Annotated in this window: 42 protein-coding genes; 14 read left to right on the forward strand and 28 right to left on the reverse strand. The window is 45.9% G+C overall.

Annotated features, from left to right (window positions below):
• Positions 1-105: 105 nt before the first annotated feature.
• On the reverse strand, positions 106-2151 hold the full coding sequence (locus tag QUA50_RS20405; RefSeq protein WP_333266334.1) for a S8 family serine peptidase: 2046 nt from the start codon (positions 2149-2151) through the stop codon (positions 106-108).
• A gap of 520 nt (positions 2152-2671) precedes the next feature.
• Between QUA50_RS20405 and QUA50_RS20410 the strand changes: the two genes are divergently transcribed.
• Positions 2672-3733, forward strand: a complete 1062-nt coding sequence (locus tag QUA50_RS20410) for a UPF0104 family protein (protein WP_333266336.1) — start codon at positions 2672-2674, stop codon at positions 3731-3733.
• Positions 3734-3830: 97 nt separating this feature from the next.
• On the opposite strand, the gene QUA50_RS20415 is transcribed toward QUA50_RS20410, so the two are convergent.
• Positions 3831-4580 carry an amino acid ABC transporter ATP-binding protein gene (locus tag QUA50_RS20415; protein WP_333266337.1) on the reverse strand — a complete coding sequence of 250 codons (750 nt, stop codon included), beginning with the start codon at positions 4578-4580 and terminating at the stop codon, positions 3831-3833.
• A complete protein-coding gene (locus tag QUA50_RS20420) occupies positions 4546-6003 on the reverse strand; it encodes an ABC transporter substrate-binding protein/permease (protein ID WP_333266339.1) in 1458 nt (485 codons plus the stop codon). Before QUA50_RS20420 ends, QUA50_RS20415 begins: the two co-directional genes overlap by 35 nt.
• A gap of 387 nt (positions 6004-6390) precedes the next feature.
• Here QUA50_RS20420 and QUA50_RS20425 point away from each other — a divergent pair, with 387 nt between their 5' ends.
• Positions 6391-6828, forward strand: coding sequence for a hypothetical protein (locus tag QUA50_RS20425; protein WP_333298917.1), 438 nt, complete (start codon positions 6391-6393; stop codon positions 6826-6828).
• Between the two features lie 121 nt (positions 6829-6949).
• Here the strand turns inward: QUA50_RS20425 and QUA50_RS20430 are convergent, their stop codons facing one another.
• On the reverse strand, positions 6950-7909 hold the full coding sequence (locus QUA50_RS20430) for a cation diffusion facilitator family transporter (protein ID WP_333266343.1): 960 nt from the start codon (positions 7907-7909) through the stop codon (positions 6950-6952).
• A gap of 241 nt (positions 7910-8150) precedes the next feature.
• Here QUA50_RS20430 and QUA50_RS20435 point away from each other — a divergent pair, with 241 nt between their 5' ends.
• Positions 8151-8498 carry a hypothetical protein gene (locus tag QUA50_RS20435; protein WP_190732832.1) on the forward strand — a complete coding sequence of 116 codons (348 nt, stop codon included), beginning with the start codon at positions 8151-8153 and terminating at the stop codon, positions 8496-8498.
• Between the two features lie 98 nt (positions 8499-8596).
• On the opposite strand, the gene QUA50_RS20440 is transcribed toward QUA50_RS20435, so the two are convergent.
• From QUA50_RS20440 to petB, 7 genes are all read right to left on the reverse strand, one after another.
• Positions 8597-9454: a rhodanese-like domain-containing protein gene (locus QUA50_RS20440; RefSeq protein ID WP_333266346.1), complete on the reverse strand. Its 858-nt coding sequence runs from the start codon at positions 9452-9454 to the stop codon at positions 8597-8599.
• Positions 9455-9457: 3 nt separating this feature from the next.
• Positions 9458-9979, reverse strand: a complete 522-nt coding sequence (locus QUA50_RS20445) for a type IV pilin-like G/H family protein (protein WP_333266348.1) — start codon at positions 9977-9979, stop codon at positions 9458-9460.
• A gap of 4 nt (positions 9980-9983) precedes the next feature.
• On the reverse strand, positions 9984-11045 hold the full coding sequence (gene mtnA, locus QUA50_RS20450) for an S-methyl-5-thioribose-1-phosphate isomerase (protein WP_333266349.1): 1062 nt from the start codon (positions 11043-11045) through the stop codon (positions 9984-9986).
• A 116-nt stretch (positions 11046-11161) separates the two neighbouring features.
• Positions 11162-11707, reverse strand: coding sequence for a hypothetical protein (locus QUA50_RS20455; protein ID WP_333266351.1), 546 nt, complete (start codon positions 11705-11707; stop codon positions 11162-11164).
• Positions 11708-11977: 270 nt separating this feature from the next.
• The gene (locus tag QUA50_RS20460) at positions 11978-13327 is read right to left on the reverse strand and encodes a cytochrome 450 (RefSeq protein WP_333266354.1); all 1350 of its coding nucleotides are present in this window, start codon (positions 13325-13327) and stop codon (positions 11978-11980) included.
• 1169 nt (positions 13328-14496) lie between these two features.
• Positions 14497-14979 carry a cytochrome b6-f complex subunit IV gene (gene petD / locus QUA50_RS20465; RefSeq protein WP_333051797.1) on the reverse strand — a complete coding sequence of 161 codons (483 nt, stop codon included), beginning with the start codon at positions 14977-14979 and terminating at the stop codon, positions 14497-14499.
• Between the two features lie 183 nt (positions 14980-15162).
• Entirely contained in the window at positions 15163-15831 is a 669-nt protein-coding gene (gene petB / locus QUA50_RS20470; RefSeq protein ID WP_015174799.1) for a cytochrome b6, read from the reverse strand.
• 336 nt (positions 15832-16167) lie between these two features.
• Between petB and QUA50_RS20475 the strand changes: the two genes are divergently transcribed.
• A complete protein-coding gene (locus QUA50_RS20475; RefSeq protein WP_333209843.1) occupies positions 16168-16407 on the forward strand; it encodes a hypothetical protein in 240 nt (79 codons plus the stop codon).
• 23 nt (positions 16408-16430) lie between these two features.
• Here QUA50_RS20475 and QUA50_RS20480 read toward each other — a convergent pair whose 3' ends face one another.
• From QUA50_RS20480 to QUA50_RS20490, 3 genes are all read right to left on the reverse strand, one after another.
• Positions 16431-17492, reverse strand: a complete 1062-nt coding sequence (locus QUA50_RS20480; RefSeq protein ID WP_333051794.1) for a calcium-binding protein — start codon at positions 17490-17492, stop codon at positions 16431-16433.
• Between the two features lie 358 nt (positions 17493-17850).
• Entirely contained in the window at positions 17851-25074 is a 7224-nt protein-coding gene (locus QUA50_RS20485; RefSeq protein ID WP_333266357.1) for a S8 family serine peptidase, read from the reverse strand.
• Between the two features lie 430 nt (positions 25075-25504).
• Complete coding sequence (locus QUA50_RS20490) at positions 25505-25666, reverse strand: hypothetical protein (protein ID WP_333266358.1); 162 nt, start codon at positions 25664-25666, stop codon at positions 25505-25507.
• 129 nt (positions 25667-25795) lie between these two features.
• Between QUA50_RS20490 and ctpA the strand changes: the two genes are divergently transcribed.
• Entirely contained in the window at positions 25796-27034 is a 1239-nt protein-coding gene (gene ctpA, locus QUA50_RS20495; RefSeq protein ID WP_333266360.1) for a carboxyl-terminal processing protease CtpA, read from the forward strand.
• 354 nt (positions 27035-27388) lie between these two features.
• Here ctpA and QUA50_RS20500 read toward each other — a convergent pair whose 3' ends face one another.
• Positions 27389-27802 (reverse strand): slr1601 family putative cell division protein, encoded by a 414-nt coding sequence (locus QUA50_RS20500; protein WP_333266362.1) that lies wholly within the window; start codon positions 27800-27802, stop codon positions 27389-27391.
• Between the two features lie 285 nt (positions 27803-28087).
• Positions 28088-28183: a photosystem I reaction center subunit XII gene (gene psaM / locus QUA50_RS20505; protein WP_015174804.1), complete on the reverse strand. Its 96-nt coding sequence runs from the start codon at positions 28181-28183 to the stop codon at positions 28088-28090.
• A gap of 338 nt (positions 28184-28521) precedes the next feature.
• On the opposite strand from psaM, the gene QUA50_RS20510 reads away from it, so the two are divergent.
• Entirely contained in the window at positions 28522-29292 is a 771-nt protein-coding gene (locus QUA50_RS20510; protein WP_333266364.1) for a TerC family protein, read from the forward strand.
• A 473-nt stretch (positions 29293-29765) separates the two neighbouring features.
• Here the strand turns inward: QUA50_RS20510 and QUA50_RS20520 are convergent, their stop codons facing one another.
• Positions 29766-30854, reverse strand: coding sequence for an ABC transporter ATP-binding protein (locus QUA50_RS20520; RefSeq protein ID WP_333266365.1), 1089 nt, complete (start codon positions 30852-30854; stop codon positions 29766-29768).
• 126 nt (positions 30855-30980) lie between these two features.
• On the opposite strand from QUA50_RS20520, the gene QUA50_RS20525 reads away from it, so the two are divergent.
• Positions 30981-32702: an iron ABC transporter permease gene (locus QUA50_RS20525; RefSeq protein ID WP_333266368.1), complete on the forward strand. Its 1722-nt coding sequence runs from the start codon at positions 30981-30983 to the stop codon at positions 32700-32702.
• A gap of 50 nt (positions 32703-32752) precedes the next feature.
• Positions 32753-33274, forward strand: coding sequence for a pentapeptide repeat-containing protein (locus QUA50_RS20530; RefSeq protein WP_333266370.1), 522 nt, complete (start codon positions 32753-32755; stop codon positions 33272-33274).
• A 65-nt stretch (positions 33275-33339) separates the two neighbouring features.
• On the opposite strand, the gene QUA50_RS20535 is transcribed toward QUA50_RS20530, so the two are convergent.
• The 5 genes from QUA50_RS20535 to QUA50_RS20555 all read right to left on the reverse strand — a co-directional run bounded on the left by QUA50_RS20535 (position 33340) and on the right by QUA50_RS20555 (position 37916).
• The gene (locus QUA50_RS20535) at positions 33340-34389 is read right to left on the reverse strand and encodes a Fe(3+) ABC transporter substrate-binding protein (protein ID WP_333266372.1); all 1050 of its coding nucleotides are present in this window, start codon (positions 34387-34389) and stop codon (positions 33340-33342) included.
• A gap of 420 nt (positions 34390-34809) precedes the next feature.
• Positions 34810-36285 (reverse strand): glycogen synthase GlgA, encoded by a 1476-nt coding sequence (gene glgA, locus QUA50_RS20540; RefSeq protein ID WP_333266374.1) that lies wholly within the window; start codon positions 36283-36285, stop codon positions 34810-34812.
• 197 nt (positions 36286-36482) lie between these two features.
• On the reverse strand, positions 36483-36782 hold the full coding sequence (locus QUA50_RS20545) for a hypothetical protein (protein WP_333051746.1): 300 nt from the start codon (positions 36780-36782) through the stop codon (positions 36483-36485).
• The gene (locus tag QUA50_RS20550) at positions 36779-36967 is read right to left on the reverse strand and encodes a hypothetical protein (protein ID WP_333209858.1); all 189 of its coding nucleotides are present in this window, start codon (positions 36965-36967) and stop codon (positions 36779-36781) included. The genes QUA50_RS20545 and QUA50_RS20550 overlap by 4 nt, the downstream gene beginning before the upstream one ends.
• A gap of 220 nt (positions 36968-37187) precedes the next feature.
• Positions 37188-37916, reverse strand: coding sequence for an AIM24 family protein (locus QUA50_RS20555; RefSeq protein WP_333209859.1), 729 nt, complete (start codon positions 37914-37916; stop codon positions 37188-37190).
• 180 nt (positions 37917-38096) lie between these two features.
• Here QUA50_RS20555 and QUA50_RS20560 point away from each other — a divergent pair, with 180 nt between their 5' ends.
• Positions 38097-39593: a glycosyl hydrolase family 57 gene (locus QUA50_RS20560; protein ID WP_333266376.1), complete on the forward strand. Its 1497-nt coding sequence runs from the start codon at positions 38097-38099 to the stop codon at positions 39591-39593.
• Positions 39594-39720: 127 nt separating this feature from the next.
• Here the strand turns inward: QUA50_RS20560 and QUA50_RS20565 are convergent, their stop codons facing one another.
• Together QUA50_RS20565 and QUA50_RS20570 are read right to left on the reverse strand one after the other, a co-directional pair.
• On the reverse strand, positions 39721-40020 hold the full coding sequence (locus QUA50_RS20565) for a hypothetical protein (protein WP_333051735.1): 300 nt from the start codon (positions 40018-40020) through the stop codon (positions 39721-39723).
• A 49-nt stretch (positions 40021-40069) separates the two neighbouring features.
• On the reverse strand, positions 40070-40681 hold the full coding sequence (locus QUA50_RS20570) for a DNA-3-methyladenine glycosylase (RefSeq protein ID WP_333266378.1): 612 nt from the start codon (positions 40679-40681) through the stop codon (positions 40070-40072).
• 20 nt (positions 40682-40701) lie between these two features.
• On the opposite strand from QUA50_RS20570, the gene QUA50_RS20575 reads away from it, so the two are divergent.
• Positions 40702-40824: a hypothetical protein gene (locus QUA50_RS20575; protein WP_006633228.1), complete on the forward strand. Its 123-nt coding sequence runs from the start codon at positions 40702-40704 to the stop codon at positions 40822-40824.
• A 251-nt stretch (positions 40825-41075) separates the two neighbouring features.
• Here the strand turns inward: QUA50_RS20575 and QUA50_RS20580 are convergent, their stop codons facing one another.
• The 3 genes from QUA50_RS20580 to QUA50_RS20590 all read right to left on the reverse strand — a co-directional run bounded on the left by QUA50_RS20580 (position 41076) and on the right by QUA50_RS20590 (position 41745).
• A complete protein-coding gene (locus QUA50_RS20580; RefSeq protein WP_333266380.1) occupies positions 41076-41222 on the reverse strand; it encodes a hypothetical protein in 147 nt (48 codons plus the stop codon).
• Positions 41223-41242: 20 nt separating this feature from the next.
• Complete coding sequence (locus QUA50_RS20585) at positions 41243-41461, reverse strand: pentapeptide repeat-containing protein (RefSeq protein ID WP_333298947.1); 219 nt, start codon at positions 41459-41461, stop codon at positions 41243-41245.
• A gap of 101 nt (positions 41462-41562) precedes the next feature.
• Complete coding sequence (locus QUA50_RS20590; RefSeq protein ID WP_333409730.1) at positions 41563-41745, reverse strand: hypothetical protein; 183 nt, start codon at positions 41743-41745, stop codon at positions 41563-41565.
• 289 nt (positions 41746-42034) lie between these two features.
• Between QUA50_RS20590 and QUA50_RS20595 the strand changes: the two genes are divergently transcribed.
• The 3 genes from QUA50_RS20595 to QUA50_RS20605 all read left to right on the forward strand — a co-directional run bounded on the left by QUA50_RS20595 (position 42035) and on the right by QUA50_RS20605 (position 43431).
• Entirely contained in the window at positions 42035-42538 is a 504-nt protein-coding gene (locus QUA50_RS20595) for a hypothetical protein (RefSeq protein ID WP_333266381.1), read from the forward strand.
• A gap of 108 nt (positions 42539-42646) precedes the next feature.
• Entirely contained in the window at positions 42647-43012 is a 366-nt protein-coding gene (locus QUA50_RS20600) for a translation initiation factor (RefSeq protein WP_333298946.1), read from the forward strand.
• 35 nt (positions 43013-43047) lie between these two features.
• Positions 43048-43431: a MerR family transcriptional regulator gene (locus QUA50_RS20605; RefSeq protein ID WP_333266385.1), complete on the forward strand. Its 384-nt coding sequence runs from the start codon at positions 43048-43050 to the stop codon at positions 43429-43431.
• A gap of 239 nt (positions 43432-43670) precedes the next feature.
• Here the strand turns inward: QUA50_RS20605 and QUA50_RS20610 are convergent, their stop codons facing one another.
• Positions 43671-44759, reverse strand: a complete 1089-nt coding sequence (locus QUA50_RS20610) for an RNA-guided endonuclease TnpB family protein (protein ID WP_333266387.1) — start codon at positions 44757-44759, stop codon at positions 43671-43673.
• Between the two features lie 57 nt (positions 44760-44816).
• Here QUA50_RS20610 and QUA50_RS20615 point away from each other — a divergent pair, with 57 nt between their 5' ends.
• A complete protein-coding gene (locus QUA50_RS20615) occupies positions 44817-45002 on the forward strand; it encodes a hypothetical protein (protein WP_333266389.1) in 186 nt (61 codons plus the stop codon).
• Positions 45003-45265 lie beyond the last annotated feature (263 nt).

The raw sequence follows: 45265 nt of genomic DNA on the forward strand, positions 1-45265 counted from the left end.
CCCGCCCGTCCACTCATGACGGGCGGGACGCCCATCCCACTTTCAAGAGTGGAAGTTATTTAATTCTCATTCCTTAATCGATCGGACATGATATTATCAATTAATTCAAACAGCTCGATTCGCAGTTTCCGCAAGAATCCTCTTAATATCAGCAGGAGTCAGATTCGGATTAGCTTGCAACATCAAAGCTACCACGCCGGATACTTGTGGCACTCCCATTGAAGTACCGGAAAAATATCGATAGGGAATCCCCGGTTGAGAAAGCGGCACAGTTGAATAAACATCATCAGAATCCGCCCTACCACCGTCGCCGCCCGGAGCAACAAAATAATTAATTGCCTGCGAACCCGCCCGGTTAGAATACTCCCCAAACAAGCCATTTCGGGTAACACCACCGACAGCAATTCCTACCTCATTGGCAAACCGAGCCGGATAATCTACTTGTGAACGAGCATCATTTCCCGCCGCCGAAATCACGATCGCGCCTTGAGCTTCAGCCGCTCGAATCGCATCCAATTCTTGAGCGTTCAACTGTAGGCCGCCCAAACTCACATTGATTATCTTCGCTCCATTTGCCACCGCATAATTAATCGCATTAATTTCATCCCGAATTTTGCCCACCCCTGATCCATTAAGTATTTTCAAAGGCATAATCTTCGCAGTCGGAGCCGTTCCAGTAATCCCAACCCCATCTTTTTTCGCAGCAACTAAACCCGATATATGAGTGCCGTGATTGTTATCATCCATCGGGTCATTATCGTTGTTGACAAAATCCCATCCTCGGAAATCGTCAACAAAGCCATTGCCATCATCATCAACCCCGTTGCTAGCTTTATTGCGACCGAGCGCATCAACACCTGTTTCCCCCGCATTGCTCCAAATATTCCCCGTCAAATCCGGGTGATTGTAGTCAACTCCGCTGTCGATAACGGCCACCACAATTCCGTCTCCAGTCAAGCCCTGGGCCCAAACTTCTGGAGCTTTAATTAAATCTCTGCCCCACTCGTCGCCGCCCAAGTCGGGAACATCAGGAAAAGTTGCAGTACCTTGAGCTTTAGCAACTGCCGCTGCTGCATTCACCAAACCGAACCCAAAACGAGAGTCAAAACCTTGCAAGTTGCTCGGATTGTTAGGAGAAACAGTTGCCGGGGTTGCAGACAGATTGAGGGAGAAATTTGTACTGCCTTGGTATTGATAAACTCGGATAAAGTAAGTTCCTGCGGCTAAACCGTTGATGTCGATCGCTTCCGGCGATAAATTCGGTTGTTGAGAAGAAGCAATAATATCGGTGAAGTCAATAGAATTGTCGCCGTTAATATCTTTAATTAGAGCAACATCAACATCCGCAGTTAAACCGCTGACAGTTAATTTAAAGTCGCTATTTGCAGGCAAAGTAAAGCGGTAAAGGCCGTCTGGCCGGACATTGCTAAGCGAGTCTGCGATCGTTTGAGTGCCGCCCAAAACGCCTAAATCGCGAGCTCTATCCAGTTGGTTGCCCAATACGGTAGTTGCAGAGATGAATGTATTGGCGAGGTCTTGTGGAGATGCGTTGGCTACCAAGCCTAAAATAGCATTGGATTGACGAATTTTAATTAATGTATTGGAAATACCGGGGGCGATCGATATTTCTTCGAGAATCAAGTCAGCTTCGGTAAGATTGTCAGTCAGTCCGATCGAATCCACAAAACTGTTAAAGTCAGTAATCACGTCGGCAGCAGCCGGATCGGAGACTGCGGAGTCGCTGCGGAGAACAAAGGTATCTGGGCCCAAACCCCCTGTCAGCGTATCTTTACCCCCATCGCCCACTAAAACGTCGCTGCCGTCGCCGCCGTTGAGGGCGTCATCTCCCTTACCTCCCTGCAAGGTATCGCTGCCGCCATCGCCAAACAGGAAGTCTGCGCCGGCACCGCCGTTAAGCAAATCGTTGCCTGCGCCCCCTAACAGCGTATCGGAATTGCCACCGCCGAGAATGCGATCGTTACCATTATCACCGCTGATGCGATCGGCATCCGATGAACCGACAATAAAATCGTTGCCGCCGAGGGCAAAAAGTCCGTTAGGATAAGGAGTCAAAAAGCCCGGAGTCAAGGCGAAACTGTTGGGGCTATCATCTAAAAGATAGGAAAGACCGTCTGGGCTCGGGCCGGACATAGAAATGTACTCCTAGCGAGGTATATCGATCTAAATTTTAGATTTTAAATTTAAGTTTGTGGTTAAAAGTGCCCTCAATACTCTGTAAGGCGGGCATTACGCACAGTCTGTAGAGGTCTGCATGGGTTAGGTTAAACTAAGATGTTCCACCCTTCTCAATTACTTGTTTAGGAACAGGCTTTTCGGCCTGTTCCACAAGAAAATTCATCTTTTGTGGAACGGGCATCTTGCCCGTTTAGGAACAGGCTTTTCGGCCTGTTCCACAAGAATGTTGAGTTATTGTGGAACGGGCATCTTGCCCGTTTAGGAACAGGCTTTTCGGCCTGTTCCACAAAAATGTTGATTTATTGTGGAACGGGCATCTTGCCCGTTCTTGACAAGGGTGCAACATCTCAGGTTAAACAGATTTATTCCGTCATATCATGCCGTGTAAATCAACCGCAATTCCGCCTTAGCCCCTCTAAAACATAAAATCTAAAACAGTATAACTTAATCCCAAATTCAAAATCGGGATCGGAAAATGGGAAAACAACACTTGCATCGACTTCAGAATTTTTTCAACCTCGCGAAATCGCATTTAAAGCCTTATTTGCGCTATTTGATTTTAGGCGGGACGTTTTTATTTATTGCCAAAGCTTTTTTAACTCACTGGCGAGAAGTCGCGAATATCCAAATTCGATCCGAAAGTTTTCCGTTGCTGGCGATCGCCCTCGGCGTCACTTTATTTTCTCTAATTTTTGTCGGCTGGGTGTGGATGTTGATTTTGCGGGAATTCCGCCAACCTGTAACTGCCGCGTGGGCGATTCAAGTTTTTCTCAAAACTAATATTGCCAAGTATTTGCCGGGGAATATTTGGCATTTTTGGGGTCGAATCTTGGACGCAAAAAAGGCGGGCATTTTCCCGAAAGCTGCTACTCTCAGCGTGTTGCTGGAACCGCTGCTGATGGCTTCTGCGGGCGTTTTGATTGGGTTGATTTGTTTTGACAAATTCAATTGGTGGTTGCGGATTGTCGGTTGTGCTGCTATTTTGACGGCGATTCATCCCCGCATTTTAAATCCGATCGTCCTATTTGTAGAGCGGTTGAAGTTATCAAAGAACAATGGGGAAAATTCAGAAGTTGGGGAGGATCGGGGCGACCGACAAACTTTGCGTTTAGAGTCTACCTCCAGTCTAACTAAAAAAACATCTAGTGTCAAGTCTAAGCGCCCAATTAATTTGCCAATTAAACGCTATCCTTTAGTGCCGTTAATCGGACAAATGTGTTTTATTGGATTGCGGGGCGGCGGTTTTTTGCTAACGGTAACGGCTTTAACTCCGGTGGAATTTAGCAATATTCCCAACTTGTTTGGTGCTTTTTGTTTTGCGTTTGTTGTCGGTTTAGTCGTACCGGGAGCACCGGGGGGAATGGGAGTATTTGAAGCAACGGCGATCGCCCTGCTGTCCGATCGCTTTTCTACAGGTATAATTTTGAGTGCGGTGGCTTTGTATCGGATAATTAGCATTCTGGCGGATGTTTCGGGTGCATTTTTAGCTAAACTCGATCGCCAGCGAAATCAGCGCAGTCAAAAAAGGCGAATTTAAAACCGCATATTGTCGTGATTGTAGGGTGCGGGGCTGAGAATGTGAGATTATGTGCGATCGAACTACAAACCTGTTTAATTGCGGATGCGATATCAGATTAAAGCATTTTTTCCAGAAATTGCTTAGCGCGATCGCACTTCGGGTTGCTAAAAAACTCCTGCGGCGGCACATCTTCCGCCACCTTTCCGCCATCCAGAAACAAAATCCGGTGGGCGACTTCCCGCGCAAAACCCATTTCGTGAGTGACAATCGCCATTGTAATTCCGGTTTTCGTCAAAGCTTTCATCACATCTAAAACTTCTTTAACCATTTCAGGATCGAGTGCAGAAGTCGGTTCGTCCATCAACAAAATTTCCGGTTCCATAGCCAAACAGCGGGCGATCGCCACCCGCTGTTTTTGTCCCCCCGAAAGCTTAGAAGGATAAACATCCGCCTTATCTGACAAACCCACTTTTTCCAGCAATTCTAAACCCTTCAGACGCGCCTCATCTTTAGCAACCTGCTTCACCTTTACAGGTGCATAGGTCACATTTTGCAGCACAGTCATGTGCGGGAACAAGTGGAAATGCTGAAAAACCATCCCCACTTTCTGCCGCATTTTCAGAATATCTGCCTTCGGCGCAGTAATATCCACTCCGTCAATGTATATGTGTCCAGAAGTCGGAATTTCCAGTAAATTCAAACACCGCAAAAAAGTAGACTTGCCGCACCCCGAAGGGCCGATAATGGCAATCACTTCTCCTTTGTGAATCTCAGTAGTTATCTCGCGCAAAACCTTCAGATTGCCAAAAGATTTATACAGGCGATCGACCTTAACTGCTAGTTTGGAGTCTGCGTTCGAGTACATTGGCCCCCCAAGTTAAACTAAGCACCATCAAATAATAAATTGCGCCGACAAATATCAAAGGTTCAAAGTAAATATACTTTTCTGCTCCCACAATTGTAGCGCGGCGCAGCAAGTCTTCTACGCCAATTACCGAAACTAAAGCTGAATCCTTCAGCAAAGCAATACTTTCATTCACCAATGCAGGCAAAATGTTTTTCAACGCTTGCGGCAAGATAATATCGCTCATCATCAGTTTGTAGGGAACGCCAAGGGATTCTGCGGCTTCTTTTTGACCTTTATCTACGGCTTGAATTCCCGCGCGGATCGTTTCGGAAATATAAGCCCCAGAATTGAGGAAAAAAGTAATCACGCCAGCTTGCAGCGCCGATATATTATAGCCCGTAAGCTGCGGCGTTGCAAAATAAACTAAAGTCAACTGCAAAATTAGCGGGGTTCCGCGAAAAATTGAGGTGTAAGCGGTGGCAAACCAGAACAGAGGTTTAATGCTAGAAATCTTAAACAGAGATAGGACGATTCCCCAGATAAATCCCAGAAATGCGGACAGCAAGGTAAAAGTTAGCGTTACCCAAATCCCTGACAAAATATAAGGCAAACTCGGCAAGATTTTGCCAAAATCTAACCCGAACTTGGGCGCTACCGCAGGCTGATTTGCTCGAGCAGGTTCTTGCGGAATTGGTCGAGAAAACCACTTAGTAGCTAGTTCCTTAATTTGACCGCTGGCTTTCATTTGCTGGAGGACTCGGTTAAATTCTGGAACTAATCTCGAACCTTTGCTAAAGGCGATCGCCGAACCGCTTGCTTCAGTATTGGGAATTGTGTTAAATTCCAAGTCCGGGTTCGCTGCTGCATAACCCGTAGCGACAGTATCCTCGATCACTCCTGCGGCGATGCGGTTCGATTTAATTTCTTGAATGATATCAGGAATCCTATTCAGAGGAGCCAGTTGCACACCGGGCATTTTTTTCACAGCTTCCTGCTGAATGCTTCCGAGTTGAACGCCTACTTTTTTCCCGGCTAAATCTTCAGCTTTGGTCAAATTGCTGCCTTTATTGGCGACAATTGTATTTTGAGCTTCGTAGTAAAGGTCAGAAAAATCAACATTTTTTTTCCTTTCTGCTGTGGGAGTCATTCCCGCCATCACAAAATCGGCTCTTCCCGCCTGCAAAGCGGGAATTAAGCCGTTAAAATCCATGCCAATTACTTTCAGTTCGTAGCCTAATTTTTTAGTAATATATTTGGCAATATCGATGTCAAAACCGATAATTTCGTTGCCGCTAACAGCCGTATCTTTAAATTCGTATGGCGGGTAGTCTGGGGAAGTCGCCAGTGTTAAAGTCTTGTTGGCTTGGGCGTAACTGGCGATCGCAATTAAGCAAAAGGCGATCGCCGCCGCCAGCATTGATTTTAATTTTAAACGTTTCATATCGAACATTGTCCTAAAAAATCCCCGCGCCACCAAAACATACCACAAATCGGAATCAAGTCACCTTTGTAAAGAAAGATATATTCCTGGACGCACGGGTTTCCAGAAACCGGGTTTGATGGACAAACCAACTGCATACTTAGCTTTTAACAAGGGTAACAAACCCGGTTATAAAGGTATTAATTAATGCGCCCAGGGCTAAAGATAGCTAATTGTCCCACTAACTTATACTTAAAAAATGCTCAAAAAGAACATTGTTTAACATTTTATAAAGTAAAGCTTGTCCGCACAACTCCCACCAATGTTGTACCGTTGTCCAAGTTGCGAATCGCTCCTTTGCTAAGCTGTTGTGCATCTAATTTGAAAGTCAATTTTTATACACTTATTGTGGAACTGGTAGGAGATCCCGTCTCTGGATTCAATTGGGAGCATCGCACTTTTCATCGCTCCTACCTGCAAGGAATCAGCATTCACCATACCTGTACCGCCATAGAGTACGATCGCGCCGCCACATTAATCACACAATATACTCCCAACCCAGAACAGCGAGAAGCCCTTTTACAAATCCTTCAGTTTCGCCCAACCGAGGATGCTTACTACCAAGTCACTTACCGAGTGACAGACTACAACCCGCGCTCGGTGGTTGCGCGCTTTAGGTTCAGAAGTCGAAATTCTGCTACCTTGGGACTTGCGACAGAAAATGGCCGTAGAAATCCAAAAAACTGCCAACTTGTACAAATAGTCTTTTGCTCGATAATTATCAAAACTATTGTGGAAAACTTGCCCTTTTCTGTGGAAAACCCCCTTTTTCCTGTGGAAAACTAGCACTAAATTAAGTGCGATCGCTTTAATTCCATTGATAGCATTTAAAAAAATAGAGGAATTGCGATCGCAAAAACCGCCTTCCTCCTTCATCCCTCAAGCTGCTGTTTGCTAGAGATACAGCCTACATTTTTCCTCCTTCCCGCTTCCTCTTTCCTTCTTCCTTTTCTTCAGAATCGTAGCTAATTTGGTCGGACTCGTAAGCCGGCGGCTCAACGTGAATTAAGATGCGTACAGGGCTGAAACGTTCTTCCAAACGGGCTTCTACTTCTTCTGTAATCCGGTGAGCTGTTTCTACATCAACAGCATCGACGATCGCGTGCATTTCAATAAACACTTGACGCCCGATCGAGCCGCGGGAGGCGATCGAGTGACAGTTAACTACGCCGGGCACATCCATTGCGATCGCGTGAATAACTTCCGGTGCGATCGCCATTTCATCCACCAACCAAGGCAGATTTTCCCTTAAAACTTTCCAACCGCTGGTAAATACCAAAACAGCCACAGGAAAAGACAAAAACACGTCTAGAGATTGCAATTGAGGCATATTCCAAACCTCTCCTTGCCAAACACCGATCAACCCGCCGATGACCATAATTGTCACCCAAACATCGCTCATCGTGTGCTGAGCGTCAGCCACTAAAATCGCGCTACCGAGACGTTGGCCAACTCTGCGCTCGTAAAAAGTGACAAAAATATTAATCCCCAGTACAATCAGCAAAATCCACAGTTCATTTGGCGATATTTTGACAACTGTGCCACCTTTGAGCAACCTTTCGACAGCGCCGCTGAGAATTTCAAAACAGGCAATTCCCAGAAAAGCAGCAATTCCCAAAGCTCCGAGAGCATCAAATTTTTGGTGTCCGTAGGGATGATCGCGATCGGGCTGCGGATTGGCATAATGATTAGTTACCAATCCTAAAATATTATTAGCGCTGTCCGTGACGCTGTGCAAAGCATCTGCCAGCAAACTGAGCGAACCAGTCAGCCATCCCACGGCTGCTTTAATTGCCATCACCAGCAAATTTAGCAATAAAGTAATTATTAAAACCTTGCGGACTTCGGAACGGTTATCGGCAACCATAAAATCTCCTCGCTCGGCCGTCAAGTTTTCTGGTTTCTAGTTTAAAGCTTATCAAGTCATAACAGGTTAAAAGTATTGCAGAATCTAGCGTGCGACTAGATTTATATTCATTAATTTAGCCTAGCTTCTTGAGACAATTTTTAATTAATAGCAGTTTCGCAGTCCAATTGAGCTGGAATGTACTTCTTTTGGGTTACTATATTTTTTATCATTAACAATAGTATGTTAAATTTCATTGCCCATGTCTCTTTCTCCGCTGACGCTGAATTTAGTCGAAGGTTCTGTCTCCTTTAGCTTTTCCCCGCAAGCCGCGCGGGATTTGCAAAGCGAAATTGCAGCTTTGATGGAAAGCTTGAAAGCTGTAGCCGCCAAAACCGCTGGCGCTAAAGCTTCTCCCCAAAAACCGATGGAATATCGGTATGCAGGAGATGTATTTTTTGAAGTTTTCTGCAACCCGAATATCTGGCCAACTCCTTTTGCGGCGAAAGTGCTGATTACGGTTAGGGACGATCGCGTGCGCGTCACCACCGAAGCCGAACTCAGCCGCCTGCGCGACGATCTCGCTCAGTATATCGAACAAGTCGGTTGATTGAGATGTTGCACCATTGTCAATAGGCCTTTTAGGAACGGGCAAGATGCCCGTTCCACAAAGAGTTAATTTTATTGTGGGGAGTAGGGGTTGGGCTTCTAGCCGGCCCCTGAAAGGCTTATTGAAAGGGGATAACTATCTGCAGGCGACGCCGACCATTCCCACATTGAACCTGCATAATTTTTAGCAGAAAATCCCACATTTGTCAACACACAAGTCAACCATGCAGAGCGAATTCCCCCACTACAATAACTCACAATTTGAGTTGACGGCGAAACTCCTTTTTGCTGCAAAATAGCGACAATTTCCCCGCGACTCAGCAGTTTTCCCTGTTTGTCCATCAACTGTTTGTAGTAGAGGTGAATTGCACCGGGAATGTGGCCGCCCCGCTGTTCTCCGTAAGGCGTTTTACCTGCATATTCTCGCGGCTCTCTGGCGTCGATAATGACTAAATTATCATCTCCCAAAATAGCTTTCAATTCATCCCGCTGAATTTCCCAAGTCGAGCGGCGAGATATTACAAAATCTCCAGTTTTCGGTGGATTGTTTGCAGCTTTTACTCGATTAATTCCAGCTTTGATGAAAGCCCGATATCCTCCATCGACAAAAACGGCTTTTTCGTGTCCCAAAGTCCGCAACATCCAAACAATTCGCCCGTCTTCGCCCCACCCTTTAACCGGATCGGCAACCACTATCACAGCTTTGTCTTGACAAATACCAATTGCTTGCAATTTTTGAGTTAAAACTGTGTTATTTTCGATAATTTTTCCTTTGTGAGGAAAGTCGGAACGCGAAAATTCCTGCCAAGTTACGGGAATAGCTGATGGGAGACGGCAAAACCACTTTAAAATAGGTGCGCGAGCATCTAGTAAAGTAGCTTCTTGTTCCAGTAATTGCTTAGCTAAATCTGCATTTACTATCCTGTTATTTGCTAAATTACCCAGTAAACTCGACATAATTTATTGAGTAACTTTTGCTGTATTAGCACCGCAGGCTAAAACCCCTTTGGTATTAATTGGATTAGCTGGTTTAGTCTGGCCAGGAGCAGCATTTATACACAAGATTGTTTGGGTCTTGTTTCCCACCAAAAAGACTCCCCCCACAAAACTTTTGAGATTAGCTTGCTTCGATACTCCGTAGTTAAATACAGTACCTTTTTTCACCATGCCGATCGAGTAGCTGTAATTGGCTGCGTCAGGTTTAATTTGGAGACCCATATAAACCAATAAATTGGAAACAGAACTTGTAAAACCTGCTTTTTCAGCATAGTAAACTTGCTGAGCTTTATTCATCGAACCCACAAAATTTTTCGCTTGTAATTCCTTAGCTTTAAGCGTTGGTGAAACTTGAGCTTCCGAGACAGAACTGAAAACAACTGGCAGAGTTAGAGATGCGATCGCAACTTTGAGCTGCCAGTTGCGGCTGCTATAAATCCTGCTTAATTTCACAGATGCCAGGTAAAATGAGCGGTTGAGCAACATACAATTAAACTAATTGTTTTGCCTGAAACTGTTTTAATGCCCCAGGAGCAACCGTGCCGTGTTCTGTGATTATTCCCGATATTAACTCCGCCGGAGTTACGTCAAAAGCGGGATTGTAAAACTCGACTCCCACAGGACAAATTCGCGTAGTTCCCACTTGATACATTTCAACTGGATCGCGTTCTTCAATGGGAATTTTGCTGCCGTCGGAAAGTTCAAAATCAATTGTAGATAGAGGCGCAGCGACAAAGAAAGGAACGTTGTGAGCTTTGGCAACAATTGCTAAACTGTAAGTGCCAATTTTATTGGCGGCGTCACCGTTAGCAGCGATTCTGTCTGCACCGACAACTACTGCGTGAATCATGCCGAGTTTCATGCAGTGAGCGGCCATATTATCTGCTATTAATGTGACGGGAATTCCTTCTTGCACGCATTCCCAAGTGGTGAGTTTGGCACCTTGGAGACGGGGCCGAGTTTCGTCTGCAAAAACTCTTCCGAGTCTTCCTTCTCGCCAAGCAGAACGAAATACACCTAAAGCAGTTCCGTAGCCGGCTGTTGCTAATGCACCTGCATTGCAGTGAGTTAGTAAGTTCAATTTTTCGGGTGTAGCTGGCAGAACTTCTAAACCTTTGTCGCCGATATCTTTACAAGTTTGCAAGTCTTCTGCTTGAATGGTTTTGACCATTTCTAACAAACTTTTCTGCACTTGTTCGACGGAACCGCTAGTTTGATTTGCTGTTTTGAGCATTCGCGATATTGCCCAAAACAAATTAACTGCTGTGGGACGAGTGGAACGCAATAAATCCCCAACTTCTTCTAGTTTAACGAGAAATTCTGTGCGATCGCCCGTTTCGATTTCTCGCGCCCCCAAATACATCCCGTAGGCTGCTGCAACCCCGATCGCCGGAGCACCTCGGACTATCATAGTTTTAATCGCCTCAGCCATATCTTCGCAGCGGCTAATTTCGACTACACCGTATTCTTTCGGCAATCGGTTTTGGTCAATTAGCAGAACTCGGTCTTCTTGCCAAGTGACGGGGGAAACAGGGGAGTTTTGAGCGGTCATCTATTTCAATTATGTGAGGGACAAGTTTCTATGATGCCATGAAGGCGACTATTCCCGCCACTTCGATCGACAAAACCCGCCTAATTAAGCGGGTTTTGTAGTTTTCCTAAATACTTTCACTCTTGGGCAACGATCGAACAATCACTCTCCACTTTAGACAGCATATCTGGAAACGCTGATGTGTAGTTCCCATCTTTGTCTACAACCCTGCGGAGTATATATCCATTGTCAGCAGGTCTGCCGAAAAACGAGTTTGTGCGATGCCAGATATCTCCATTCGGAGTGTTCGGATCTCGATCGATCAAAAAATCTACCAGCCACGGCGGCACACACCATCCAAACACTATCGGCGTAATGTGTCCGTGCTGCAAACTTGCATCCGAGAATCGGAACAAGTAACTGAAGCGAGAAAATTTGACAAAATAAAGTAACATCCGTCCCGCCATTGATGAATGAAATGTCCAGATAACAGGGTCAAAAACGCGCAGCAATAACGTCCGTTCGTCAGCATTCCAGTCTGAACTGTACATCGTCAGACAATCGTCTGGTAAAACATTCCCGTCCATAAAAAAGATACCTTGCAGGACTTCAGGTAACTCCGCTGGATGTTTTACTTTCATCCAATTCGCAATGTCTTTTAGTTGCTTTTGTTCGATTAACATGGTATTATTTATCCTCAATAGTTGTGTTTTGGTTTCCGATTAGATACCCCCTTGATTTCTTAGTCGATCGATAAATAGTTTATGTGGCGTGCGGTTTCAACTCACATCTTGCATCATTCTCAATAAGGCTTTTATGTGCGGGCTTTCTGGCCCACCCCACAAGCAATTAATTCTTTGTGGAACAGGCAAGATGCCTGTTCTTGACAATGGTGCAATATCTCAGTTTCAACCGCTGTCCGATCGAGCTTTTGGATTAATTACCCGTGCAAGTTAGGCTCGATCGGATCGGCGCACTTTGCCTACCGTACTCACGACATCCACCAGCATCTTGAGTGCGATGTCTTTACCGGGACAAATCCGTCCCGCACTCCGATCGCCCACAGAATGAAAACCCATATGAAAAGGGCACAGATTCTCCCGCTTAGCGTTGAATTCGTATACCGTAGAACCCCAGAAACCCTCGTCTAGCAGCCCCAAACTGAGCGGTATCAGTACCTTGGTTCCGGCGGGGAAAGTGCGCTCTTGGCCCGCTACCGTTGCGGTGAAAGGCTCTGTCGCGACTCGGTGCGTGGCGCTGACGGGGGCCCAGAGGCGGGCGCATTCGAGGAGGAAAAGCTCGATCGACTGGCGATCGTCCAAATCGAGCCGATCCCAAAAATCAGTCGGGTTAATTTCGGCCGTCTGCTGTCCTTTATAGGCGGGGAGAGGGCGGTATCCCATTGCCGTGTAGCCTAGGTGCAAGGGGCCTTGCAGTCCCGCTATGCCCATAATTGATGTCATCAGCTTTGCCAATTCCCGCTTAGTCATGCCGTTGTTTTCCGAGCTCTCCTCGAAGTTGGCTAAGGCTGGCGAATTTTCATAGATAGTCGCTGCACGCTCGATTAGAGCGGACAAATCCCCGTGTCCAAACAGGTTCAGGCTTTGCAGCAGGTTGCCGATGACGGCGAAGTAGTGCAGCGGGCTTTGGCGAGTGTAATGCAATTCGGTGAGAAGTTCGATCGACTCTGAATCGTCTGGATTAATCCCAAAGATGACGTAGTGCAGATATCGGACTAAAAATCCCATCCAACCCCGCTTGACATCGGTAAAAAACGCTCCCCCCGCACCGTGCGACATCTGGGCATAATCTGCGCCTAGCCTCAGCAGCAACCGTCTGCTGATTTCGTCCCCCTGGCGATCCGTTGTGGCACTGTTGAACAGATATTTCTGCATACAGCTTCGGAATGCTGCGTGGTTGCTGCTACCGTCAGTGGCGCGATCGGACAAAGACAGCAGGAAAAGGTTTCTGCCGCCGACATCTTGGTTGGGCGCGCTATCGGGTTCGAGTACAGAAGTACCCAGCCGCCAGCCGCGCGCCTGGGGCGATGTGAGTGCTTTTTCCAGGGTGTCAAACTCTCCCATCACGACTTGCCCCGCGCAGCAAAAGTTGGCTCCGAAAGCCAGCCGTTTTATCTGCAAATAGGTGGGTTCGTTGGCAATCAAACCCTCGATGAGGGCGATCGCGGGTAGCATCGTTTTGCTGAGAGTTTCTTCCGGGTTTTGCAAAACCCAAGCCTGAAACTCATTCAGTGCCGGGTTCATCAGCGATGAGAAAATAGTATCTAAATTTAGGTTCATCATAATTCCTCCGAGAATGCTTCGCCCTAACGCGCTTTGCAGTTAGCAGCAAGAGGGTATTGAGCGGCAATTGAGCGGGATTCAATACCCCCAAAATTACCAAAATCAGTACGTATAGCTCTAGCCATGTTTATTTGCGAACGCAGTGGCAATATAGATATAGTTGTACTGAATATATCTGCGCCCAAGTCTAGCCTTGTCCCGGAGATTGAGTGGAATTTTTAACAATTTCTGGTAAGTATATCTACTTTCTGTCTCTCAAGCTTCTCAAGTATTAGCCCCAATCCCTGAGAGTCGCACCTAACCGTAGATATTTACAGGAACTCGCTCCTACAAAATACTATGGTTTTGTTTGTGCTGATATATTTACATATAATATTTTAGGCTTCTGTATGCTTCTGAATTTAATTTAATAAATTCAGAGAATTACAGCATATTCGGTGGTTGATGAAGTACAGTAGCCGCTATATTTATGTTGTGTGATTTTAATAGGGAATGAGAATTAAATAACTTCCACTCTTGAAAGTGGGATGGGCGTCCAAAAAGGACGGGCCCGACGCCCATCCCACAATAACAATTAAAATTGTAAGTTATTTAATTCGCTATCCTATGTAGGGTACGGATCTGCGACCTTTTAAATAGAACTTGCAGATTGACGAGTGGCGACGCACGGATGCTTACTACAAGATTGTGTGTACTAAGCTGTTCGGCATTTAAAGGACTTGCGTAAGGTGCGTCAGCATCTAAGGTTTTCCGTTTCAGCGTAAGGGTTCGCGAATGACGCACCCTACTAGCCTCGTTACTGGTTGAAATGCTCCACAGCTTAGATATACATGGAATATGCTGTAATTACTGACTATTATTAAATAATAGAGCTAAAAACCCCAAATTCCCAAGCCCCAATCTTTCAATTCTTAAATGGTTCAATTCTTCTATCAATTGAAATTCCCAATCCACAATTATTCAATTATTCAGTTCTTTAATCTTTAATCTCAAATAAAATGAAATCCCCAATCCCCAATTCTTCAATTCTTTAATCTCAAATCCCCAATCCCCAATCTAAAATCTAAAATCTAAAATCTAAAATCAATTGACGCCCGCTAAAGTTTCCCAGCAGTACAAAAGCACTTTACAGGAAACCCGCAGGCGTCAAAATCAAGCAAACTTAAATCTTAGAAAAGACCCAGTGTGAAAGATTTGTCGATCGGGAAAATAGCACCAATACCCAACCACAGAGTTACCGCAGTTCCCAACAGGAAAACAGTAGTAGCAACAGGGCGGCGGAACGGATTTTGGAACTTGTTAACATTCTCGATGAACGGAATCAAAATCAAGCCAACGGGAACACCGGCCATGCAAGCAATACCCAACAATTTGTTAGGCAAAACGCGCAGGAGTTGGAACACAGGCCACAAATACCATTCCGGCAGAATTTCCAGCGGAGTAGCAAAAGGATTAGCAGCTTCCCCAACCAAAGCCGGGTCTAGTACAGCCAAACCCACGCACAGAGAAATCGTTCCCATGATGACTATAGGGAAAACGTAGAGCAAGTCATTAGGCCAAGCTGGTTCGCCGTAATAGTTGTGACCCATGCCCTTAGCGAGCTTAGCGCGGAGGGCGGGATCGCTCAAATCTGGTTTTTTGATAATAGACATAGTGAGAGTGTTCTCCTTTTAGTTTTACCCGGGGCTGCCATTCCGCTGTATTCGTTAGTTTGAATCAGCGGCGCGATCGCAGGAAGTATTAGCCGTAAATAAATATCATGAGTGATGAATTCTGAATTTTCAACTCACAATTGGGCGGGGGGGCAAAAAAATACCGCCCCCAAAACTCAAAACTTACAACGGGCCAGAGATACCTTGCTTGCGAATCATCAAGAAGTGAGCCAGCATGAACACTACAATCAGCCAAGGCAACACAAAAGTGTGCAAGCTGTAGTAGCGAGTCAAAGTGCCTTGACCGACGCTGACACCGCCACGCAGCAGTTCAACCATCAAAGAACCGACAAACGGGATAGCTTCGGGGACGCCGGAAACGATTTTAACTGCCCAGTAACCAATTTGATCCCAAGGCAGCGAATAGCCGGTCACGCCGAAAGAAACAGTGATGACTGCCAAGATTACTCCTGTCACCCAGGTTAACTCGCGGGGCTTTTTGAAGCCGCCGGTCAGATAAACCCGGAAGATGTGCAAAATCATCATCAGCACCATCATGCTGGCAGACCAGCGGTGGATGGAGCGGATCAGCCAGCCGAAGTTGACTTCAGTCATCAGGTATTGCACTGAAGAAAAAGCTTCTGCTACCGTGGGACGGTAATAGAAAGTCATGGCGAATCCGGTGGCAAACTGGATCAGAAAGCAAACTAAAGTAATTCCGCCCAAGCAGTAGAAAATATTGACGTGCGGGGGTACGTACTTTGTAGTGATGTCATCGGCGAGCGCCTGAATTTCCAGGCGTTCCTCAAACCACTGGTAGGTTTTTGAGTCGGTGATTTGTTTAGAAAACATGGAGCCAGAATTCCTAAAAGAATATTGCTGTGGTTGAGGTTCAGGGCAGCAGCCACAAGGTTTTTTGTCGCCCCGCGCCTCGCAGCTTGCTTTTACTAGCAAATGCCTGAGGCTATTTTTTAAATTTGGAGCTGACGAAAGGAACTCTCTTGTGCGATCGCCTGCAAGCCCTGGGAAACTAAGCGGTGGCTTGTCCCTACTCGCTGGCGTTACCCGATCGAATTCCAGACTGTGATAAAAAATGTAACATAATTGCCGTGCAATTTTCACGCGCCCGATCGCTTTTTGGACACTTAAAAGGCTTTTTTCGGAATCTCAACATCCGCCCAAGCTGCTATGGGGGGAAGGCTGAGCTACAGAAAGCAGTCCGAGCCGGAAATCGGTTTGCCGGGAGAGCCCAAATTTCATCTCGATCGCAAAACTTTACCTTTTGGCCCCAAACGCCCTCACGGTCGATCGAGTAGCCCGATCCGGTTCGATCGTACAATCGAATCTTGTTTTGCAGTCAGGACTGCAGTCCTTTCTAACAAAATCTGCTGGCTGCAACCTGCGTATTTCCGTAAAAAAAGTCGGTGATTGGCCCCATCCGCAAAGTTTGATCACAATTGAAAAGAAAGCAAACTTTCCAGAAAAACTGGCAGTATTGGCGAGAAAGGAGTGGGAAGTGGCGGTATCGGAAAGGGAATTTCCGGCAGAGACGGGAAGGATGGAAAGTCTCGCGATGGCGGTGTAAAACCTGTCGAAACGATCGCGCAATCGGATAGACTCACATCTGTAACATTTTTAACGTCGGCGATTAAATCCGATCCGACCAATATCCGAGTTCCCCGTGTGATACCGTCATCATAAGATTCAAATCGGTAAGAGAAGAAGCGAGGGCCGTCACGATCTTGTACGAAGCCAACAACTTGAATTTTGTCACCTTCGACCCGGTTAAAATCCTCAATAACGGCATAGGCATTATCACCGCTATAGAAAAGGTAAGGACGGGCATTTGACGAACCGAGAACAAAGATGTCAGCATCACTTTGCCCGATCAAATAATCGATTTGTGCTACTGTTGAGGAAAAGCCGTAACCCGATATGATGTCATTACCCGGCCCGCCAATCAGGGTATCGCTGCCTTGATTTCCCTCAAGCAAATCGTCTCCTGTATTGGCGTTAATGTAGTCATTATCTAAGTCACCTATTACAGTGTCGTTCCCACTTTCTCCAAACAGGCGATCGTTACCTTTGCCGCCCGTTAAAAAGTCGTTGTTGCTGCCACCAAACAAGCGATCGTCTCCATCTCCTCCGATCGCCGTATCATTGCCTTGACCGCCGTTAAGACAGTCATTGCCAGCCCCTCCCAAGATACTGTCGTTATTGTCTTCCCCTCTGATTAAATCCGCGCCTTCGCCACCCTCAAGAAGATCGTTCCCGGCACCTCCTTCAAGTTTGTCATTGCCTTCGCCACCGCTGAGACTGTCGTTACCAGAGTAGGCCAAAAGGCGATCGTTACCGACTCCACCTGCGAGACTATCATTTCCTACTCCGCCATCTAAAGTGTCATTACCACCCAAACCAAATAGAGTATCATTGCCTCCCAGCCCGCACAGCGAATCATCGCCAATTCCACCGGATAGCAAATTATCGAAATTGTCACCGCATATAACTACCATAAAATTGTCCTCCTGAAAACTATTTCACAATTACAGTCACTCAATTTTAGATTTTGGATTTTAGATTTTGGATTGTTCCCCTCCCTGCAATTTTAAATTTTAAATTTTGAATTTGGTAATGACTTTAGTCCTGATATCAAATCTGTTAGCATCGGATTTATTCCTATCTCTCTTTTATTCATCTGCGTTAATCAGCGTCAATCCCTTGTCCGGGGCGGTTAATACATTCTCTTTTTTTAACCGCAGATTAGGGCAGATAAACACAGATTAACGCAGATGAATTAGAGCGATTCAGGTTGCATCATCCGTGATTGTTGAACAAATATTAGGGACACACAATTTGCCTGTTCCTAATATTTTAACTGAAATCATTGATGCTAATTTGGTTAGCTGTCACGCCATTGAGCGCAGCTAAAAATTCCCCGGTTGCTGTCAAGCTGATTAAGGTTGCACTGTTGCTGGGAATAATAGAAAGTTGCGAGACGGTTAAATTTTCGGCAAGTACGAAGAAGTCGATGCCTGGTTCAAAATCAAAAATGATATCGCTGCCAGAATTGGCTGAAATTAAGAAGCGATCGCTCCCATTTCCTCCTATCAAACTGTCATCGCCGTTTTCACCGCTGAGAAAATCAGATCCGTTACCGCCCAGCAGAATATCGCTAGCTTGACCGCCGTAAAGACTGTCATTGCCTTCCCCTCCACTCAAGCTATCTTGACCGCGATTTCCAAATAGGATATCTTCCCCATTATTGCCGAACAAATTATCGCTTTCTTTGCCGCCGTAAACAGTGTCATTGCCGTCGCCACCGTCGAGGGAATCGTTGCCTTGATTGCCGTGTATCCAGTCGTTGCCGCCAACACCGCTGAGAGTATCATTGCCGCGTTTGCCGGCGATTGTATCGCTGCCGCTGTCGCCGGAGAGGTTATCGTCGCCGTCAGTTCCGGTGAGATTGGAGTTAGCTGCGATCGCATCTATTTCTCCTTCAATCACCGCAACGGCAGGTGTATCGGGCAATGTGGTTTGTTGAATTTTGGTATCTAAGGCAGTACCAGTATTTTCGGCAATAACTTGGGCGATCGATTTCGTACCTGTACCGACTGCTTTTAAGTCTGCAGAGGTTTCGCCTAGGGCTACTTTTTGCACGCGGGCAACTTCTCGGTTAACTGAAGCTGTTGCAGTGTTGGATACAACTCGGTCAACGCGCTGATTTGCTTCGGCCATTACCTTAGCTGCATCCGGGGCAATTTGCAACAATTGCTGGGTGTTTAAATCCGAGTCAAATTGTTGGGCTGCTGTGGCGGCGCGATCGACAATTGTTGCTAACTGGTTGGGATCGCTGAGATTGAAAGTTGTCCCCGATTGAATTTGTTGAACGATCGCACTTACAACTGCTTTTACGGTGTCGGTATTGTCCAGAATCGACGCACCGTCTATTAAAGCAGCAGTTTGGGTAATGACGTTTTGTACCTTGACCATTGCAGTCAAAGTTTCTACTCCACCCGCGATCGCGTTTTCGGTAGCTGCGATCGGATCTAAACCCGTTATGTCAACATTAGCGGGAATGGAAAGTGAAGATTTGACGAGAGATTCGGCGCGATCGCTGTCAATTCCTCTGTCAATTAAATTCGCTACTAAAGTGGTTAACAAGGTGACAACAGTAGCGTAAGGCGGGGCAGTGACAGGCGTTTCCAAAGGCAAACCAGTTGCTGTATCAATGCCGCCGAAAGCAACTATATTGCCTTCCTCTGGATCGAGTTCGCCGTTGCGATTTTTGTCAAAAATTTCCAAGGAAATATCGAGTTCGTATTCACCTTTTGGGCCAGTTGTTGCAGAGGGTTCGCTAGCATCAGGTTCGCCATTTTTGTTAGCGTCTAAGAAAACTGTAGCCCCAGCGATGTAGCCGTCAATAACAGAACCTCGACCTCGATTATAAAGATCGAAAAATGCTATATCCGATGCACCATCAGCATCCCTTGCTGTTACTCGAATCCAGTAGTTGCGATTGCGCTGCAAGCTATCATCAACCCTGAAAGTACGGCTAGCCGGATCGAAACTCATGCCAGTTGGTAAGGGGCTAATGCGACTCCAACTTGTCGGAAGTGGCGATCGTCCTCCGCTGACATTTCGCCACTCAAAGTTGGTGACATTTTCATACCAATCTGCTGTATAAGTTAAGGTATCGCCCCGATCGGGATCGATGAAAGTGTCGTTTTGAAAAGTAAACTGCAATTGAGGACTCGAACCCGGTTGCAAACTCAAACCTTGTTCCCGGAACGGAATATTTAAGAATGGCGGACGGTTGACAGGATTGAGAACATTGCGAAGATTTAAACGTCCTCCGCTAACAGTTCTGCCTGCGAGAGAAGGCAACGGGTCAACTGTTGAGAGGATAGAGTTTCTTAGTTGGGCGACAGTCAAGGTTGGATCTTGGGCTAACAGCAACGCCGCCGCACCTGCTACGTGGGGTGCTGCCATTGAAGTTCCGTCAGAGAAACCGTAGTTATTACCGGGAACTGTACTCAAAATGCTTCTTCCGGGTGCACCTAAGTCTACGGTACTAGCTCCAAAATTGGAGAAAAATGCTAGTTGGTCATTGCGATCTGTTGCTGCAACTGAAATAACATTGGGAAGGTCATAGTTAGCTGGGTAAGAAGGTGTGATGTCATTATTAGAGCTGCTATTACCTGCTGCTGCGACAAAGAGAACTCCTGCACTGTTAGCTTCACTGATAGCGTCAAATAAAGCTCTAGAGTTAGGTACTCTCCAACTAGCATTAATGACATCTGCACCCTTAGTGGTAGCGTAACGAATCCCTCTGGTGATAGAGACTAAATCTGGTCCTATGCGACTGCCAATCTTCAAAGGCATCAAACTAACATTATGGTTAATTCCAGTAACGCCAATGCGGTTATTACCAGTTGCACCAATGGTTCCAGCAACGTGGGTTCCGTGACCGAGATCGTCACTTGGATCGTTGTCGTTGTTATAAAGGTCGTAGCCGCGAACATCGTCTGTGTAGCCGTTACCGTCGTTGTCAATACCATCGCCAGGAATTTCTCCTGAGTTAGTCCAAATATTGGCTATTAAATCTTCATGGTTGTAGTCTACGCCACTATCCGTAACTGCAACAATTATCCTTCTGTCACCTGTTTGACTATCCCAAGCTTCCGAGGCATCGATATCAGCATCTGATGTGCCTCCCTCTAATCCAGTATTATTTAAACCCCACAGTTCGCTAAATCTGGTATCGTTTGGTATGAAATCATAGGAACCTTGGTAATTCAGTTCTACTGCCTCTACGTTGGGATCTCGAGCTAAGTTTTCTTGAATTTGCAGCAAATCTAATTCTGAAGAAAATTTGACAATTCGCCACCGATCTAATGGACTGGGTGTGAAGTCAAATTGGGAGCTTGATGGTACTAGGTTTTCTAGCGCTATCTCTCCATTAGCTTGAAAATTGCCTAGAAAATCATTGCTTGCACCGGGTCTCAGTTTCACTAAAAGTTCGCCTGGTTTGTATTGTGAACCAGTGACTGGATCGATTGGTGGCAATTGACCGCCGTTATCATTCGATCGATCGTTATCAATAGAGACCGCGATCGCATCTGCTGCATTTAAACCGGAATAATTGCGATCGTTGCTGACAGCAGGTTGGGTAACAATCCTGTAAGTTTGATCGCCGTCAACAACCTTGTCATCAACACCAGTTACCGTCACCGTTTGCGTTTGATTCCAATTAGCCAAGTTGAAGTTCAGCGATGGTGGAGAAATTATGCCTTCTACTGGATTGGAACTTTCTAAATCAATTCTGACATCAGCAGTTGGCGGAGTATTTAGTTTGACTGTAAATGTTGCTTTACCTCCCGCTTCTGTGGTGACTAATCCTGATGTCGGATCGACAGTAATGCCAGCAGGTATCGTCGGCGGCATGATTACTGGCGGTAGTGGAGTTGGCGTTGGTGGAGTTGGAGTTGGTGTTGGTGTTGGCGGTGTTGGTGGAGTTGGTGTTGGTGGAGTTGGTGTTGGTGTTGGTGTTGGCGGTGTTGGTGGAGTTGGTGTTGGTGGAGTTGGTGTTGGTGTGGGTGTTGGTGGAGTGGGTGTTGGTGTTGGCGGTGTTGGTGTGGGTGTTGGTGGAGTTGGTGTTGGTGTTGGCGGAGTTGGCGGAGTTGGTGTTGGCGGAGTTGGTGTTGGTGTTGGCGGAGTTGGCGGAGTTGGTGTCGGTGGTGTTGGCGGAGTTGGTGTTGGCGGTGTTGGTGTTGGCGTAGTTTCGTTATCAGTAATGGCGACAGTAACAGGCCCGATCGCAATTCCGCTATATTTAACGTCGGTACTTGTTACCGCGTGATTGATTGTGCCTGTGTGAGTACCTTCTACAACTGTGTCATCCGTCGCAATCACAGTCACAGTTTGGGCAATATTCCAATTAGTAGCGTCGAAACTAATGGGGGCGAGCGCACTTATTTGATTCCCGCCGTCAAAGCTGACTGTTACGGGCGCTGTGGGCCGCGAATTTAGCTGAAGTTTATAACTTCCCGTTGCACCGCCTTCGGCTGCTGCGGTACTGGCCGGATTAACGGTAACGCCGACTGTATCGCTGTCGCTGTTAGTAACGCTGACATCCGAGGGATTGAAATTGCTGTATTTGCTGTCTGTACTAACAGCAGCCTCAGTGACAATAGTGTAAGCAATATCGCCGTCAGCGATATTGTCGCCAACACCTGTCACGGTTACTGTCTGCGCCTGATTCCAGTTATTAGGAGTGAAACTTAAGCTATTAGTAGAAACTGTTCCTTCAGCGGGATTGGAACTGCTTAAAGCGACAGTAACAGGTGCCGTAGGTTGAGTGTTGAGGACAACACTGAAATTAGCCGTACCTCCGGCTTCTGTTGTCGTTAATCCTGCTGTGGGATTAACGGTAATGCCGGGAGTTTCGTTATCGCTATTCGTAACGCTGACATCGGCAGAATTGAAATTGCTGTAATTGCTGTCTGTACTAACAGCCTCAGCGGTGAAAATATTGTAAGTTTGATTGCCGTCAGCAATATTGTCGTCAACGCCTGTTACTGTTACAGTTTGCGGCGCACTCCAATTGGCGGGAGTGAATGTCAGGGAGGGTGTAGAAACTGTTCCCTCGGCAACATTGGAACTGCTTAAGCCAACAGTCACGTTAGCAGTTGGTTGAGAGTTGAGTCGGACAGTAAATGTTGCTGTTCCTCCTGCTTCTGTTGTCGTTAATCCGCTATTGGGATTGACTAAAATTCCAGCAGTGTCGTCATTAGTAATAGTAGTTGTAGCAGTAGCAGTTGTAATTGTTGGAGTCGGGCCTGGTGCGATCGGATTTGATAACGTGACACTAATAGTTTCATCCGGTTCGATCGCACTGTCGCCCAAAACGTCCAAAGTAATCGTTTTCGATGTCTCGCCCGCAGCAAAATTAACCGTACCGTTAACGTCTGTTGCCCCGGAAGTGCCGCCGATATTGTTGTAATCGCTGCCGTTGGTAGCTGTCCCGGCGATCGCATAATTGACGCTGCTGGCTGCACCTATACCGCCGCTGCGAGTAACGGTAAAAGTAACGGATACAGTTCCCGTATTGCCTTCAGCTACCGCAGCTACAGCGGCGGCAACAGCATAAGAAACAGTGCCGTTACTGGGAATAGTTAGGGTCGCTTGATTTGTCGTACCTGCAATGCCACCTGCGATCGTACCAAAGTTGAGAATGACTGTTTCTGCATTCTCAGCGATATTGTCAGGTTTAATAGTGACTGCAATATTTTGTTCTGTACTCGTTCCGCCTGCGGGGAAAGTTAGGGAAGTTGGCGATAGGGTGTAGTCAGAATTTTGGGTAGCGCTGCTGTTGGTATCGCTGACAATTGGTACAATTACATCAGCAAAAGGAGTACCGCCGCTGATAGTAACGGGGATATTAACGACTGTATCTGCATCCCCTTCAGTCCCGCTGAAAGTAGCCGTACCGAAATTGATTGTGTTCGGTGAATTCAAGAGAACTGAAACATTATTAGAACCTCTGTTAGCAACTGCGATATCGAGTCTGTCGTCCGCATTGAAATTTGCGATCGCCAGAGAACTCGGATTTGTGCCGACGCTAAAGTTAGTCGCACTGCTAAAACCGCCACTTCCATTTCCCGCCAAAATTGAAACGTTATTAGAACCGCTGTTGCTAACCGCTAAATCTTGTCTGCTGTCGCCATTAAAATCGCCAATCTTAATCGCACTTGGATTTAAGCCAACATTAATATTGGTCGGATTGCCAAAGCTGCCATTTTCTGTTCCAAATAAAATTGAGATGCTGTTAGAACCGCTGTTGGCGACTGCGATATCGAGAAAATTGTCACCGTTCAAGTCTCCGACTGCGATCGCACTCGGACTTTGACCGACATTAATATTAGTCGGATTGCCAAAAATACCTTGACCATTTGCCGATAATATGGTAATATTATTAGAATTTTGGTTGGCTACGGCGATATCGAGAAAATTGTCGCCGTTCAAATCTCCCGCAGCGATCGCGCTAGGGCTTTGCCCAACATTCACAGTAACAGGAGTGGCAAAACCGCCTTGTCCCGTTCCCAAATAAATGCCAACATTGCCTTCAGGTACAAAACCATTGCCGCTGGATTGAGTAATGGCAATGTCGAGTAAATCATCAGCATTAAAATTGCCGACAGCGATCGCGCTAGGATTTTCGATGGCAGTCAAAAATGCCGGGTTGTTAAAGTTGCCGTTACCCGATCCTAAAAAGATATAAATGCTGCTAAATTCGACACCTTGTGCGGAAGTTATCGCTAAGTCGGAAAAGTTATCGCCGTTAAAATTGCCAACGGCGATCGCGGTTTGCCCCAATACCGAAGTCAAATCAGTTCCAGCGTTAAATCCTCCTTGACCGTTTCCCAGTAAAATAGAAACCCTATTGGTGGTGGGGTTAGCAACAGCTAAATCTAAGATGCCATCGGTATTGAAATCGCCAGTCGCAACAAAGGATGGACTGGTTCCCGCATTAAAGTTACCACCAGAACTAAACGTATTGAGAACGTGGCCGTAAGCTGCGATCGCTTCTGGCCCAAATGCAATGGCAGCTTTAATTGTCCCCGCTGTCACTGTTAATTCCCAATCGCCGCCTTTTGCCGCACAACCTGTCAGATTCTCCGAAGCAGCAACACTTGCCCCTGTTAGTTGACTCAGGCTGTTTACAAATGCTTGGCCTATATTTCCTTGGCCAACATTGCAGCCGTAGAGGAGAATTTCAGCATTTGGTGTCAGGGATTGCGCCCATGCTTGGACTGCTGCTGCGTAATTACCCGCGCGAGCGCTCAAATTTTTCCAACTCAATTCAACGTTCCCCAGTTGCAAACAACCGGGTTGCCCGTGGGCAATAATGTGAATTATTGAAAATTTCTCTCCCTGCAAAGCTTCGGCAATTTGTTCCAGGCTGTTGCGGTTTGACTCTAATTGAATTACCTCGGTTTCAGGGATAACGCCGTCGATTAAGATTTGAGGGTCGGGGACGGCAGCATCGATAAATGCGATCGCTTTTGAGGACAGTGGTGTTAGTGAGTTTAACATGACACACCTGCTAAAATTAAAATAAAATATTAGGATATCCTATGACTTATGTTTTTGTTTAGCAGCTATCCAAAAAATATTTGTTTTTCCCACTTTCGTTATCAAAATTCATATAAGTTTTGATAACTTAACCAACGATACAATCATTAATTTTTAACGTATCGATAATGTAGGGATGCCACTAAATTTTGTTGCATCCAGACAGACACTCCTGGAGGCACTGCGAGGCTCACAAACCGAATTTTTTACCGAATCTGCGCGTGATAAGCTGTTCTACATTTAAATTGTCTGTTAAAAAACAATCAAATTCTTGTGGGGAGTAGGGGCCCTAGCGTCCCGCCCGCCCTCAACATACAATTTAACTGCGCGACAGCTTAACGAAGTAATTTCGTACATCAAACCCGGTTTGTCAACTCCGATGCGTCCAAGACTAATCGAGATAGTCAGGAGGTGCTTTAGTATCTATGCGGAGAGTCGAACCAGGTTTACAAGCAATCCCTCGCGGGTCGCGCCAGCCCAGGGCGCAAGCGAATCGCGCTCTATTGCTGAGACGATCGCGCGTAATATCATCGACGACCGATCGATCGCTCATATTTATTTACAAGTGCCAGCGGGACGCTCGCGATCGTTCAAGAGGCGAGTTAAATCTGCAACAGCGTTCCCAGCGTACAAACGTAAAATACATAAAATGTAATACTTACTGGTATTTTACGGAACAATCATGCACAGACGAGTTTTCCAGATTGCTATTGTATTTTTCCTCCAAGTCGTCCTGGTTCTAGGTGGGTGGGCGCAGCCTGCGGCGGCGCTGACTCCTGAACAGCAGCTATTGAGCGAAGCTTGGCGGATTGTCAATCGCTCTTATGTGGACGACAGCTTTAACTCTCAAAACTGGTGGTCGATTCGCCAAAAAGCTGTCAAGGAACCGCTTAACGACAGACAGCAGACTTACACGGCGATTCAGGGGATGCTGGCGAAACTCGACGACCCCTTCACTCGACTGCTAAAACCCGAACAGTACCGCAGCTTGCAGGTCAACACTTCGGGAGAATTGACGGGTGTGGGGCTGCAAATTGCGATCGACCCCCAGACTAATACCCTGACAGTGGTGGCTCCTTTGGCCGGCTCACCGGCGGACAAAGCCGGCATCCAACCTCTCGATCGCATTCTGAAAATTGACGGCACTCCTACCTCAGAATTGAGCCTAGACGAAGCCGCAACTCGAATGCGCGGCCGCATCGGCACTGCTGTTACCCTCACCTTGGGGCGCGAGGGAAGGGACGCTGCTGAGGAAATTGAGCTAGTGCGCGATCGCATTGCTCTGAATCCGGTTTACGCCGAATTGCAGTCGGGGTCGGAAAATTTGCCGGTGGGCTACATTCGCTTGAGTCAATTCAGCGCTAACGCTACTGAGGAAGTCGCTCACGCGATCGACCGCTTGGAAAAACAAGGAGCCGCCGCCTACATTCTCGACCTGCGGAACAACCCGGGCGGACTGTTGCAAGCAGGGATTGAAATTGCCCGCCTGTGGCTCGATTCCGGGACGATCGTCTACACGGTGAACAGACAAGGCATTCTCGGCAGTTTTGAAGCCTCTGGACAAGCCCTAACTAACGATCCGCTGATTGTTTTGGTAAACAAGGGAACTGCCAGTGCTAGCGAAATTTTGGCGGGTGCGCTGCAAGATAACGGCAGAGCTCAACTGGTAGGAGAAAAGACTTTTGGCAAAGGACTGATTCAGTCTCTGTTTGATTTGTCTGACGGTTCTGGGTTGGCCGTGACTGTTGCTAAGTACGAGACACCGAACCATAAAGATATTAACAAGCTGGGGATTTCGCCCGATCGCGTAGTACCTTTGGAACCCATCGCGCGCGATCGAATTGGCACCGCAGCAGACTTGCAATATCAAGCTGCACTGCAACTACTGAAAGAAAAAACCGTGCTGGCAAAGTCAGTATAAGCCGGAGTTTGCAGTTTTGAGATTGCAACAGGTGACAATACGCAGGTCTGTCTGTCTCTGCGTTTGCTTCGCCACGACAGACAAGAACGATCTAAAAAATTTTTTACTTAGGAATGAGAATTAAATAACTTCCACTCTTGAAAGTGGGATGGGCTCTTATAGCCCGTCATGAGTGGACGGGCTATAAGAGCCCATCCCACAATAACAATTAAAATTGTAAGTTATTTAATTCGCGATCCTTAAAAGTGATATCACGTCCGACAGATTCATCTGTCATTCTTCGCTGTGCGAACCAATGACATACAAGAATGATGCACATCGGACGTGATATCAAAACCCAAAACAGCCCTTCCCTTAAGGTTGCGGGGTTGATTCCTCGGCTTCGGGTACATTGGGTTCTTGCAAAATCACCGGACGCTGCTGCGGGTCAGCTTGGTTGCTTTGCTCTTGCATCACAGTTTTAGCAAGATTAGGGTCAAAGTAGCGGTTAAAATCCGATCGCGAGCGATCGACTCGCCCTTGGGTAAGATTGACTTCTGCTTGGATTTCGTGCAATTTTTCTTGCACCGCCCGGTAGTGAGGCCAAAGCTGAAGCAAAGCAGAAGTGGCACAGACTGAAAGTACCATGTTGACTGCCAACTTGACCCCTGTTTCGGCCGCGAGGGTTTGGTGAGGGTAGGAACGCTGGCGGCTGCTGCGACGAGGAGTAACCCGAGGGGATTTTTTTACGGGACGCAGTGGGGTAACGGTGGGTTGAATCGCTTGCATAATTTTTTTTCAAATACCTGAGACTGACGTTTTAGAGTTCAACAGAGCAAATTCTGAGCTTAACGCACACTCACCGCTGTTAGTCAGGGTGCTGACAGCCAAAATTGTTGAGACAAAGGTGACGCCTGAAGACGGAATTTTCCCATAAAAATGCCTGCCCTTGCAGTCTCATCTTGCTGAACACAAACAATCTACTGCACTGGGGCAGCAATTGTCTGTATCTGTAATGCGAGAGATTTAACTGCTCGGGCAGGCGTTTTGCGGTTCGCAACTGGTGTCTGGAAACTATTTGTACAGTTCAGTTGACAGCCGGAAAGCCAAGATTCCGGGAATCAAAGCAATTACGAGCGCTACGTAGACTTGGGTATCTGTTAAAGACATATTCGCAAAACTCCTTTTCGCGGGGACGAGCTTTCACCAATTTGAGACAAATTGGCGCTTTTGGGAATCATTTGTTACAACTTGCAACACAAATGGTGCCTCCGGGGAGGAGTGGCGCAGTGGCGCAGTGACGCAGTGGCGCAGTTTTTGAGTGTGGGAGGGGGAGAATTTTTCCTTGTTTCCTGGGACTGCTTCTTTCGGACGTTGTTCGGACGATCGCCTTCCACAGAACTACCGCGTTAGGTTAAGATTTAAATCAAGGTGACACTAATTTTAAACAGAGCGGGTAATTTGCGCTGCGCTCGACCCTTGCCAATTTTAGGTGCACAAAATAGTTAATGCTAGATCAATTTCTCGACGCTTCACCCAATTTTGGAGTTGACGGCTTTTTATTATTGTTGGTTTTGGTGGCTTTGGAGGCTGTACTTTCGGCTGACAACGCGATCGCCCTGGCGTCTATTTCTAAAGGTTTGGAAGATGCCAAGGATCAGCAAAGAGCTCTCAACTTGGGTTTGATAATTGCTTTTGTACTGCGGATCGCCCTAATTTTAACGGCTACTTGGGTGATCCAATACTGGCAGTTTGAACTGCTGGGTGCTCTTTACCTGCTGTGGCTTGTTTTCCAACATTTTACTTCAGATACAGACTCTGAAGGAGAACATCACGGGCCCAGATTTGCGACTGTGTGGCAAGCAATTCCCATGATTGCTTTTACCGATTTAGCGTTTTCATTGGATAGCGTTACTACTGCGATAGCTGTTTCTGACGACACTTTTATCGTCGTAACAGGCGCTACTATTGGAATTATTGCCCTGCGATTCATGGCCGGGTTGTTCATCCGCTGGCTGGATGAGTTCGTTCACCTAGAAAGTGCTGGTTACATCACAGTTGGGTTCGTGGGAATGCGGTTGTTGGTGAAAGTAATTAATCCCGATTTAGTTCCGCCGCAATGGCTGCTAGTTTCCAGTATCGTCTTGATGTTTGTCTGGGGATTTTCTAAGCGTACTCCTGAGCCAGTCGAGATTGCAAAATCTCTAGAAATGGCTCTGAATCAGCCGGATTCAGAAGTTGCTGTGCCAGAATCGCAAGGACAGAAGTCCGAAATTTAAGATACTTTCATTTGAATAAAATTAGCTTAAATCTGTCAAACCAACCAGATTGAAGGCTGGTCAAAACGTGCAAAAGCCTTTCATCCCGGTGACTTTAGTCCGGGGATGAAAGGCTTTTATTTTTTAATATTGTTCCCTTCAGTAGCCGATCGAACTCATGGGAGTACAATTGAACCTATGGGAAGCCATTTATCAAAATCAGACTCAGCAATGGTTAGGCTGCTGGGATAGTGAGGGGAATTTGTTGCTGATGGGGTTGGCGATCCGGATCTGATTTGATCCTTGGTGGTGGCTGTATTTTGTGAGGCTTTAGGGAAATAAGGCGGGCGAGGGGAAGAGGTTGTAGGCGATCGCATTTCACCTGTCGGTAAAAAATGTAACCTTCCTGTTGAGTGGCTGCAAATAACCTTTTCTACATAGGGCAAGGGTTTTAGATTCTTTTTCGGAGATGTCTATTAGCAATTAGCCATTAGCTATGGCTTAGGCTTACCGACAAAGAAAGCTAAGGGAGAATTATCACCACAAGATAACCGAACTTTAGAACCAATAGGAAAAACATTTCCTGTGGTTGTGAGTGCATATAACTTTTCGCCAGACGGAGTTTTTAAACAATAACGATTTTCTCTACCTAAAAATTGGCGATCGCAAATCACAACAGCCGAATCTTCATCTAAGAATAAACTTAAATCTTCCTGCCGGATCATCAATTCTCCTTCAGTAGAAACATCACAAGGAACTTTGACAAATGAATCTCCTTTAACAGCAAAACAACCTACTTCTGTTTCCCAAAAATCCTGCTTCAGCGATGCAGACACAAAATTAGCCTGAGTCACAAACTCAGCCACAAATCTAGATGCTGGTTCTTGATAAACTTCCTCTGGAGTGCCAAACTGTTCTAATTGGCCTTGACGCATCACCGCTACCCAATCTGAAATCGAAAGTGCTTCTTCGCGATCGTGGGTGACAAATACACCAGAGGTTCCCGTTGCTTTGAGAATCTCGCGGACTTCCTGACGCAATCTTAACCGTACTTGTACATCTAAATTACTCAACGGTTCATCTAGTAAAATAATCGCCGGTCTAGGGGCTAACGCACGGGCCAGGGCGACTCGCTGTTGCTGACCCCCGGATAATTCATGGGGATAACGATTTTCTAATCCTTCTAATCCCACCAACGCTAATGCTTCGGTGACACCTTTCTGAATATTATGCTTTGACTCTTTTCCTTGATGCGTCAAGCCAAAAGCTACATTTTTCGCGACTGTCAAATGGGGGAATAGTGCATAGTCTTGAAACACCATACCAATGTCTCGCTGTTCCGGCGCGACTGACATATTAACACTGGCTACAGTTTTCCCTGCTAGGGCGATCGTCCCTGCTTGTAGCTGTTCAAAACCAGCAATTAACCGCAGCAACGTTGTTTTCCCACAACCCGATGGCCCCAACAACCCCAGTATATCTCCTTGATGTAAGGTCAGGGTGACAGATGCCACCGCCGGTGATGCTGCTTGGGCATACTGTTTGGTTACACCATCTAAATGCAGAATTATCGGTCGAGCCATTATTGCTATAAATAATCAACAACTTACTATTCTACAATATACCAGTTTAGTGAGATTAATTATCATAAAGGCTTGACAAATGTTTACACATACTGATAAAATAGCAGGCTAGACTTTTTACTAGCGATGAAAAATTCCCAAAAATCACTACAGCAAACAGGAATCAGGACAATCCAATGGCGATCGACCTTACGCGGTTTATCCGCTAGTGGGTGGACACTTGCAGTTATCGCTTTAGCATTGCCGATCGCCATACCAGCGATCAGTGTCTTATCCAGTATCTTTTTTGAAGCTAAAGATACATGGCAACATTTAACCGATACAGTTTTAACTCGTTATATCATCAACTCTTTTTGGTTAACGATCGGTGTAGGCTTGGGTGTTGTCGCGATTGGCGTAGGATGTGCGTGGCTAGTAACAATGTGTCGCTTTCGGGCCAGTCGCGTATTTGAATGGGCATTACTGTTACCCTTAGCTGCCCCAGCTTATGTCCTAGCTTATACTTATACAGACTTTTTAGAATTTTCCGGCCCAGTTCAAACTGCTTTGCGTTATATTTTTGGCTGGAGTTATGGAGACTATTGGTTTCCTAACGTGCGATCGCTCCCTGGAGCAATCTTAATGCTAATCTTAGTTTTATATCCCTACGTCTACCTATTAACAAGAGTTGCCTTTTTGGAGCAATCAACTTGTACCCTAGAAGCTAGTAGAATACTGGGCTGCAGTCCTTGGCGGAGTTTTATTACCGTTGCCTTACCAATGGCTAGACCCGCAATTGTTGGAGGTTTAGCACTGGCTTTGATGGAAACTCTCAACGATTATGGCACTGTTCAGTATTTTGGAGTTGATACATTCACTACAGGTATTTATCGAACTTGGTTTGGCATGGGAGAACGAATTGCAGCCAATCAATTAGCTGCGATGCTATTATTATTTGTTCTAGGTTTAATTTTACTAGAACGCTGGTCGCGCAGTCGGACTAAATATTACCAAGCTAGCAGTCGCTATCGCCAACTGCAAACTTATCAACTTAAAGGAATTAGGGAAGTTTTAGCGGTAATGGCTTGTTTCCTGCCACTATTTTTGGGTTTTTTATTGCCAGCAGGTCTTTTACTAAAGTTGACCTTAGCGAATTGGCAAGTAACCTTAGATGAACGCTTTTGGATATTTGCCCGTCACAGTTTAATTTTGGCAACACTGACTGCAATTTTAGCCGTAATTATTGCCTTGATTATGGCTTATGGCTTACGGTTATATCCTAATTTAGGAGTGCAGTTAGGAACGAGAGTTGCGGCAATGGGCTATGCTGTACCTGGTTCTGTCATTGCAGTGGGGATTATGGTTCCCATTGGAAAATTTGACAATCTATTTGATAGTTGGATGCGTGAAAACTGGGGAATTTCTACAGGCTTGTTGTTAAGCGGTACGATCGCAGCTTTGGTATTTGCTTATATAGTTCGGTTCCTAGCTGTTTCTTTAAATGCGGTAGAGTCAAGTTTAAGCAAAATTAAGCCTAATTTAGATGATGCGGCGAGAAGTTTGGGTTACAGTCCGATGCAAACTTTAGTTACAGTTCATACACCAATGATGACCGGAGGTCTACTAACTGCCATGATGTTAGTATTCGTTGATGTAATGAAAGAGTTACCTGCTACTATAATTATTAGACCTTTTAACTTTGATACCTTGGCTGTGCGAACTTATCAACTTGCCTCAGACGAGCGATTGGCTGAAGCTTCGGGCCCAGCATTGGCAATTGTTTTAGTGGGGATGTTACCGGTTATTTTATTAAGTTGGAAAATTGCGCGATCGCGCAAGTCTTCAACAGAGTTAACAGTTGACAGTTGACAGTTGACAGTGAACAGTGAACAGTTGACATTATTCCTTCATAAATCAAGATGATTAATAAAAATTCAGCAATGTTTAACCGCACTACTGGCACAATTTCCTTGTTACTACTTACTATTTTTGTCACCTTTGGATGCCAAAAACAGGTGGCTGGCCCCCTCGAAACATTACAAAAAACTAAGCAATGTCCAGGATGTGACCTGACTGATACCAAGTTAAGTGACATTGATTTAACAAGCGCTAATCTCAATGGTGCTAAGTTGGAAGGTGCAATGCTAGAAAAGGTCAAACTTAATGAAGCCTTACTCGATAGCGTCAATCTCAAAGGTGCAAATTTAAAAGGTGCTTCTCTGGAAAAAGCAGGTTTATTTTCAGCCGATCTCACAAATGCTGATTTGAGTAATGCAAATCTCAAGGGGGCTTTTTTGCGAGGGGCAAAACTGAATAATGCCAATCTTAGTAATGCCGATTTAAGTGAAACTGACTTAAATAGTGCTGATTTGACTGGGGCTAACCTCAAAGGGGCAAACCTGAAAGGCGCTATCATGCCGGATGGTAAAATTAAAAATTAAAGTGGATGGGATTCGGCGGTTGAAACCGCCGAATCACAAAGAGTAGCTTTTTGTTCAAAAAGCCTCTATTTCCATCCGGCGCGATCGGTAATCTTTAAAGCTTCGGGGTTATTTTTCCCAAACACATCAGGGTTGAGAGGGTCAGATTTGAATGTACCAAAACTTGCAACCACAGGATCGATCGCCACACCTGAAATCACAGGGTATTCGTTATTACTCCTAGCAAAAATTAGTTGAGCTTCGCGACTGGCTAAGTGTTCCAAGAATTTGGTCGCGCCTGCTTTGTTACGGGAGGTTTTGACTACACCGCCACCACTAATGTTGACGTGGGTACCGCGATCGCGTTGGTTGGGGAAAAATACACCTACTTTCGCCGCGATCGCCTTTTCTGCTGGATCTTTCGATTTCATTAAGCGAGCTACATAATAGGTATTAACAATGGCAAGATCGCCTACCCCATCAGCAACAGCCTTGATTTGTGCCGTATCATTTCCCTCTGGAGGACGCGCAAAATTAGCCACCAATCCTCGCGCCCAAGCTTCTGTTTTTTGAGCTCCATGAGCTGCTAACATAGCGCCAACCAGAGACTGATTATAGATATTAGTGGACGATCGCACTAAAACTTTGCCTTTCCACCGAGGTTCTGTCAGCGCCTCATAGGTTGACAATTGGGCAGGGTTCACCTTGCTTTTGTTGTAAACAATCACCCGTGCCCGGCGCGATAGACCAAACCAGAAACCTTGAGGATCTCGCAAACTTGCTGGAATTGCCGATGTCAGGACTGTTGAAGAAACAGGTTGCAGAATACCTGCTTGTTTTGCCCGCCACAAACGCCCACCATCCACCGTGATGAAAACATCAGCGGGGCTATTTGCGCCTTCACTTCTGATCCGTTCAATTAGTTGGTCAGCATCCGCCTCAACGAGGTTAACCTTGATCCCAGTTTTTTTGGTGAAGCTTTGGTACAACTCATTATCAGTATCGTAGTGACGTGCTGAATAAAGGTTGAGAGTGCCGGTTTGGGCTGCGACAGGGGCTTTTTTGCTTAGTTCCCCCACGGCCACGACAGCCATTGCTGTACCGCTGGCAAGAAAAATACGCCGAGAAATGCTCATTGTTCTATAATGATAGATTTTTTCATCTGGTAATTGACACGATGGTGTATCTACAGCCATCTACAGTCATTGCTTTACTATATTAATGCAAGTAATTCTTATTTGATGATCGAGAGCGTAACTATTTTATGGCTGACGCACTGCTCCTCAGAAATCCGGTCTCGGTTTCGCTCAACTGGCAATTTTTTTTTACGCAAAGACTTTTTTATAAGCTGTCGGGCATCTTGCGTTGTATTTTTCGGGCGGGCGGGACGCTAGGGCCCCTACTCCCCACAACAATTTCATCTGAGATGTTGCACCATTCTCAATAAGCCTTTTATGAACAGGCTTTTGGGCCTGTGAAGCGAGAAAACTCATTCTTTGTGGGACGGGCCCCAGAGCCCGTTCTTGACAATGGTGCAGCATCTGAGATCCTACGGCTTATTTGTGTCTAATTAGCTCGTAAATTTCCACATAGTCTTTAGCTGGATATTTCCACGAATTGTCACAATTCATGCCTTGAAGCATGAGTTTTTCAAATTCATCATGATAGTCATACCACAATCCGATCGCCCGATCGAGCGCCGACTCCAAAGCGGCGTAGTCGCTTTGGAAAAACACGTAACCGTTGCGTTCTTCAGGTAGGTGGCGGGTGTCGTAATCTCGATCGAACACAGTATTCACCAAACCGCCAACTCCCCGCACCACAGGAACAGTACCGTACCTCAACCCGATCATCTGAGTCAGCCCGCAGGGTTCGTAATTGCTGGGAACCACAATGATATCGCCACCTGCGTAAATTAAGTGCGACAGTTCCTCATTAAAACCTAGTTCTAAATGGCAGTCTGGATTATCATTTAAAAAGTATCTTTCGTGCTGGAAATGCGCGTTAATTCCCGCTTCCGTCGCGGAACCCAAAAGTACGAATTGCGCTCCCTTACTCAGAGAGTAATAAATGGCATGGTGGACTAGATGAACGCCTTTTTGGTCGTCCAAACGACCGATAAAGGTAATAATAGGCTTGTCAGCATCGCGCAGTAACAGCCGATCGCGCAAAGCTTTTTTAGTTTTGGCTTTTCCAGCCAAATCCTCCTGATTGTAGTGGTGAGGAAGATAGCGATCGCTCTCGGGATTCCACACATCGTAATCAATGCCGTTGAGCACCCCGCGAAACTTGTCTTGATACAAGTGCAAAGTGTGGCCCAAACCGTAGCCAAACTCGCCCATATGAGCTTCCCAAGCGTGGTGCGGCGAAACAGTGGTAACAAAGTTCGAGTAAACAATGCCGCCTTTCATAAAGTTGATAGCAAAAGGGTTAAAGTTATCTCGGAGGCGATCGTACTCAAAATAATAATCCTCTCGATTCAAACCCGTTGCATTTAAAATATCGCTACCTCCCATGCCTTGATGTTTGAAATTGTGAATGGTATAGCAGACTCGCTGATTTTCCATCCAATTGTATTTGTAAATTTCAAACAGCATGACTGGCACTAAACCAGTTTGCCAATCATGACAGTGAATCACATCGGGACGCTTGTTGCTTCTGAGCAAAAATTCCAAAGCGGCTTTGCTGAAAAATGCAAACCGCATATTGTCGTCATTGCACCCGTAATAACAGCCGCGATTAAAAAAGTTATCTTGAGAGCGAGGTTCGATGAAAAAACACAACTGCCCGTGCACCCAGCCGCACAAGACATCGCAGAGGATTTCGCCGCCGTACCAAGGCACAGCCAAATCCCGGTATGCCTCGTGAAGTCCCCAAATGTGGTCGTACCTCATGCAGTCGTACTTCGGTAGAATAATCTCGACGCAGTGGCCGGAATTCTGCAACTCCCGACTCAAGCCGTAAACTACGTCGCCCAAACCCCCTGCTTTGATGACGGGGGCGCACTCCGAGGCAATTTGTACAATGTACATTTTTTTTCTCGCTCCTGGATGAATCAAAAAAATATTTTCTTAACATGACAAAGTATATGGTTTCTCGCCAAATAAGCAAGTAGGCCATTGGGAATACAGGGCGATCGGGCTCCCAGAAGCCGAATTTGCGGCGGTTGCGATCGGCGATATCGTTTCGGCATTGCTGCAACTCGATCGCAAATTCCGCAAAACCTAACTCATCTTCTCGCATTTGTCAACTCAATCTTTTGAGTCAAATCGCCATTTGTCTCGTCTAGTTCCGAATAGCGATCGAATAACTCACTCAAAGCTTCTTCTCCAACAATTTCTCCATTACTGACAAACTTCTCTACCTCCACCGAACCATCACTCAAAAATTCAATTTCCCACCGTTCCCCAGGTACAGCTACAATTACCATCAGAGCTTCATCGCGATGATGCGCTAAACTGTAATCGATAGCCTGTTTTTGCAATTTTTGCAAAAATAATATTACTTGGTCAAATCCATTATTTTTCATCTATCAAATCTCCGATCGCTCAACAATTTGCGAACCATCTTAAAGCCTGGGATATTTTCTTCAGCACCTCTTTCTATTTGCTCCCATATCATTTCGCTAAATTCTTCCCAACTTGGCGAATTTGCCGGAAGCTGTGCTTGTTTTATACTACCTTTTTTACCTTTGAGAATCTCAGACACTTTCATGCCTGCAAATTTGTGTGCGATGTTTCTTCCTCCTTATCTTAGGATCGCGAATTAAATAACTTACAATTTTAATTGTTATTGTGGGATGGGCCTGAAAGCCCGTCCACTCATGACGGGCTTTCAGGCCCATCCCACTTTCAACAGTGGAAGTTATTTAATTCTCATTCCTTACATAAATTCCACTCATAATTCTCATACCGCTCGACAAAAATGCAACAACTTATCCCAAACCCATAGCATCATTTTCACATATTAATAATTTACCTTTCCCCTGATAATACCAAACATAACCCTCTCCACCGCCTTTGCCAAAATGACCTAATTTTCGATAATCTTCTTCAATCCCCTTGGTAAATCCTTTAACCAAATCGCAATCAGCTATCAAAGTTTCACCTTGTTTGAGTTCGACAACCTTAGCCGGTGAAGTTGTAGCGGCTATAACAGTAGCTTTTTGCTCGCGCAAAGCTGTAACAGCAATTCTCCACCTACCGTCATTAGAAGCAGCCACTTGTCGGAATTTCAATTTTTTAGCACCGATAACTACATTGTCCGAACAAAACTGAAATATACCATCATCAAACTCCCACTGCTCCGCATCCGAAAGCTCGATCGGCGTATAATGCAGGAAATGCCCTTTTTGTCTCGGTTCCAGTTTCACCGTACCAGTTCCTTGATATACGGGAGCGTTGTAGTCCATTTCCGTAGTCAACGATACCCACATATCTTTTAAACGGTTATCGGTTTTATAAACACCGGAAGTCAATTTTCCCATACACCAATGCAGCGCACCTTTTTGAATAATCGCTCCCGAATTGTTCAAGTGAATTTCCGCTTGCTGAACGAGGGGAATATTCTTAGTGGGATGATAAAACTTGTTCGTTTCTGGATTGATATTATTTTGGATGTACCACAAATCCGTCGGTTCCAAAACCTTGATTTCGTATTTCATAATTTACCTCGCCTATTTACCTGAAATGTGTTAAACATTTTACCCAAGATAATGAGCTTCCGCGCTCCCGGACTTATCTTGTGAAATTTATCTTTTGCAGGCATATTCTGCTACTCTTAAATCTTACAGCTATCTTAGCAATAGCAGACAGCGCCCCTCCCCAATTGTTGAGAAAAATTTATGCCTGCGATCGCACAATCTCCCAATTTACCCATTTTACAAGAAATCAACTCAGGATTACCCAACATTTGCGGCTCCGAAGCGGAAATCAGTGCCGCAGCCAATAGCAACGAACCAATCTTTCTACCTACCACAAATCTGCGCCTGGAAAATATTCAAGCCGGATTCGCCTGCGCGCTACATATGCACCAACCGACAATTCCAGCAGGTGCAAACGGCGAACTGATCTGCAATCTCCAGCATATGTTTGAACATCCCAACCAAGGAGATAACCACAATGCCGGAGTCTTTGCTTGGTGCTATTCTCGCATGGGAGAATTCATCCCCCAACTAATTGCTGAAGGTTGCAATCCGCGAATTATGCTCGACTATTCGGGCAACTTATTGTGGGGATTGCGCCAAATGGGACGCGACGATATCTTTGATAATCTCAAGCGGATTACCTGCGATCCTCAATATCAACCTCACGTAGAATGGCTGGGTACAATGTGGAGTCACGCCGTCATTCCCTCAACTCCAATCCCCGATATCAAGCTCCAAATTCAAGCATGGCAACATCATTTTGCGGCAATTTTTGGCATTGATGCTCTGAAGCGCGTTAAAGGTTTTTCACCCCCAGAAATGCACTTTCCAAATCACCCAGATACACTTTACGAATACATCAAAGCTTTGAAAGAATGCGGCTATCGCTGGCTGATGGTGCAAGAACATTCTGTAGAAAATCCAGACGGTTCGGGATTGTCGCAAGACCAAAAATATATTCCCAACCGTTTGGTTGCCCGCAATTCTCGCGGCGAAACAATCAGCATCACTGCTTTGATTAAAACTCAAGGTTCGGATACGAAATTGGTCGGTCAAATGCAGCCTTATTACGAAGCCAAAGGACGGAATAAGCAACAAATTGGTAGCGTCACAGTTCCTTCTTTAGTCACTCAGATTGCCGACGGCGAAAATGGCGGCGTGATGATGAATGAATTTCCCAGCGCCTTTGTCAAAGCTTGGCACGAAAACCGCGAACAAGGCGGCGGAAAATCCGGTGTTGTCGGTTTAAACGGTACTGAATATTTGGAGATAATTGAAGCGGCGGGCGTTAATCCTGATGATTATCCGATTTGTCAAGGGGTTAACCAGCACAAAATCTGGCAGCTAGTCGATCCTGATAGTGCGACACCGGAAAAAGTGGAAAGTGCGATCGCCCAACTCAAGCAAATCGACCACAATTTTCACATGGATGGTGCTTCTTGGACAAACGATTTGAGTTGGGTGAAAGGCTACGAAAATGTCTTGGAACCGATGAATCTACTCAGCGCTGCATTTCACAAAAAATACGATCCGCTGGTGGAGCAAGATGCCGCCGTTACTAAGCAGTTTGAATACCAGCAAGCTTTGCTTTACAATCTGTTGGTGCAAACAAGCTGTTTCCGCTATTGGGGACAGGGAACTTGGACTGATTACGCCCGCGAACTTTACAACCGCGGCGCTGCTTTAATGAACTAGGAGAATTTATTGTAAGGTGCGTCAGAAACAAATTGTTCTATCGGCATCAAATATCGGCGCTGACGCACCCTACGCCTGTTGGCAAAGTCCGAACAATTACCAATTAGTAATTACCAATTACCAACTCCTACATTTCCTGCATCAGCCGCAAGTAATTCTGCCGCATCTGCGTCATATTTTCCATCATTCTATTAGCCATATCTTTCTCAACATCGCTCATTTGCTGCCAAAATAAAGCCGATCGCCTCGCCATAATTGCTTCTTCCCACAACATTTCCAAAAGTTGCGCCGCCATTGGGTTTTCAGCATCGATAATCCCGCACAATTGCTGGAATGCCCGGTTGGCTTCACTGTGACTACCAACATCCTGAGCCAGCGTCAGGCATTTTTTGAGTTGGACGATCGGGTTTTCAGAAGAGTAAGCCATAATTTCACTAAGATAAGCTACAAAATTTACGCTGATACCTTTGACATTACTAGAGTTGTGACACAGCCGTACAGTTCCCTACATACCACCGCCAAGGCAAATCAATCCCTTGAGAAATCCCGATCCGCGTAGTTTGCACAAAATTTATTCTACCCTCCTCCACAGCTTGCTGAAATTGCTCGCTCCGGTGTTCCAACCGCAGGGGTTGGCCTGCACCCAAGGGAAAACCGCTTAAAGTTCGATCGATCAGCAGTACCTTACACAGTTTCCCAGGCCCGGCGGCGAGGCGCGATCGCTTCTTCTCAGGAATTCCAGCGAATTCTTTGGGAACCGCATCTAGCTGCAAAGCTCGAATCAGCACGCCACTAGCAACTCCCTCTGCATCCGTCACCACGTTAAAACAGTGATACATCCCGTAGATTAAGTAAACGTAGCTCATACCCGGAGGCCCGAACATCACCTCATTGCGAGGAGTGCGTTGTCGGTAAGCGTGACAAGCGGGATCTCCGGGCCCGTAAGCTTCGGTTTCGACAATCATTCCCCGAATTGTCTCGCCGTCAGGAAACTGCCGCACCAGCGAGCATCCCAGTAAATCTGGCGCTACGCTGGTAGATGGCCGCGCCAGCCAAAAAGATTCTACAATCTGAGTATTTGCACTCACTCAACAACAGCAGGTAAATTATGGACGTTAAGTTAGTTTTAGCAGTCTTGACAGCAGTTTTCACCGTTTGCTGTCTGTTCTTTGGCACAAAAAACGGATTCTACGATACTGACAAGTATCACGGTAACGGTTCTGCTCACTAATTTTAGGCGATTGTTAGTTGCTTAAAAAAAACCGCCGCCTGTCAGTCAGCCGGCGGTTTTTTTTATGAACCACAGAGGCCACAGAGGACACAGAGAAAGAGAAACAGAGAGCGGAAAGAATGAAAAGAAGTTGACAAGTAATGACACACCAGATTGTTTTATGGGCTGCCATTAAGGGTGAATTTTGCCCTTAATGGCATTTGAGTTTCTTGCAAGCTAGCATTCTCTAATTCTGCCCATACCGGCCAATTTCAGCGAACTGTCGCTCGCCGCTCCGTTGCTTTTATATTTAAGCCAAATACTGCATTTTCTGGGGTGTTCTGTTCTGGAACAGCGGTGACATTAACATCCATATTTGCTCTTTGACTATTAGCATCAATGTTGAAAGTGATGCCCATACATCCCAAATCAGATTCGCTCAGGTTGGATTTATTTTATTTAGCATTTTGAGGTTGGCATTTGCAAATTTTGCTTCTGATAATTTAGCACCTTCTAAGTTGCCTCCCTGCAAGTTGAGTCGTTGCAAGTTGACTCCTTGTAAGTTGCTTTTACTAAAATTGCATTGGTGACACTGTTGGCTTTGCAGCAATTCCTTAAGTTTGTTGTGTTGGTTATAAAAAATTAGATTGTTTGCCACAGTAAATACAAATGCGATCGAAAATCCAGCAGTAAATAAATTATTTATTTTCCTAAATATCCGAAAAGCTTCGGGGGCTTGGTCTCGCTGTTAAGAGATTTCTACAATAGTGCGATCGACCTCTCCAGAACTCCCACGAAAAAATTGCAGCCATCTCTCACAAGGAGTCTGGCGCAATTAAACACCGCAGAACTTATAAATCCCGCCTCCTTTCCCTCGCTAGTGCTGCTTTGAGCTTGGCAATCGCCCCCTCCGCCTGCTTCACTTTCCTTTGAGCAGTTCATAAACGGAATTTATTTTTACCCGAAGGCGCGCATTTGCATATACCTCCAGACTGAAATAAAAGAAACTTTATTTATATCCCTGGAATGAGTAAATCATCAAGAGATTTGAGGATAATTAATCTAGAAACGCAATACCGTACCTGCGCTGTTGATAAATTCTCAGCAATTACTTTTTTGGTCAACATTGCTTTGAGACATTAATTTACTCTAAAAACAGTTGGCAGCAGCTCAGGTTCCTCAACCTCGCCAGAACACACCCTACCTATAATCCCGACAATTCGGAGCGGCAATGAACACAATCAAACCCGAACCCAAAAGATCGCGCTTCATGGCTCTGCTGCTGACAACGCTGCTGACCTTTCCCTTTGTGAGTGCTTGCGGTTCTGACGAGCGAACCTACACTCCCCCGCCGCCTGTTGACAACACTCGCGCTGGAGGAGTGCAAACTAATCGCGCCCCCAGTCCAACGCCCCAAGCGAAAAAAGGACTGAGCAATGCTCAAAAAGTAGGGATTACTTTAGCAGGAGCCGCCGCCCTTTACTACATCTACAATCAGTACAAAAATAAACAAGAAAAGGGGCCGCAGGGAAAACATTACCTTTCCAAAAACGGTCGCGTTTACTACCGCGATGCCCAGAATCGCGCGGTGTGGGTAACGCCCCCGCCGGGAGGAATTACAGTTCCGGAGTCCGAGGCAGTGCGTTACCGCGAATTCCAGGGGTACAACAACCAAAATACTGGTCGAGACCTTACTAGCTTGCCTGAAGCTACAAGTCCTGTTCCGGCACAGTAGTCTAAGCATTTGAGATTTTAGATTGCAGGTTCCCTGACTTTCAATTAAATGTGGGATTGCCAATCTAAAACAGTCGTTTTTCAACACCTAAAAAAGAGGAACTTTATCATGGTAGACGGATTTTTGCGGAAGTTAAAAGATGCGATCGTTGGGCCAGACAGCGAGCAATTCGATCCTGACGGCAATTACCAAGATGCCTCAAATCCCGGACAGTACGGCAACGTGACTCCAGCCAGCGAAGACCCCTACGGCGACCCGGCTGACTACGGACAGTTCGGCAACCTCACTCCAGCCAGCGAAGACCCCTACGGCGACCCGGCTGACTACGGACAGTTCGGCAACCTCACTCCGGCCAGCGAAGACCCCTACGGCGACCCGGCCGACTATGTAGCGGATGCTGGAATGTTCGGCAACCTGACTCCGGCCAGCGAAGACCCCTACGGCGACCCGGCGGATGAGGAAGGGTTTAGTTAATTGAAATACTCACCTGCCTGAAGGCGCGGTGATTGTTGGCGCTTCATAGCGTTGGCTTGCAGCAAGCAATTCGCTTATTTTTGCTTATGTATGCTACTATTCTCTACATGGCATACGTACCACTCAGAAAAGCAGTCGAATTTCTGGGGTTGCATCCACACACATTAAGAAAATATACAGGCGAAGGGAAGCTCAAAAGCATCAAAAACGAAGCAGGGCAACGACTCTACGATGTCGAGTCCTACCAGCGCGGTGCAACTAGAACTACCGTTGTTTGCTACTGTCGCGTCAGTTCACCAAAGCAGCGAGACGACCTCGCCCGACAAGCTGAAGTCATGCGACAGCAATACCCCGACGCCGAAATCATCCAAGATATCGGGTCGGGGCTTAACTTTAAGCGAAAAGTGCGATTCGTTTAACCTAAAACAAGCCAAAAGGCTTGTGGGACGGTTAGCCTAACTGCTTAGGCAGGTAGTGACAACTGGTTACATTTGTAGGTGAACCGCCGTGCGGTAAGTCCTATCCTCCAAGTGCAGGAGTGAAAGCATAACCGTTATGAAAGACTTACCCAAAACTACCCATAATTAGACAGTCTGGTGCTTACTTCCTGCTTCATCCAGAACTGTCGGCAGCACTCTGTCCACAGGCATTCCACGGTCTAACTGACCGCTGTTTCCAAATTCATGGAAGCGTTTAAATCTCGGTCAATCTCAAGACCGCAATGGTCACACTTAAACACTCTTTGAGCTAGCGAGAGTGTTTCTTTTACTGTTCTACACTCTGAACAAGTTTTAGAGCTTGGGAACCATCTATCAACTACGACTAACTCAGAACCATACAACTGACACTTATACTCAAGTTGTCTGCGGAACTCGTAAAAGCTCATATCTGCAATAGCTTTGGCTAGTTTATGATTAGACAACATTCCTGACACGTTTAAGTCTTCAATCCCAATCTTGCTGTGGTTATTGGCAAGATAAAATGTCAACTTGTGCAACGTATCAAAGCGAATATTGGCAATCTTCCGATGTAGTCTAGCTATCTTGATTTGAGCTTTTTTCCAGTTATGGGAACCTTTGACCTTGTGGCGATTAAGCCATTGCAGTCTTGAGAGCTTTTTCTGATATTTGCGATAACTCTTAGCACCTTCAAACACCTCACCAGTTGACAGTGTAGCCAGAGTTTTGAGCCCAAGGTCAACACCAACAATAGGGAGTTGCTGCGTAGCTGCCAACGGTTCAATCTCAAGAATCCAACTCACAAACCATTTATCGGCTGTACGGCTGATCGTGAACGACTTAGGTTTTCGGTCAACTGGTAAGCGCTCATAGGTTTTAATCCAACCGATTACAGGAATTTTGACTCGTAAGTGGTCAACAGCCAAAGAACCATCAACAGTGAAACTGTCGGTACGTCCTTTTTTCTTAAATCTTGGTGGTTGTTTGATTTTCTTGAACGCTTGCTTCCAAGCTTCTGACAGTTGCCTTAAAGCATACTGGGGAGCGCATTTACTCACCTCATAATACCAAGGGCATTCAGGCTTAACCATTGCCACAAGTAACTTGTGAAGGTCTACCGCAGTCGGGAACTTGAGCTTGTCTTGTGGATTAGCTTTATTATGGTCAAGGATGTTTTTGGTTAACCATAATCCCCAATTCCAGGCGTGACGGGCAACACCACAATGCTTTGCTAACTGCGTCCGTTCTTGATTGTTGACTTTAAGTTCCGTCTTGAAACCTAGTAGCATTTATCGACTTAGTGCTACAGTCTGTATGTAGGTTAACTCACAAATGCAGGATTGTCAATGCCTTTTCAAAAGGGGAATCAACTGGGAGCTAAAAGGCAACTGAACCGACCATTAGACAAAGAAGCGATCGCATTTAAGGGTTATGAGGGACAAAAGGAAAAACTAAAAGCCGTCCCAAACTGGCAGGAACGACTTAGAGAATTTGTCGCTCAACTTCTATTAGACTTACCCAGAAATGAGTAACGATGGGTAATTCTGTCCAGTAATTAAGTTACAGCTTCTATCCCCTAGTTTAATGGGTAGCAACCAATAGGCTAAAGCGGGGTTAAAAGGCAGAACTACTAGGAGCCGAACCCGGTAACTGTCGAGCAAGAGTCCATGCGTAGCGAAAGCAAAGATGTGTCTGAACCATCGTTATGAAGAATGGTGGGCGTTGCTGAATTGAGGTATGATTTGTGCGGTTAAGGGATGTTTTGGCTACCCGATTTGCCTCCTTTGAGTGTGAT

The organism is Microcoleus sp. M2_D5, assembly GCF_036701935.1.
In the GTDB taxonomy this organism is placed as follows: domain Bacteria; phylum Cyanobacteriota; class Cyanobacteriia; order Cyanobacteriales; family Microcoleaceae; genus Microcoleus.

What these genes read in the sequence shown, in the direction of transcription:
- QUA50_RS20460 (WP_333266354.1), bottom strand. Translation starts at nt 13,327, where the DNA reads ATGATGAACCTAAATTTAGATACTATTTTCTCATCGCTGATGAACCCG.
- QUA50_RS20535 (WP_333266372.1), bottom strand. Translation starts at nt 34,389, where the DNA reads ATGAGCATTTCTCGGCGTATTTTTCTTGCCAGCGGTACAGCAATGGCT.
- QUA50_RS20435 (WP_190732832.1), top strand. Translation starts at nt 8,151, where the DNA reads ATGTCTCTTTCTCCGCTGACGCTGAATTTAGTCGAAGGTTCTGTCTCC.
- QUA50_RS20565 (WP_333051735.1), bottom strand. Translation starts at nt 40,020, where the DNA reads ATGGCTTACTCTTCTGAAAACCCGATCGTCCAACTCAAAAAATGCCTG.
- QUA50_RS20530 (WP_333266370.1), top strand. Translation starts at nt 32,753, where the DNA reads ATGATTAATAAAAATTCAGCAATGTTTAACCGCACTACTGGCACAATT.
- QUA50_RS20455 (WP_333266351.1), bottom strand. Translation starts at nt 11,707, where the DNA reads ATGTTAATCGAACAAAAGCAACTAAAAGACATTGCGAATTGGATGAAA.
- QUA50_RS20575 (WP_006633228.1), top strand. Translation starts at nt 40,702, where the DNA reads ATGGACGTTAAGTTAGTTTTAGCAGTCTTGACAGCAGTTTTCACCGTT.
- QUA50_RS20600 (WP_333298946.1), top strand. Translation starts at nt 42,647, where the DNA reads ATGGTAGACGGATTTTTGCGGAAGTTAAAAGATGCGATCGTTGGGCCA.
- QUA50_RS20490 (WP_333266358.1), bottom strand. Translation starts at nt 25,666, where the DNA reads ATGAGCGATCGATCGGTCGTCGATGATATTACGCGCGATCGTCTCAGC.
- psaM (WP_015174804.1), bottom strand. Translation starts at nt 28,183, where the DNA reads ATGTCTTTAACAGATACCCAAGTCTACGTAGCGCTCGTAATTGCTTTG.
- QUA50_RS20520 (WP_333266365.1), bottom strand. Translation starts at nt 30,854, where the DNA reads ATGGCTCGACCGATAATTCTGCATTTAGATGGTGTAACCAAACAGTAT.
- petD (WP_333051797.1), bottom strand. Translation starts at nt 14,979, where the DNA reads ATGTCTATTATCAAAAAACCAGATTTGAGCGATCCCGCCCTCCGCGCT.
- glgA (WP_333266374.1), bottom strand. Translation starts at nt 36,285, where the DNA reads ATGTACATTGTACAAATTGCCTCGGAGTGCGCCCCCGTCATCAAAGCA.
- QUA50_RS20590 (WP_333409730.1), bottom strand. Translation starts at nt 41,745, where the DNA reads ATGAACTGCTCAAAGGAAAGTGAAGCAGGCGGAGGGGGCGATTGCCAA.
- QUA50_RS20475 (WP_333209843.1), top strand. Translation starts at nt 16,168, where the DNA reads ATGGGGGGAAGGCTGAGCTACAGAAAGCAGTCCGAGCCGGAAATCGGT.
- QUA50_RS20485 (WP_333266357.1), bottom strand. Translation starts at nt 25,074, where the DNA reads ATGTTAAACTCACTAACACCACTGTCCTCAAAAGCGATCGCATTTATC.
- QUA50_RS20430 (WP_333266343.1), bottom strand. Translation starts at nt 7,909, where the DNA reads ATGGTTGCCGATAACCGTTCCGAAGTCCGCAAGGTTTTAATAATTACT.
- QUA50_RS20615 (WP_333266389.1), top strand. Translation starts at nt 44,817, where the DNA reads ATGCCTTTTCAAAAGGGGAATCAACTGGGAGCTAAAAGGCAACTGAAC.
- QUA50_RS20580 (WP_333266380.1), bottom strand. Translation starts at nt 41,222, where the DNA reads ATGGGCATCACTTTCAACATTGATGCTAATAGTCAAAGAGCAAATATG.
- ctpA (WP_333266360.1), top strand. Translation starts at nt 25,796, where the DNA reads ATGCACAGACGAGTTTTCCAGATTGCTATTGTATTTTTCCTCCAAGTC.
- QUA50_RS20550 (WP_333209858.1), bottom strand. Translation starts at nt 36,967, where the DNA reads ATGAAAGTGTCTGAGATTCTCAAAGGTAAAAAAGGTAGTATAAAACAA.
- QUA50_RS20480 (WP_333051794.1), bottom strand. Translation starts at nt 17,492, where the DNA reads ATGGTAGTTATATGCGGTGACAATTTCGATAATTTGCTATCCGGTGGA.
- QUA50_RS20500 (WP_333266362.1), bottom strand. Translation starts at nt 27,802, where the DNA reads ATGCAAGCGATTCAACCCACCGTTACCCCACTGCGTCCCGTAAAAAAA.
- QUA50_RS20595 (WP_333266381.1), top strand. Translation starts at nt 42,035, where the DNA reads ATGAACACAATCAAACCCGAACCCAAAAGATCGCGCTTCATGGCTCTG.
- QUA50_RS20440 (WP_333266346.1), bottom strand. Translation starts at nt 9,454, where the DNA reads ATGTCGAGTTTACTGGGTAATTTAGCAAATAACAGGATAGTAAATGCA.
- QUA50_RS20610 (WP_333266387.1), bottom strand. Translation starts at nt 44,759, where the DNA reads ATGCTACTAGGTTTCAAGACGGAACTTAAAGTCAACAATCAAGAACGG.
- QUA50_RS20525 (WP_333266368.1), top strand. Translation starts at nt 30,981, where the DNA reads ATGAAAAATTCCCAAAAATCACTACAGCAAACAGGAATCAGGACAATC.
- QUA50_RS20405 (WP_333266334.1), bottom strand. Translation starts at nt 2,151, where the DNA reads ATGTCCGGCCCGAGCCCAGACGGTCTTTCCTATCTTTTAGATGATAGC.
- QUA50_RS20560 (WP_333266376.1), top strand. Translation starts at nt 38,097, where the DNA reads ATGCCTGCGATCGCACAATCTCCCAATTTACCCATTTTACAAGAAATC.
- QUA50_RS20445 (WP_333266348.1), bottom strand. Translation starts at nt 9,979, where the DNA reads ATGTTGCTCAACCGCTCATTTTACCTGGCATCTGTGAAATTAAGCAGG.
- petB (WP_015174799.1), bottom strand. Translation starts at nt 15,831, where the DNA reads ATGTTTTCTAAACAAATCACCGACTCAAAAACCTACCAGTGGTTTGAG.
- QUA50_RS20545 (WP_333051746.1), bottom strand. Translation starts at nt 36,782, where the DNA reads ATGAAAAATAATGGATTTGACCAAGTAATATTATTTTTGCAAAAATTG.
- QUA50_RS20510 (WP_333266364.1), top strand. Translation starts at nt 28,522, where the DNA reads ATGCTAGATCAATTTCTCGACGCTTCACCCAATTTTGGAGTTGACGGC.
- mtnA (WP_333266349.1), bottom strand. Translation starts at nt 11,045, where the DNA reads ATGACCGCTCAAAACTCCCCTGTTTCCCCCGTCACTTGGCAAGAAGAC.
- QUA50_RS20555 (WP_333209859.1), bottom strand. Translation starts at nt 37,916, where the DNA reads ATGAAATACGAAATCAAGGTTTTGGAACCGACGGATTTGTGGTACATC.
- QUA50_RS20415 (WP_333266337.1), bottom strand. Translation starts at nt 4,580, where the DNA reads ATGTACTCGAACGCAGACTCCAAACTAGCAGTTAAGGTCGATCGCCTG.
- QUA50_RS20420 (WP_333266339.1), bottom strand. Translation starts at nt 6,003, where the DNA reads ATGAAACGTTTAAAATTAAAATCAATGCTGGCGGCGGCGATCGCCTTT.
- QUA50_RS20410 (WP_333266336.1), top strand. Translation starts at nt 2,672, where the DNA reads ATGGGAAAACAACACTTGCATCGACTTCAGAATTTTTTCAACCTCGCG.